The sequence below is a fragment of the Streptococcus parasanguinis genome (assembly GCF_001073155.1).
Classification (GTDB): domain Bacteria; phylum Bacillota; class Bacilli; order Lactobacillales; family Streptococcaceae; genus Streptococcus; species Streptococcus parasanguinis_D.
The window spans coordinates 28,012-85,682 of record NZ_JVEE01000035.1 but is presented as its reverse complement, the minus strand read 5'-3'; the positions used below and the strand labels follow the sequence as shown (position 1 = coordinate 85,682).

The 57,671-nt window shown below is 42.8% G+C and carries 53 protein-coding genes and 1 pseudogene (1 of these 54 running past the window's edge); 6 read left to right on the top strand and 48 right to left on the bottom strand.

Going from position 1 to position 57,671, the window contains the following annotated elements:
* The 8 genes from ADH92_RS06030 to ADH92_RS05995 form a co-directional block, all read right to left on the bottom strand.
* Nucleotides 1-793, bottom strand: partial view of a replication initiation and membrane attachment family protein gene (locus ADH92_RS06030; protein WP_049497788.1) — the 5' portion only. 386 nt of this gene lie to the left of the window's left edge; only the first 793 of its 1,179 coding nucleotides appear in the window; the start codon lies at nt 791-793; its stop codon lies beyond the left edge, outside the window.
* The gene (gene nrdR / locus ADH92_RS06025) at nt 794-1,267 is read right to left on the bottom strand and encodes a transcriptional regulator NrdR (RefSeq protein ID WP_003005476.1); all 474 of its coding nucleotides are present in this window, start codon (nt 1,265-1,267) and stop codon (nt 794-796) included. It lies immediately after the preceding gene.
* 164 nt (nt 1,268-1,431) lie between these two features.
* A complete protein-coding gene (locus tag ADH92_RS06020; protein ID WP_049474028.1) occupies nt 1,432-2,244 on the bottom strand; it encodes an endonuclease/exonuclease/phosphatase family protein in 813 nt (270 codons plus the stop codon).
* A gap of 85 nt (nt 2,245-2,329) precedes the next feature.
* Complete coding sequence (locus ADH92_RS06015) at nt 2,330-4,522, bottom strand: PTS transporter subunit IIBC (protein ID WP_037608409.1); 2,193 nt, start codon at nt 4,520-4,522, stop codon at nt 2,330-2,332.
* A 236-nt stretch (nt 4,523-4,758) separates the two neighbouring features.
* Nucleotides 4,759-5,457 carry a response regulator transcription factor gene (locus ADH92_RS06010; RefSeq protein ID WP_049492430.1) on the bottom strand — a complete coding sequence of 233 codons (699 nt, stop codon included), beginning with the start codon at nt 5,455-5,457 and terminating at the stop codon, nt 4,759-4,761.
* Nucleotides 5,458-5,466: 9 nt separating this feature from the next.
* Complete coding sequence (gene gndA / locus ADH92_RS06005) at nt 5,467-6,891, bottom strand: NADP-dependent phosphogluconate dehydrogenase (protein WP_003004949.1); 1,425 nt, start codon at nt 6,889-6,891, stop codon at nt 5,467-5,469.
* Nucleotides 6,892-7,060: 169 nt separating this feature from the next.
* Nucleotides 7,061-8,539 (bottom strand): flotillin family protein, encoded by a 1,479-nt coding sequence (locus ADH92_RS06000; RefSeq protein ID WP_003005145.1) that lies wholly within the window; start codon nt 8,537-8,539, stop codon nt 7,061-7,063.
* 124 nt (nt 8,540-8,663) lie between these two features.
* Entirely contained in the window at nt 8,664-9,203 is a 540-nt protein-coding gene (locus tag ADH92_RS05995; RefSeq protein WP_023918923.1) for a YceD family protein, read from the bottom strand.
* Nucleotides 9,204-9,399: 196 nt separating this feature from the next.
* Between ADH92_RS05995 and ADH92_RS05990 the strand changes: the two genes are divergently transcribed.
* Nucleotides 9,400-10,260: a helix-turn-helix domain-containing protein gene (locus ADH92_RS05990; protein WP_023918925.1), complete on the top strand. Its 861-nt coding sequence runs from the start codon at nt 9,400-9,402 to the stop codon at nt 10,258-10,260.
* A 283-nt stretch (nt 10,261-10,543) separates the two neighbouring features.
* Nucleotides 10,544-11,761: an MFS transporter gene (locus ADH92_RS05985; RefSeq protein WP_049497787.1), complete on the top strand. Its 1,218-nt coding sequence runs from the start codon at nt 10,544-10,546 to the stop codon at nt 11,759-11,761.
* A 26-nt stretch (nt 11,762-11,787) separates the two neighbouring features.
* On the opposite strand, the gene htpX is transcribed toward ADH92_RS05985, so the two are convergent.
* Nucleotides 11,788-12,684: a zinc metalloprotease HtpX gene (gene htpX, locus ADH92_RS05980; RefSeq protein ID WP_003008442.1), complete on the bottom strand. Its 897-nt coding sequence runs from the start codon at nt 12,682-12,684 to the stop codon at nt 11,788-11,790.
* Between the two features lies 1 nt (nt 12,685).
* Nucleotides 12,686-13,246 carry a LemA family protein gene (locus tag ADH92_RS05975; RefSeq protein ID WP_003017390.1) on the bottom strand — a complete coding sequence of 187 codons (561 nt, stop codon included), beginning with the start codon at nt 13,244-13,246 and terminating at the stop codon, nt 12,686-12,688.
* A gap of 70 nt (nt 13,247-13,316) precedes the next feature.
* Here ADH92_RS05975 and rsmG point away from each other — a divergent pair, with 70 nt between their 5' ends.
* Nucleotides 13,317-14,030, top strand: a complete 714-nt coding sequence (rsmG, locus tag ADH92_RS05970) for a 16S rRNA (guanine(527)-N(7))-methyltransferase RsmG (RefSeq protein ID WP_049497786.1) — start codon at nt 13,317-13,319, stop codon at nt 14,028-14,030.
* A gap of 215 nt (nt 14,031-14,245) precedes the next feature.
* Here the strand turns inward: rsmG and ADH92_RS05965 are convergent, their stop codons facing one another.
* The 26 genes from ADH92_RS05965 to ADH92_RS05840 all read right to left on the bottom strand — a co-directional run bounded on the left by ADH92_RS05965 (nt 14,246) and on the right by ADH92_RS05840 (nt 38,351).
* Entirely contained in the window at nt 14,246-15,148 is a 903-nt protein-coding gene (locus ADH92_RS05965) for a carbohydrate kinase family protein (protein ID WP_049497785.1), read from the bottom strand.
* Between the two features lie 83 nt (nt 15,149-15,231).
* Nucleotides 15,232-15,984 (bottom strand): SDR family oxidoreductase, encoded by a 753-nt coding sequence (locus ADH92_RS05960; RefSeq protein WP_049497784.1) that lies wholly within the window; start codon nt 15,982-15,984, stop codon nt 15,232-15,234.
* Between the two features lie 155 nt (nt 15,985-16,139).
* Nucleotides 16,140-16,913, bottom strand: a complete 774-nt coding sequence (locus tag ADH92_RS05955; protein ID WP_049497783.1) for a nucleoside phosphorylase — start codon at nt 16,911-16,913, stop codon at nt 16,140-16,142.
* A 157-nt stretch (nt 16,914-17,070) separates the two neighbouring features.
* Nucleotides 17,071-17,976, bottom strand: a complete 906-nt coding sequence (locus ADH92_RS05950; protein ID WP_049497782.1) for a DUF4299 family protein — start codon at nt 17,974-17,976, stop codon at nt 17,071-17,073.
* A gap of 99 nt (nt 17,977-18,075) precedes the next feature.
* Nucleotides 18,076-19,059 (bottom strand): oxygen-dependent tRNA uridine(34) hydroxylase TrhO, encoded by a 984-nt coding sequence (gene trhO, locus ADH92_RS05945; protein ID WP_049497781.1) that lies wholly within the window; start codon nt 19,057-19,059, stop codon nt 18,076-18,078.
* Nucleotides 19,060-19,209: 150 nt separating this feature from the next.
* Nucleotides 19,210-19,701, bottom strand: coding sequence for a DUF6773 family protein (locus tag ADH92_RS05940; RefSeq protein WP_049497780.1), 492 nt, complete (start codon nt 19,699-19,701; stop codon nt 19,210-19,212).
* Between the two features lie 10 nt (nt 19,702-19,711).
* Nucleotides 19,712-20,194, bottom strand: a complete 483-nt coding sequence (locus tag ADH92_RS05935) for a DUF6773 family protein (RefSeq protein WP_049492393.1) — start codon at nt 20,192-20,194, stop codon at nt 19,712-19,714.
* A gap of 28 nt (nt 20,195-20,222) precedes the next feature.
* Complete coding sequence (locus tag ADH92_RS05930; RefSeq protein WP_003005328.1) at nt 20,223-20,417, bottom strand: helix-turn-helix transcriptional regulator; 195 nt, start codon at nt 20,415-20,417, stop codon at nt 20,223-20,225.
* A gap of 125 nt (nt 20,418-20,542) precedes the next feature.
* Nucleotides 20,543-21,130, bottom strand: coding sequence for an MptD family putative ECF transporter S component (locus tag ADH92_RS05925; protein ID WP_049497779.1), 588 nt, complete (start codon nt 21,128-21,130; stop codon nt 20,543-20,545).
* A gap of 12 nt (nt 21,131-21,142) precedes the next feature.
* Nucleotides 21,143-21,835, bottom strand: coding sequence for a methionine ABC transporter permease (locus ADH92_RS05920; RefSeq protein ID WP_049497778.1), 693 nt, complete (start codon nt 21,833-21,835; stop codon nt 21,143-21,145).
* On the bottom strand, nt 21,832-22,899 hold the full coding sequence (locus tag ADH92_RS05915; RefSeq protein ID WP_049497777.1) for a methionine ABC transporter ATP-binding protein: 1,068 nt from the start codon (nt 22,897-22,899) through the stop codon (nt 21,832-21,834). Before ADH92_RS05915 ends, ADH92_RS05920 begins: the two co-directional genes overlap by 4 nt.
* Nucleotides 22,892-24,265: a M20/M25/M40 family metallo-hydrolase gene (locus ADH92_RS05910; protein ID WP_049497776.1), complete on the bottom strand. Its 1,374-nt coding sequence runs from the start codon at nt 24,263-24,265 to the stop codon at nt 22,892-22,894. Before ADH92_RS05910 ends, ADH92_RS05915 begins: the two co-directional genes overlap by 8 nt.
* A gap of 72 nt (nt 24,266-24,337) precedes the next feature.
* Entirely contained in the window at nt 24,338-25,201 is an 864-nt protein-coding gene (locus ADH92_RS05905; RefSeq protein ID WP_023918949.1) for a MetQ/NlpA family ABC transporter substrate-binding protein, read from the bottom strand.
* A 24-nt stretch (nt 25,202-25,225) separates the two neighbouring features.
* Nucleotides 25,226-26,053: an amino acid ABC transporter substrate-binding protein gene (locus tag ADH92_RS05900; RefSeq protein ID WP_031572958.1), complete on the bottom strand. Its 828-nt coding sequence runs from the start codon at nt 26,051-26,053 to the stop codon at nt 25,226-25,228.
* A 120-nt stretch (nt 26,054-26,173) separates the two neighbouring features.
* Nucleotides 26,174-27,319, bottom strand: coding sequence for an amidohydrolase (locus ADH92_RS05895; protein ID WP_049497775.1), 1,146 nt, complete (start codon nt 27,317-27,319; stop codon nt 26,174-26,176).
* 145 nt (nt 27,320-27,464) lie between these two features.
* Nucleotides 27,465-28,553: a DUF4352 domain-containing protein gene (locus ADH92_RS05890; protein ID WP_065426982.1), complete on the bottom strand. Its 1,089-nt coding sequence runs from the start codon at nt 28,551-28,553 to the stop codon at nt 27,465-27,467.
* 143 nt (nt 28,554-28,696) lie between these two features.
* A complete protein-coding gene (locus ADH92_RS05885; protein WP_049497773.1) occupies nt 28,697-29,608 on the bottom strand; it encodes a DMT family transporter in 912 nt (303 codons plus the stop codon).
* Between the two features lie 95 nt (nt 29,609-29,703).
* Nucleotides 29,704-30,747 carry a 2,3-butanediol dehydrogenase gene (locus ADH92_RS05880; RefSeq protein ID WP_049497772.1) on the bottom strand — a complete coding sequence of 348 codons (1,044 nt, stop codon included), beginning with the start codon at nt 30,745-30,747 and terminating at the stop codon, nt 29,704-29,706.
* A 134-nt stretch (nt 30,748-30,881) separates the two neighbouring features.
* Nucleotides 30,882-31,265 (bottom strand): hypothetical protein, encoded by a 384-nt coding sequence (locus ADH92_RS05875; protein WP_049497771.1) that lies wholly within the window; start codon nt 31,263-31,265, stop codon nt 30,882-30,884.
* Nucleotides 31,265-31,903 carry a TetR/AcrR family transcriptional regulator gene (locus tag ADH92_RS05870; RefSeq protein ID WP_049497770.1) on the bottom strand — a complete coding sequence of 213 codons (639 nt, stop codon included), beginning with the start codon at nt 31,901-31,903 and terminating at the stop codon, nt 31,265-31,267. Before ADH92_RS05870 ends, ADH92_RS05875 begins: the two co-directional genes overlap by 1 nt.
* Before the next feature lie 338 nt (nt 31,904-32,241).
* Complete coding sequence (gene gatB, locus ADH92_RS05865) at nt 32,242-33,687, bottom strand: Asp-tRNA(Asn)/Glu-tRNA(Gln) amidotransferase subunit GatB (RefSeq protein WP_049497769.1); 1,446 nt, start codon at nt 33,685-33,687, stop codon at nt 32,242-32,244.
* Nucleotides 33,687-35,153 (bottom strand): Asp-tRNA(Asn)/Glu-tRNA(Gln) amidotransferase subunit GatA, encoded by a 1,467-nt coding sequence (gene gatA, locus ADH92_RS05860; RefSeq protein ID WP_049497768.1) that lies wholly within the window; start codon nt 35,151-35,153, stop codon nt 33,687-33,689. The genes gatB and gatA overlap by 1 nt, the downstream gene beginning before the upstream one ends.
* A complete protein-coding gene (gene gatC, locus ADH92_RS05855) occupies nt 35,153-35,455 on the bottom strand; it encodes an Asp-tRNA(Asn)/Glu-tRNA(Gln) amidotransferase subunit GatC (RefSeq protein WP_002884769.1) in 303 nt (100 codons plus the stop codon). Before gatC ends, gatA begins: the two co-directional genes overlap by 1 nt.
* A 132-nt stretch (nt 35,456-35,587) precedes the next feature.
* Entirely contained in the window at nt 35,588-36,160 is a 573-nt protein-coding gene (locus tag ADH92_RS05850; protein ID WP_049497767.1) for a cysteine hydrolase family protein, read from the bottom strand.
* Entirely contained in the window at nt 36,160-36,948 is a 789-nt protein-coding gene (gene codY / locus ADH92_RS05845; protein ID WP_024054997.1) for a GTP-sensing pleiotropic transcriptional regulator CodY, read from the bottom strand. The genes ADH92_RS05850 and codY overlap by 1 nt, the downstream gene beginning before the upstream one ends.
* Nucleotides 36,949-37,136: 188 nt before the next feature.
* Complete coding sequence (locus ADH92_RS05840; RefSeq protein ID WP_021153766.1) at nt 37,137-38,351, bottom strand: pyridoxal phosphate-dependent aminotransferase; 1,215 nt, start codon at nt 38,349-38,351, stop codon at nt 37,137-37,139.
* Between the two features lie 208 nt (nt 38,352-38,559).
* On the opposite strand from ADH92_RS05840, the gene ADH92_RS05835 reads away from it, so the two are divergent.
* Nucleotides 38,560-39,012 carry a universal stress protein gene (locus tag ADH92_RS05835; RefSeq protein WP_003008541.1) on the top strand — a complete coding sequence of 151 codons (453 nt, stop codon included), beginning with the start codon at nt 38,560-38,562 and terminating at the stop codon, nt 39,010-39,012.
* 286 nt (nt 39,013-39,298) lie between these two features.
* On the opposite strand, the gene ADH92_RS05825 is transcribed toward ADH92_RS05835, so the two are convergent.
* The gene (locus tag ADH92_RS05825; protein WP_049497765.1) at nt 39,299-40,699 is read right to left on the bottom strand and encodes a Cof-type HAD-IIB family hydrolase; all 1,401 of its coding nucleotides are present in this window, start codon (nt 40,697-40,699) and stop codon (nt 39,299-39,301) included.
* A 62-nt stretch (nt 40,700-40,761) separates the two neighbouring features.
* On the opposite strand from ADH92_RS05825, the gene ADH92_RS05820 reads away from it, so the two are divergent.
* A complete protein-coding gene (locus ADH92_RS05820) occupies nt 40,762-41,724 on the top strand; it encodes an asparaginase (RefSeq protein WP_049497764.1) in 963 nt (320 codons plus the stop codon).
* 198 nt (nt 41,725-41,922) lie between these two features.
* Here the strand turns inward: ADH92_RS05820 and recG are convergent, their stop codons facing one another.
* From recG to manA, 8 genes are all read right to left on the bottom strand, one after another.
* The gene (recG, locus tag ADH92_RS05815) at nt 41,923-43,938 is read right to left on the bottom strand and encodes an ATP-dependent DNA helicase RecG (protein WP_049497763.1); all 2,016 of its coding nucleotides are present in this window, start codon (nt 43,936-43,938) and stop codon (nt 41,923-41,925) included.
* 60 nt (nt 43,939-43,998) lie between these two features.
* Nucleotides 43,999-45,111 carry an alanine racemase gene (gene alr, locus ADH92_RS05810; RefSeq protein WP_049497762.1) on the bottom strand — a complete coding sequence of 371 codons (1,113 nt, stop codon included), beginning with the start codon at nt 45,109-45,111 and terminating at the stop codon, nt 43,999-44,001.
* Entirely contained in the window at nt 45,098-45,463 is a 366-nt protein-coding gene (gene acpS / locus ADH92_RS05805; RefSeq protein ID WP_049487933.1) for a holo-ACP synthase, read from the bottom strand. Before acpS ends, alr begins: the two co-directional genes overlap by 14 nt.
* 86 nt (nt 45,464-45,549) lie before the next feature.
* Nucleotides 45,550-46,578 carry a 3-deoxy-7-phosphoheptulonate synthase gene (locus ADH92_RS05800; RefSeq protein WP_049497761.1) on the bottom strand — a complete coding sequence of 343 codons (1,029 nt, stop codon included), beginning with the start codon at nt 46,576-46,578 and terminating at the stop codon, nt 45,550-45,552.
* A gap of 50 nt (nt 46,579-46,628) precedes the next feature.
* Complete coding sequence (secA, locus tag ADH92_RS05795) at nt 46,629-49,148, bottom strand: preprotein translocase subunit SecA (protein ID WP_049490812.1); 2,520 nt, start codon at nt 49,146-49,148, stop codon at nt 46,629-46,631.
* Nucleotides 49,149-49,322: 174 nt separating this feature from the next.
* Nucleotides 49,323-51,167, bottom strand: a complete 1,845-nt coding sequence (locus ADH92_RS05790) for an APC family permease (RefSeq protein ID WP_049497760.1) — start codon at nt 51,165-51,167, stop codon at nt 49,323-49,325.
* A gap of 372 nt (nt 51,168-51,539) precedes the next feature.
* The gene (locus ADH92_RS05785; RefSeq protein WP_049497759.1) at nt 51,540-52,280 is read right to left on the bottom strand and encodes a MerR family transcriptional regulator; all 741 of its coding nucleotides are present in this window, start codon (nt 52,278-52,280) and stop codon (nt 51,540-51,542) included.
* Between the two features lie 233 nt (nt 52,281-52,513).
* Complete coding sequence (gene manA / locus ADH92_RS05780; protein WP_049497758.1) at nt 52,514-53,458, bottom strand: mannose-6-phosphate isomerase, class I; 945 nt, start codon at nt 53,456-53,458, stop codon at nt 52,514-52,516.
* A gap of 115 nt (nt 53,459-53,573) precedes the next feature.
* Here manA and queG point away from each other — a divergent pair, with 115 nt between their 5' ends.
* Nucleotides 53,574-54,713: a tRNA epoxyqueuosine(34) reductase QueG gene (gene queG / locus ADH92_RS05775; protein ID WP_049497757.1), complete on the top strand. Its 1,140-nt coding sequence runs from the start codon at nt 53,574-53,576 to the stop codon at nt 54,711-54,713.
* A gap of 50 nt (nt 54,714-54,763) precedes the next feature.
* Here the strand turns inward: queG and ADH92_RS10995 are convergent.
* From ADH92_RS10995 to ADH92_RS05755, 3 genes and pseudogenes are all read right to left on the bottom strand, one after another.
* Nucleotides 54,764-56,111: pseudogene (locus tag ADH92_RS10995) on the bottom strand (IS3 family transposase).
* Between the two features lie 63 nt (nt 56,112-56,174).
* On the bottom strand, nt 56,175-56,801 hold the full coding sequence (locus ADH92_RS05760; protein WP_049497755.1) for a GNAT family N-acetyltransferase: 627 nt from the start codon (nt 56,799-56,801) through the stop codon (nt 56,175-56,177).
* An 83-nt stretch (nt 56,802-56,884) separates the two neighbouring features.
* Nucleotides 56,885-57,400: a phosphatase PAP2 family protein gene (locus tag ADH92_RS05755; RefSeq protein WP_049497754.1), complete on the bottom strand. Its 516-nt coding sequence runs from the start codon at nt 57,398-57,400 to the stop codon at nt 56,885-56,887.
* Nucleotides 57,401-57,671: the final 271 nt, after the last annotated feature.

Sequence of the window (57,671 nt, the reverse complement as noted above, 5' to 3'; positions counted from 1 at the left end):
TGGTCGCATTGCGCGCCTTCTTAATCTCCGCTAGAAATTGTAGGCTGGATTTTGCCTTAGCTTCCCTCAGAATAGTTTCTTCCTGACGGCTATAGGACATGCGGGGTTGCTCTTGGCTAGCCTGAGCTAATTTTTGTTTCATTCTCTTTGGAGAGACGGTACGGTCTACAGCTGTTTCTTTCGCCAGGAGATAAGTTTCATACCAGGTCCATTGCTGCTCTTCTGCGATGGCAAAGAGGGCAAGAGTTGCTTCTCCTTCATCCGCAAAACGAAGTCCATCACGCCCCATCATCCGTTTAAACATCTCCATATCAAACTGCTGTTTCTTACTTGGAAGAACGGTCGCCTCCCCAGCATCTAGTCCAAAGACTTGCGAGAAGGAAACTTGCCGTCTAGTCCCTAAAGAGCGTGCTGGGAGCAGATCCTCCACGGCCTTTTCCCCAATTTTCTTTTCAAGCAAGCGTTTGAAAACAGCATTCGAAAAAAATTGTTCTGCCTCAAGAGGAGCATGTAACTGAATGGTGATCCCAACTTCTTCCTCATAGAGATCGAGCAAACCCATAGCAATTAAACGATCAAAGGCTAGTAGCAATTGTGAAAATCCTATATTCAAATGATTGAGGATTTGAGCCAGTAAATATTGTTTTTCACCCTGATCATAAGAGGCCAGCAGATAACGATAAACCGTTACCGTTTCCACCTCCAAAATAGGCAGGTAATACTGCTCCAATGCAGCCCCTGCCGGTGGAAGAAGATTATTTTTTAAAAATGCGAAAGGCGTATTGGGCTTCATCTATTTTTCCTTTTTCTTCTTGGTTCCCTTCGTAATTTGTTTCAAGAGGGTCTCTAACTCACCGACATCCTTGAAACTCCGGTAAACACTAGCAAAACGGACATAGGTGATCTCATCTAGATCTGCTAACTCATCCATGACCAACGAACCAATATACTCACTGTTGATTTCATTATCACTTTGGCTGCGAACCTTTTGTTCAATCCGGTTTACAATTTCTTCGATTTCGTCACTAGAAACAGGCCGTTTTTGAGCTGAGCGGATAATACCATTAAAGATTTTATCACGAGAAAATTGCTCGCGTGTCCCATCCTTTTTGACGACCACTAGAGTCCGCTCTTCCACTCGTTCGTAGGTAGTAAAGCGATAATGGCATTCTTCGCATTCCCTGCGACGACGGATGGTGTTCCCATCTTCAGCTTGTCGACTATCCACCACACTAGACTTACTTCCACCACATTTTGGACAACGCATTTGCTACCTCCTTAAACTGTTTTAACACTTCATTTTACCATAAATTGAATCGTAAAGAAAGCAGAAGAACAGGAGAATCCCCTATGCTTGCTCCTCATTGATCCATAAAAAAGAGTCGAAGGACGATTGAATAAAATCGTTTTCCTTTCGACTCTCCATTTATATTAAAGTGATAATTCAGCTTCTAAGCCATAGTGATCACTGACATGGGGTTTGTTTTGATCATCAAAAATGACATGTAGACGCTGGATGTCCCATTCTGGACTTGCAAAGACGTAATCGATTCGCAATGGAACTTGATTATCCGTCCAGCCATCGATTCCAGGACCTACAGTATAAGTCCCCTTTGTTTCTTTGGCTTCGATAAAACTATCTTGAAGTTTTAGCGAACTGGATAGAATCGTTTCATACCCTTCTTGACCAGCAGGATTATTGAAATCACCAGCTAGAATAAAAGGTTTGCCTACTTGGCTGAAGTAGTTCTCAATGCGTGGCCACTCAAATTGGAAACCTTTGTCCCACCAAGAAAGATGGACGCTGGCAACAGCAATCTCTTTGCCATCTACACTTGTATGGGCAACGGCTACTCGACGAGTATGGTAGTCCGTTGGATCATCCATATTGGATACCAAAATCTCATCCGCCTTCAAGGGTTGACGCGAAAGAACGGCCACACCCTCATTGAGGTGATCATAGCCAATATGGTTGTAGGCCCAAGTCCAATAATAGTGGAGTCCATGAGCAGCTAACTCTTCTACCAATACGCGAACAAAGTGATCCTTGTGAATCGCTACAGATGATGGCAAAGCTTGATAATACTCATCTGTTTCGACTGTTTCTGAGGCCATTTCTTGATTGACCTCTTGGAAACAGATCACATCATATTGCGCTTCTAAAATTTGTTCCTTGAGGGTTTCAAATTTTTGCTGAGCATTCTCTTCCATCCAACTATGGGAATTTAATGTTAAAAATTTCATCCCCTGATTTCTCCTTCTCTCCAAATCAAGAAACGGCAAGAGGCCGGGTGCACTGCCCCAACCTCATTTTCTTTGCCGACGTCTCTTATAATTCTACTGTTGCAACTGGCGCATTTGCTGCCAATTTACCAGTATGTTCGACCTTAACGGATTTAATCGCATCTGCATTTGTGAAGACAACAATTGTTGAAGTTTCACGACCAGCTGCACGGATCGCATCAAGGTCTGCTTCTACCAAGAGGTCTCCAGCAGCCACTGTTTGACCTTCAGAAACTTTAACCTCAAATGGTTTTCCTTCAAGACTAACAGTATCTAGACCGATGTGAACCAAGACTTCCAAACCATTATCTGTTACCAAACCAAGGGCATGTTTGGTTGGGAAGACGCTAGTAACTTTACCAGCAACTGGTGAAACGATGTGGCCATTTTCAGGCTCAACCGCAAATCCGTCACCCATCATTTTTTGTGAGAATACAGGATCTTTCACATCTTCGATGTTGATCACTTCACCATCTGCAACGGAATGCACTTCATCAGTTACCCCTTTAAAGGTTGCTTCAGCTTTTTGAACTGCTGTCATTTGGCTAGGAAGTGTTTCAGGAATAACTTCACCCGAATCAAGAACGTCTTGGATATCAGATTTCAATACGTCAGCTTTAGGTCCGTAGATTGCTTGGACACCTTGTCCTTTCATGACAAGACCCATAGCGCCTTCAGCTTTCCATTGTTCTTCTGTTCCGACTTTTTCAGCGTCCTTAACGGTTACACGAAGACGAGTCATACATGCGTCAACGTCTACGATATTGGCACGTCCACCAAGAAGGTTGATGATGTTAATGACTTGTGAGCTTGCTGAGCTTGTAGCAGCACCTGCTGCTGCACCATCTCCTGCAGGGGCGTCATCATTTTGTTCATAGTTACCGTTACGTCCTGGAGTTGCATAATTGAATTTCTTAATCATGAAGTTAGCAATGAAGTACATGATAAAGGCAAAGAGGACTGTTACCCATACAAAGTTAAAGATATCTAAAGCCAAACCAGCGTTGATGGCCATTGGGGTACGTGTCAAGAACTCGATTGAACCGAATGAGTGGACACGAAGGTGAACCAAGTCAGCCATTGCAAAGGCAGCTCCTTGAACAAAGGCATAGATTAGGTATAAAGGTGTTGCAATGAACATGAACATGTATTCAATTGGTTCAGTAACACCTGTCAAGAATGTAGCAAGGGCAGTTGCAAAAAGCATCCCTTTGTATTTTTCTTTCTTATCTGGGTCAACATTGCGATAGATAGCAACTACAACCCCCATCAAGATACCAAATGATCCAATCATTTGACCAACTTTGAAACGAGCTGGTGTGTACGCATGAAGCAAGTGTTGGTATTGGCTAGGATCTGCCTTCTTCAAGTTAACAAGGTCTGTTACCCAAGCCAACCAAAGTGGATCTTGTCCAAATACAGTTGTTCCTTTGGCAGCACCTGTAAGAACTTGGTAGCTACCACCCAATTGAGTATAGTTGATTGGAATGGTCAACATGTGGTGAAGACCAAACGGCAAGAGAAGACGTTCCAAGGTACCAAACAAGAATGGTGCCAATACTGGAGCTGTTGATTGTGAGTTGGCGATCCAGACACCGAATCCATTAATTCCTGATTGAACCACTGGCCACAAGGCTGCCAAAACCAAGGCTGTAAGAGCTGAACGAACGATAACAACGAATGGGACAAAGCGCTTCCCGTTAAAGAAAGAAAGGGCTTCTGGGAGTTTACGGTAGTTATAGTATTTATTGAAAGCAGTTGCTCCAACAAAACCTGAGATAATCCCTACAAACACCCCCATATTAAGTGCCGGTGCTTCAAGGACACTAATGAAGTAGTCTGCAACTTTAATTGATCCACCTAAGATCGTATGAACGGTAGCATCCTTATCAGCCAACATTGCAGATGTAACTCCAAAAACTGCACCGGTAATACGGTTAATCAAGATGAAAGAGAGACCAGCCGCAAAGGCACCCCCAGCACGCTCTTTGGCCCAGCTACCACCGATAGCGAGTGCAAAGAGGATGTGAAGGTTACCGATAACCCCCCAACCGATTTGTTCGAGAATCCCACCTGTAATAACAAGTGGAGATAAATTCGGGTTGATCATAGGGATTGATTTCCCGATTGAAATCATCAACCCAGCAGCTGGCATGACAGCGATAACGACCATCAAGGCCTTACCAAACTTCTGCCAGAATTCAAAGCTAAATAAACTTTTGAATGATCCTTTATTCATCATTCAACCTCCTTATATTGTTTAAGGCTTTTGTTTTTAAGAAAACGTTTGCGCTTAATTTGTTTCTAGTATACCACATTTTAAAAATTTGTAAAGCCTTACATTCATTTTTTTCTCTAAATTTTATCTTTTTTTATCTTTTTTTAGCCAAATCCTTTTTAAAACCCATCCTTTCCAAACGCAAACGTTTCCCTTGAGTCATAAAAATATTCGAACCCTCTAAGGGTTCGAATATTTTATTCTAATGTGTCTTGCATGGCATAGCCAATCCCACGAACGGTCTTAATATAGCTTTTTTGACCGGGTAGATCAATTTTCCCACGGAGATAACGGATATAGACGTCCACAATATTAGTCTCACCTGTACTCTCGTACTTCCAGACACTTTCCAACAACTGATCTCGTGTCACCACCCCTTTGCTTCCCATCAGAGTCGCTAAGAGATCATACTCTCTGCGGGTTAAACTAATCATGTCTTTCCCACGATAGACGGTATGGTGTTCCACATCAATGCGCAAATTGCGGTATGATGTTGGGATTTTCATCTGGCTACAATGTTGGTCAATATAATCACGTCCTCTAAAAATGGCTGTGATCTTATCTACCAAATCGCTGATAATAAAGGGTTTAACCATATAGGAAACGGCAAAGCGCTGAATACTCTCTTTGTGCTCAGCAATTTTTTCGCGGCTATCCAAAACAATCAAAACAGAAGCTGGGCGAATCCGACTGATTTCCTCTGCGAATGTTTCACCAGACATATCTGACAAATCGTAATTAAACAAGATCAGATCATATTTAGTCGCAGCAATTAAGGCCAGACCCGCTTTTCCATCCTCGACCACATCAACTTGATACCCCTCTTTTTGAAGTTCCAAATCAATGAAGCGAGCGATTTGCTTCTCATTTTCTACTAGTAGAACTCGTTTGACCATAGAGCAAGATTATTTTTCGTCGTACCAAGAATAGTGGAAGGTACCTTCTTTGTCTTTACGTTGGTAAGTGTGAGCACCAAAGTAGTCACGTTGTGCTTGGATCAAGTTTGCTGGAAGATCCGCTGAACGGTAGCTATCGAAGTAAGTGATGGCTGCTGAGAAGGTTGGTACAGGCACACCAGCTTGAACAGCAAGAGCTACGATATCCCGAACTGATTGTTGGTACTTAGCAGTAACATCTAAGAAGTACTCATCCAATAGAAGGTTAGCAAGATCTGCATCGCGGTTGTAAGCATCTGTGATCTTTTGCAAGAAACGAGAACGGATGATACATCCATCGCGCCAGATAGATGCGATGTCTGCAAATGGCAAGTTCCAGTTGTTTTCTTTAGAAGCAACACGCAATTGCGCAAAACCTTGTGCGTAAGAGATGATTTTTGAGAAGTAAAGGGCTTGACGAATCTTTTCGATCAACTCAGCCTTGTCTCCTTCAAATTTGAATGCAGCTGGTTTTGGAAGAACCTTGCTAGCATGTACACGTTCTTCTTTGTAGGCAGAGATGTAACGGGCAAATACTGACTCAGTGATGAGTGACAACGGCACACCAAGGTCAAGCGCTGATTGGCTAGTCCATTTACCAGTTCCTTTGTTTCCTGCAGCGTCCAAGATGTAGTCTACGATTGGTCCATCTTGACCTTCGTCGTCTTTGCGTTTCAAGATATCAGCAGTGATTTCGATCAAGTAGCTGTCCAATTCACCCTTGTTCCATTCAGTGAAGATTTCAGCCATGTCTTCTGCAGAAAGACCAAGCAAGTGTTGCATGAGGTCATAGCTTTCTGCGATCAATTGCATATCCCCGTACTCGATACCGTTGTGGACCATTTTCACGTAGTGACCAGCTCCATCAGGACCGATGTAAGTCACACATGGTTTTCCATCTTCAGGCGCTTTTGCAGAGATTTCTTCAAGAACGTCTGCTACCAAGTCATACGCTTCTTTTTGCCCACCAGGCATGATTGAAGGACCTTCAAGGGCACCTTTTTCCCCACCAGATACACCAGTACCAATAAAGTTGATTCCTGAGTTCGCCAATTCTTCATTACGACGGATGGTATCTTTATAGAAAGTGTTTCCTCCGTCGATCAAGATATCACCTTTGTCCAAGTGTGGAAGAAGGGCTTGGATGGTTGCGTCTGTACCAGGTCCGGCTTGAACCATGAGCATGATACGACGTGGTTTTTCGATAGAGTTTACGAAGCTTTCGATATCATAGCTTGGCACAAAGTTTTTATCAGGATGGCAAGCAATTACATCTTCTGTTTTTTCTTTACTACGGTTATAAATGGCAACTGTGTAGCCACGAGATTCGATATTAAGGGCAAGGTTACGACCCATTACGGCCATACCAACAACACCAAAGTTTGCTTTAGTCATGTGACACTCCTCTTTATAGTTTGCCTTTATTCTACCATTTTTCCTCCTCAAAAGAAAGCAGAAAATAGCTTCCCACCTTCTCTAAGAGGGAGAAGATCATGCAAATCATTTGATCTTAAAAACAAAAGTGCCCGAGAAACAGTTCTCAGACACTTCTTGATGAATGGCATTAATCTTCTTTAGAAGCTAACTCCTCTGCTTCAATGACCGGTTGTTCTCCTTCTTTGAGTTTATTGACCGTCATATTGACCCCAAGGGCTCCTGCTAGCAATTGACGAATATCAAATCCGGCTCCTTGAGAGACTTGGTCGATACTTTGCATAATATCGCCCACCATCTTAGAAGCATTGCCTTCCCCGTACATGGTGATCTTATCAACCTTGGTTAATGGTTCTGCGACAGCACGCGCAATTTCAGGCAACTTGTCAACGACCATTTCAGTAATGGCTGCTTCTTGCATTTTCTTCATGGCTTCGGCCTTTTGGTCCAAACCTTTGGCTTCGGCTTCCAGTTTCAAGCGAATAGCTTCAGCCTCGGCACGACCTTTGGCTTCAATAGCTTCGGCCTCTTGCAATTGGGCAAATTTCTCAGCTTCGGCTTGGGCTTTCCGAGCTTCGGCTTCTTTTTGTGTTTCGAAGAGTTCAGCTTCGGCCTTGCGTTGGCGTTCGATCAATTCTGCTTCTGCAGCTTGTTGACGCGCATATTTTTCAGCTTCAGCTTGTTTGCGGATGTTGGCATCCAATTCTTGCTCACGAACCTTAACTTCGCGCTCTTTGACTTCCGCTTCTTTTTCCTGTTTCATGATATTGGCTTCGGCTGCCACGCGCTCTTGTTCACGACGTTGCACTTCTGCCTCAATTCCTTTAGCGGCATCTGCTTTTGCTTGGGCAATGTCTGCTTCTTGCTTGAGGGCTGCTTGTTTGAGTTTCAGTTCATTTTGTTTTTGCGCAATTTCAAGATCGGCAGCGACGCGTTTGTCGTTAGCCAATTTATCTTGTTCTGCTTCGACTTCCTTGCGTTCACGTTCTGCTTTGGCTTTGGCAATCAAGGCATCTTTCTTAATGGTTTCAACATTTTCAATCCCGAGGTTATCGATGACTCCCCCTTCATCAGAGAAGGATTGAACCGTAAAGGCGATGACTTCTAGACCCATTTTTGCCAAGTCTGGTGCTACGTTGTCCTGCACTTTTGAGGCAAACTCTTGACGGTCATTGACCATCTTACGGAGCTCCATCTGACCGATCACTTCCCGCAAGTTTCCTTCCAAGACATCTTGGACAGAATTGGAAATATCTGTCGTATTCCAGTTCAAGAAGTTTTCTGCAGCCCGGGCAATCATTTCATCGGTTGTACCGATTTTTAATTTAACAGCTGCATCGGCACGGACGTTAATGAAGTCCAATGTTGGGACTGCTTCTGACGTCCGAACATCTGTCGAGAATTGCTCAATATCAAGATAAGAGCGTTGTTCGACAAAGGGAATCATAAAGCCAGCTTTCCCACGCAAGTGACGTTGCTTCCGAAGACCGGTAATGACCACGACTTCGTTGGGTTTAGCGTTCACATAACCTTTAACAAGCAAAATCAAAATAATAACTGCGACTATTAGGCCGGTAATCAACCAACCTGGAATAAATAAAGTATCCATACTTTTTCTCCTTTTTTAGAGGTCTCCCCTCTGTTATTTATTAATCCTAGTATATCAAAAGAAGGCCTTTCCTCAAAGAAAAGACCTGTATTTATGTCTAAATTTATCAAATGCAATCTCTAGCTTATTCTTCGTCAAACAAGCCATTTAGACCAGCGAAAGGACTGTTTTCTTCTTTCTTGATCGCTTGAGCGGCTTGGTATTCTTCTTCGGACAGGATTTTCCAATCATTGCCTTCGATAAAACCTTGTCCAGCCTCTTCTTCTGGAGTGAGAACCTTGAGAGGAATATTGAGCAGAATATTATCCGCTACACTCTCACTCAGGTCAATCTTCCCACCTTCGATTGGAAGGATCAAGTCTTCCTCTAGGGCCTCGATATCTGCGTCAGACTGTACATCCTCCGCAAACACCTCTGTTACAGGATAGCTCTCTTGAAGCTCAACAGGCTCCATGCTTCGGCTAGATGCCAAAACGATGGTGTAGGTCAACTGGTAATCCAAGACATAGAGGCCTGTATCATAGGCTACTCGTCCTGCCGCTGTCACATTCTTTAAATCAAGAATTTCTGGATTACGCTTTTGCAATTCCTTGAGCAAATCCAACTCTTGATCAAAAGCTAGTCCTTCAGGATTTTTACGGATTTCTTGTGTAAATAGGTTCATTCTTTTGTCCTCAAATCTTCTAGATACTACTAGTATATCATGAAGCTGCCCCTCAACCAAGAAGTCTCCTCAAAAATTTGTTATAATCATGAAAAAAGATACAGAAACTAGGCAATTGGTGTTGTACACAAGGTCCCACCATCTCTTGGACAAAAGAGAGTCACTTGCTAGGGCATTGTTAGATAGAGGAGAATTCATGAAAGATATCGGAGCAGTTTTTCGGCAAATACGTGAAAGTCGCCACATCTCTTTAGAGGAGGCTACGGGTGGCGAATTTTCACGCTCCATGCTATCTCGATTTGAAAGAGGGGAAAATGACCTGACCACGCAACGTTTTTTTCAGGCCCTTCAACAGATCAAAACCAGCCTCAGTGAGTTTTCCCATCTAGCTGGAATCGATCAGCACTCTTTTATTCCCAAATTGTTGAAAGAGCACTATGAAAACATGAGCTTGGAACACGACCAAGCCTTGTACCAAACTTACCAGCTAGCCTATCAGAAACATCAGAAAAAAGAAGACCTCTTAGCCAGCATTATTCTCAAAGTCCAAATGCTTGGCTTCTATCCTGAGGTGGAGCTCACCGCTAGCCAAGAGGAACTGGATTTCCTCCATGATTATCTCTTCTCTGTCACAATCTGGGGAAATTTTGAATTAAACCTGTTTTCTCTGACCTCTCCACTTTTCTCTAGTCGCCTCTATCGCCAATACACAGAGGAGTTGGTCCAAAGGGAGGATTTCAAGCTTCTCCTAGACTCTTCTCGTTCTGCCCTTAACTCTATTTTTCTTAATGGCTTCTTTCTCGCCATTAGTTCAAATGAATTTGAAGATGCATCTTTTTTTGATCACCTAATTAACGACCACTTTTACTCTGAGAACGAAGCCTACCTTCGGACGGTTTATCTCTACGCCAAAGGAGAATTTCTCTATCGAAAGGGAGAAAAAGAAATCGGTCTTGAAAAGATGGAACAGGCCATCCAGGTCCTATCCATTCTTGATTGTAAGGACAGTGCCAACTACTACAAACAGGGCCTGCAAGAACTGATCAATAAATCCTAAAAACTCACAGATCTATCCTGTGAGTTTTTGTTGAAAATATGCAACATTTATTTTTTCTTGTTTTTTAGGTTTACAATAGGACTATCAAGCAAAGAAAGAAGGTTCTTCCCATGATAACCAAACTAAAAAGCCACTTCCTCCGCTTTCTTCTCTCACATACCAGCGTCTATCTGAAGGATCAGAAACTCACTCTCTCTGAAGAGGAGAAAATGGACCTCTTCAAACAGATTTTTCAATTCGTAAAAGAATCTATGACAGCCGCTAGAAAGAAGGAGGAAGGCTTATGAAACTCTTAGTCCGTAATAAGATTTTTGCCTTACTTAGTCTTTCACGCTTTTTAAATACCCTTGGCGCTGCCATCTACAATCTGGTCTTTGTGGTCTTTGCTGCCAGCATGCCTCAGCCTAGTCTGGCAGTTGGCATTGCCAATCTAATTGTATTTATTCCTAGCCTCTTTACCATTTTTGTCGGGATGAAGGCTGACCGCACGAAGAAAAAAGCTAACTGGTTGATCCGCATTGGCTATCTTCAAGCCATCCTCTTCATCCTTATTGCTCTCATGACCAAGATTCCGGGTTACCTAGCCTTTTCGATTGTTTGCTTTTTAAACATTGTTTCAGATTGTTTGAGCGATTATCGCGGAGGCTTGCAACTCCCTATCATGAAAAAGAACATCCCCGACGAGGATTTGATGGAGGCCTATTCCTTCAACCAATTACTTAGTATGGTCTGCTCGATTTCTGGACAAGCTCTAGGAGTTTGGCTACTAGCCATCAGCCATCAAAATTTCGCCCTGGTCGCTTCGATCAATGCAGTGACTTTTCTCCTGTCTTCTACCTGTCTCTTGATTAGAAAAAAGCAGCTGACACATGATCCCGTCATTGAGCCCACAAGTAAGAATTCTTTGGTACACGAATGCCAAGAGATGTACCAGAACGCCAAAAGTATTTTTGCAGATGAGGAGGTCCACCACTTTGGCAAGTTGCTCTTCTCATTGGTTCTTATCAATGCTTTAGGGGGATCCATCTCTGGCATCTACAATCTGCAACTGCTTCACTCCCCCTTCTTTCATTTGAACTTTAGCCAATCCCTCTTGATCTTAGAGGCTGTGACTATTTTAAGCATGGTCTGGGCTAGTCTGACACCTCACGATTATTTTTCCAAGCAAAGCCTCCATCATATCCTCCTGTGGATCACAGGTGGGCTGACTATGCTTGGGCTCACAAATATTCTGGTGCACTGGGATTTCTTTTCCCTTCTACTCATCACTTTCCTTGGTTATCTTGTTGCAAAAATCAACCCAAAAGTTTCCAGTCTTTTAATGAGTAAATTACCCGCTGAAAAATTAGCTTCTACCTCTAGCTTTTTGGGACTAATGGTCAGCTTTGCCATGCCACTTGGGACAGCTCTCTTTTCTAGTCTAGCTATCTGGAGCCTTCCCCTAGCTTGGGGGACCTTTGCTATCCTTGGTTTCACTACCCTCCTCTTAACTACCAAATAAAAAACCCACCGTTTGGTGGATTTTTTTTACATTTTTCTTAGGCGAGCTACCCGTTCAGCAATGGGTGGGTGGGTATAAAAGAGTTTTTGCAAACCGGTTTCTTTTTTTGGATCGTTGATAAAAAGTGCACTGCTCGCATCATCGACATGTCGTTGCATTGGTTCGCTATTGTCTAGTTTTAACAAAGCATTGATCATTCCTTGAGGATTCCGCGTCAATTCAACACTTGAAGCATCTGCTAGGAACTCCCGTTGACGAGAAATGGCTAACTGGACCAAGGTCGCTGCTAATGGTGCTAAAACGATGGCAAGCAAGGAAAGGATCAACATAACAATCTCCAAACCACCGCTACCTTCTCGATCATCGTCCCGGCTACGGCCACCGCCCCACCACATCATCCGGCCACCAATGCTAGAAAGCATGGTGATGGCACTAGCAAGGGCCACTGCAATCGTAGAGATACGAATATCGTAATTGCGAATATGGCTGACTTCATGTCCGATAACTCCCTCCAATTCCTCACGGTTCATCACAGCTAGAAGACCTGTCGTTGCTGCAACAGCAGCATTTTGAGGATTAGACCCTGTCGCAAATGCATTCATCGAAGGATCATCCACAATATAGACCCGAGGCATGGGGATCTGGGCTACCATAGCCATATCTTGTACAATATGGTAGAGTTGAGGGGCTTGCTCTTCCGTTACCTCACGAGCCCCGTTCATCCGCATGACGACCTCGGTTGATTGGAAAATCATGCTAAAGGCATAAATCCCACCAATAATCAAAGCTAGGATGACGCCACCAAGGGAGGAACCTAACCAGAGGTAGCCAACGGCTGCTCCGATAAGAGCTAAGAGTATGAAAAAAGCAATAAGGAGAATCCAGGTTCTCCTTTTATTGCTTGCAATTTGGTCAAAGAGCATATTAGTCTCCTAATCCGCTAAAGTCCACCTTTGGTACTGCTTTTTCTTCTTCAGGCACTTGAAGGAATTCGGCTTGTTTGAAGCCAAACATTCCAGCAATCACGTTTGTTGGGAAAGTTTCCAACTTGACATTGTAGTTGCTTGTGACACTGTTGTACAATTGACGGGCATAAGAAATTTTGTTTTCTGTGTTGGTCAATTCTTCTTGCAACTGCATGAAGTTAGTGTTAGCTTTCAAGTCTGGGTAATTTTCAGCCACCGCAAAGATGCCTGCTACTTGACGGGAAAGAGCATCACTGGCCGCCATTGCTTCTGCAGGTGAAGAAGCTTGAGCCACTTGTTGGCGAAGTTGAGTGACCTTAGCAAGAGTATCCCCTTCGTACTTGGCATAGCCTTTAACAGTTTCGATCAAGTTTGGAATCAAGTCATTCCGACGTTTCAATTGCACGTCAATTTGACTCCATGCTTCACGAGTTTGCATCCGGCTTTTCACCAAACCGTTGTAAACTCCTACTACAATCAACACAAGGACCACAATGATCCCAAGAATAATCCAAATCATTTTATTGAATTCCTTTCATTTCTTTCTACCAGTATATCAAATTTCCCTTATTTTGTGGTAAAATAATAGCATGAAACCAGAAGAATTTTATGCCCGTTTAGCCGAACTCGGCTTTCCGTTAACTGATCGTCAAAAAGAGCAATACGAACGCTATTTTGAGCTCCTCGTTGAATGGAATGAAAAGATTAATCTCACTGCCATCACCGAAAAAGACGAAGTCTATCTCAAGCATTTTTATGATTCTATCGCACCCATTTTACAGGGTTTGATCGAAAATCAACCCATCCGCCTCTTGGATATCGGAGCTGGCGCCGGCTTTCCGAGCCTACCAATGAAGATCCTATTTCCTGAGCTGGATGTCACCATCATTGATTCCCTCAATAAGCGGATCAATTTTCTCCACTTGCTGGCTGAAGAGTTGGGCTTAAGTGGAGTTCATTTCTACCATGGGCGTGCGGAGGACTTTGCGCAAGACAAGGCTTTTCGTGCCCAATTTGATATCGTAACTGCCCGCGCGGTTGCCCGCATGCAAGTCCTCTCTGAACTGACCATCCCTTACCTGAAAGTAGGGGGACAGCTTCTTGCTCTCAAGGCCAGCAATGCTCCAGAAGAGTTAGAAGAAGCCAAAAATGCCCTCAATCTGCTCTTTAGCAAGGTTGAAGACAATCTACAATATGAATTGCCAAATGGGGATCCACGCTATATCACTCTTGTCGAAAAGAAAAAAGAAACCCCCAATAAATACCCAAGAAAAGCAGGCATGCCCAATAAGCGGCCATTGTAGTAAGATACAAAGGGCTAAGCGGATAAAGTCAAATAAGAGGCTGGGACAAAAGTCCTAGCCTCTCAATTATTTTTGGATTGTCAAGCAAGACGCAGTGGTTGAGTGGGCTCTACTACGCTGATTTCATCAGCTTTTACAGCCCTACTCAACTGTGCGGAGGTGGGACGACGAAATCGAATTCTAACGAATTACCGATTTCTGTCCCACTCTCTTTTTTATTTTTGTTTCAATTCTGTTCGCAGGGCTTCTTGTTGCTCTTTTGTCAGATGAACGCCCTTACTTGCAACAATCTGACTAGAGACTTTGTTGGCAAACCTTAAGGCTTGCGCGATGTCTAAGCCTTCTAAACGGGCGGATATGAAGGCTCCCACATGGCTATCTCCAGCGCCTACTGTATCGACGACTTCTGTTGGAAAACCGTCTGCCTCATACCAATGGCCATCATAGGCAACCGCGCCTTTTTCACCCAAGGTGACAATGACTAATTGCCCCGTTCTCTGATACAAGTGTTCGATGGCTGGCTGGATCTCTCTACACCCTGAAAAAGCCAGTGCTTCAGCCTCATTAACATGGAGAATTGGATGCAGATCATAAATGGCTTCCAGTCGTTCCTTTGGAATCAAGAGTCCGCGTGGCCCTGGTGCGAAAATCACCTGGCCTTCTAGTTGCGAAACAGACTGGACCAATGCAAGACCGGTTGGCTCCTCGACTTCAAGGCCACACAAGTAGATGTAATCAAACGGATCTGTCCCGATCTCTTTTAGCCACTCTGCTTGGAAGCTATACTCCACTCCGTGGTCCGATAAGAAGGTCCTCTCACCATCAGACTCTACAAAGCAGTAACAACAACCATTGGCCCCTTCTAATGAGATGCTAGAGGAAATCCCTAATTGTTTCAACTCTCTTCGAATAAAATCACCATATATTCCAGAACCGACTGGCGAGACAAACTGGTAGGGTTGCGACAAAAAATGAAGGATATTAACGACATTAAAGGCACAACCTCCCACAGACCATTGCTGGTGATCAATATGGGCATCTCCTTCACGACTTGGCAAACGATCCAAGTAAATCATCACATCACAAACTGTAGAACCAATAACTAACGCAGCTGTCATCTTTTTCTCCTTACTTTGCCTTCTATTATACCAGAGGAAACATAAAAAACAACCAACCCCTTGTGGTTTGGTTGCTTCTCTTTTTAATCACGATAAACGGGTTGAGGGCCAAAGGTTTGGGAAACCGGCATGATTTCAATCCGATTGACATTGACATGCTTGGGCTGTTGGATCAACCAAGCTACGGTGTTGGCAATGTCTTCCGGCTGAATGGCATGGGCATCTCGATAGAGGGCTTCTACCCGTTTTTCGTCTCCTTTAAAGCGAACAGAAGAGAACTCCGTTCCTTCGCAAAGACCGGGTTCAATATTGCTGACACGAATTTTCTTTCCAGCTAGATCTGCCCGAAGATTGAGGGAGAATTGCTTGACAAAAGCCTTGGATGCCCCGTAAACATTGGCCCCTGGATAAGGCACAGTTCCTGCTGTAGAGCCCAAATTGATAATATAGCCATCATTTCGTTCCACCATCTGGGGCAAGATTTTCCTTGTCAGATAGGTCAAGCCGACAATATTGGTCTGAATCATGGTCAGCCAGTCTGCGACCTCCGCTTCATAAGCTGGGGCGAGACCTAGGGCCAAGCCAGCATTATTGATCAAAACATCCACTCTCTCCCAAGCTTTTGGCAAACTGGCAAGTGCATGATCTACCTGAGAAAGATCCATCACATCCATTTGCAGGGGATAAAAAGCTTTTCCCAGCTCTTCTTGAAGGGCCTGTAATTTTTCGATGCGTCTAGCTGATCCGATCACACGGTATCCATCTGCTACTAAGCGACGGCAAATCGCTTGACCAAAGCCAGCTGAAGCTCCTGTTACTAAAATCGTTTCTGACATGTCATTACCTCCATGGATTGTAAAAACGTCCCTGATTGAGAAAGAACCATCAGGTTCTGTCTCGACTTAGAATCTAGATGAAACAATCCTATCTTGCAAAATTACTTCTTGTATTGGAAGGAAAAATCCTTCAGTTCAATCATTGCTTCTTTCATTTAGTTTACCTTTTCCCATAAGAGCGCAAATTGGATGGCTAACTCCGCGATTCGATCCTTGCTATCTAAATCCTCATGACTAGATAAGGTTCGGATATCCCATTTTTCTTCCGAGAGGTGGTCTGCTGCGTAGAAGAAATGGCAGAGCTCAAAGCCCCGAAAAGCTGCTAAGGCTGCCACTGCCGAACATTCCATATCCACACAGATGGCTCCTGCTTCCTTTCGTCGCTTCATCTTGTCGATGGTTTCCCGGTAGGGTGCATCTGTCGTCCACACTTTTCCTGACTGATAGGAAACCTTGTGGCTGTCCAGAAAGGCTTGAAAGAGCGGTAGGGTTTTCTTATTTACTTCCACTTCATCACTAGCCGGAAGATAGTGGTAACTGGTCCCCTCGTCTCGAAGAGCTGCTGTTGGAATGATGATGGAGGTCGCCTCAATATCTTGGTCCAAAACCCCACAGGTCCCAAAGAGCACTAGTTTTTCCATCCCAAATTGAATCAAATCCTCTATAATCCCTACACAGGAAGCAGCCCCAACTGGTGCATTAAAGACAGCAATCTGTTGGTCTCCAATCGAAATCCCATAGACAATGACTTCAAAGTTGGCCATGGAGGTTCTTGTAATGACCTCATGATCGTAATTCTCAAGGAGGCGAGCAAAAGTTACTCTTGAAAAGCAAGAGATGACTACTTTGGGAAATCCTTCAATTGGTTGGTGTAAGTCTTGTGGATTGATAATCGCCTGTCGATTGGCATCAAATTCTTCTAACAGCATTTCGTGCACCTCTTTCATTCTACTTCTAGGCCCCTATTATACCACAATTAGCCTAGTCATTGGTTTTTGATCAAAGGAAGAAGCATAAAAAAAGAACTGCTCCCAGACGTTAGATTTTTCGGATCAAATGTCTGAGGGACAGTTCACTTCGATATTGTTACTTGTTTTCCAATTGCGCTAATTCTAGCAACCGTTCTTTGGACAATTTTTTAATTTCAATTTGACTAGCATCTAGCAACTGGAATTCATCTGGCTCTAGCGCTGCCAGTAGATTCTTCAGTGCAAGAGAACCAATTGGATGGTAGTTTTCTGGCTTATCCGGATCTCCATCGATCTCAACCAATAGAACTCGCCAATCACTGATACCCGCTAAGCCCACAATTTCTACATATTCTGCAGGAACATGTGGCACGCTTGGCAAGACCGTATCCGTATCTTCTGTCAAGCTATAGCTGGCTAAAAAGGCTCCTGTCTCCTCCTGTTGATAAAAACGGACTTGACTGAAATAAGCTGCACTATATTGAATCTTCTTGATAAAGGCAGAGTAAGCTTCTAGTGGATGGACATGGTTCAAGACTTCCTGCACTGTATCCCGATCCAAATAGACTGGATGAGCGAAGCCTTGTACTTCAAACTCTTTTAGATCTTTTTCTTTCGTCACATTACCCAGCGTTTCTAGGATAACGACTTCATAATCAAAATGGAAAATAGAATCTGGAGTATAGCTCACGCCGTCGCTGGCCACAATCTCCGTTCCTAGTACTTCTGCGAGGCGACTAAGCCATCGCAGGGCCAACTGCCAATCTTCTTCTATCGCAAAAGAGGGCACCTGAATCTGATAAGACTCTTCCTCATCAAAATAGCGTAACTGCAGAGGAAGACCGCTCTTACCAAATACGATACAGTTCAAGCCTTCAAAATCATTTAAGGGACGATGAAGGGTAGCAGGATCATAGTTGTAGGTTGTCAACCCTTCTACCAATTTAAGAACTTCCTGTGCTGCGAGTACTTTCTGATAGCCAAATAAGCTCTTTTTATTTTTGATTGAAAACACGATACTCATTTGTTTTCTCCTTTATGAAATCGCTTACCTAAAGTATAGCACAATTTTCAATCAATTTCCATATAAAAACAGCCTGAGCTTTCAGACTGTTTGTTTCCATTATGCAGGTGCTCCATCAAGCGTTTCACCGATAAGGGCCAAACGCTCAGCAACCTCTGCTTGTGACAAGTTGTGTTCTTGGACATAACGATTGCGAGGGTGAACCCGGCACTCATGTGAGCAACCACGGAGGTACTTGTCCTCGTTTTCTTCTGAAGTCAAGATGCGACGGTTACAGAAAGGATTTCCACAGTTGACATAGCGTTCACATGGCGTTCCATCAAACCAGTCTTTGCCGACAACGCTTGGATCGACATGGTTGACGTCGACTGCAATCCGCTCGTCAAAGACGTACATTTTCCCATCCCACAGTTCGCCTTGAACTTCTGGGTCTTTCCCGTAAGTGGCGATTCCGCCATGCAATTGACCAACATCTTTGTAGCCTTCACGCACCATCCAACCCGAGAATTTCTCACAACGGACTCCACCAGTACAGTAGACGACAACGCGTTTGTCCATGAATTTTTCCTTGTTATCACGGACCCATTGTGGCAATTCACGGAAGTTGCGGATGTCTGGACGAATAGCCCCACGGAAGTGACCAAGATCGTACTCATAGTCGTTACGAGTATCAAGGACAACTGTATCCTCGTCGAGAAGAGCTTCTTTAAACTCTTTTGGAGACAAGTAAGCACCTGTCGTTTCAAGGGGATTGATGTCGTTATCGAAATTATCATCTTCTAAACCAAGGTGGACAATCTCTTTCTTATAACGTACAAACATCTTCTTGAAAGCTTGCTCTTCTTCCTCATCAATCTTGAACCAGAGGTCTTCCATACCTGGAAGGCTGTGAACGTAGTCCATGTATTTTTGCGTTGTTTCATAGTCACCAGAAACGGTTCCGTTGATCCCTTCGTCAGCGACTAGGATACGACCTTTAAGGCCGATTGATTTACAGAAGGCCAAATGATCAGCCGCAAATTGTTCTGCATTTTCAATGGGGGTATAGAGGTAGTAGAGTAATACGCGAATAGGTTTTGCCATAATATTCTCTTTTCTAAGATTAAATTATCAGAATTTTTCATTCAACTATACCAGTATACTCTCCCAAGAAAACGAATGCAATTTATTTGACTGAAAAATAAAAGCCTGGTTTCCCAGACTTTTATACGACGAAACCAGGGTTCCAACTTCCTACTCTTCCTTTTCCATCTGATCCAGATAGGCTTCATAGCGTTTTTTCTCAACTTTTGCAAGAAGCATTACAAGGGTATTCACTCCCCATACAATTGGAAGATTCAGTAAAAAGGTAATTGGAAGTACTAGTAAGAATTTTGAATGGAAGGGATTAGACTGATAAACAGCTAGGTTTAATTGAAAATTTTGAGCCCAGATGAACAAGGAGAGAATAGAGGTTACTGCTACAATTCCCGTCACATTTAGATAACTATAACTAATAAATTTCACACCCAATCGTTGACAACGAACAGAGTAATACAATCCTGAGACGATGAGTAAGGCTACCACCTTGATTGGACTCAGCACCACCTTAGATGTAAAAATGGATCCTACACTAAAAACAGTTAAGGCAAGGAAAAGAAAACCAGCTGTCTCAGCACCAGCCTTATTAGCTAAGCCTTCTTCTCGTTCATCTATGATTTGTTTGTTCAGCAATTGTAATCTCATTGCTTTCTCCTTATTCTTCATCCTCTAACTCTGCCTCGATCTTCTCTTGTTTTTTCCGATTGATAAGAGCAAGTGGTTTTTCAAGCAGATCTGTCAGGATGGCAAAAACGATGATTTCTAATAAAATTTTGATCAGATACTTGGGACTCAAGATAAAGCTCGTTGCCTCTCGCTTTCCAATCACATCCATGGCTATCATCAGCACAGCAAAGACTAGACCTGACCCAAGGCGACTCAACCAGCTATCTTTTTCTAACACATCTCGGATATCAATCCCTGAACTGATCCTTCTTAGCAGAGCATAAGCCCCCATGGCAATCAGAAGGAACATCTCAGGGAGATAAGCGACTAGGTCTAAGTCCAGGATACTGGACTTCACAAAGGCAGATAGGGCAATAAAGCAGGTCATGCCAAGGACAAGTTCTCCTGCGATTTTTCCATCAAGTAGCATAGTCCGTTCATCTTTTACAATTGGTTCTTTCTTTTGTTTCATATTCTTCCTCTTTCTATTATTAAAACTGTTACTCCCAGAACAGTTGATCCAGCGTCTTATCCAAGGTCTTACAGATGGCAAGGCAGAGACTGAGGGTTGGGTTATACTTTCCCGCCTCAATCAGACCGATGGTCTGGCGCGTCACTCCAATGGCATCTGCAAGATCCCCCTGGGTCATATCATGCTCGACCCGGGCCATTTTTAATTTGAGATTTTTCGCCACAGGCTTTTCCTTTCTTATTTTTATAGCTCTATTATACACTATATTTTCTATTTTGCAATATATATCTTGCATTTTGTAAAAAATATTTTTGATAAAACTAAGAAAGCCTGGTTTCCCAGGCTTTCTTAGTTTCCTCTTCTTTTTGTTAGAAATGACTGTAGGATATATGATAGTCCCCATCCTAATCCAGCACCCAGTATGACCGTGAGGACAAACCAAGTGATGGTCGCTAGATCTGGTGATACCATCACTCGATTGACATAGTCTATCGATTTACCACGATCCAGTAAAGACATGCGGTAACTGGCTGGATAGAACCACATCATAAGAATGGGCCCTGTTGTCGCAAAGGCAAAAATAACAAAAGACAAGGCGTTTCGTAAATTCGAGCGAAAACGACCACTTGAGGCGACCATCTCCGCAAAACTTCCGGCGATCAAGGCTGGAATAAAGGCACCTGCACCATGACGCGAAAAGAGAAAGAAGGAGCCGATCACGCAGCCAACTATAAAGATAGATCCAACTCCTTTTATTTTTTCTAGATAATAGCGGTAGATCGTCCCGCCAAACAAGGCTGAAAAGGCAGGAGCATAAAACATATTTCCTTGATGATCGACCAGATTTCCAACTAAGACCCCCAGTCCAATCGCAAGAAAATAGAGGAAAGTGAAGGCTCCAACTTGTTTTATTTGATTCACATTTATTCTATTCATTGGATACTGATCCTAACGATGGCTAATTTTCTTCGAAAGGAAGTCCCCGATAAATTGGACCAGAACGATAAGAATCAGGATCAATAAGGTCGCCACAAAGATGACATCATTGTTAAACATGTTTTTCCCGTAGTTGATGGCCAAGGTCCCTAATCCTCCCGCACCAACGGCACCCGCCATGGCGGTTTCTCCAATCAAGGAAATGATGGTCACTGTTGTTACACGGATCAAATCAGGAAGCCCTTCACGAAGGTAGACACCGACAATATCCCAGAAGGTTGCCCCACTGGCTTGTGCTGCTTCAATCACGCCTCCATCCAATTCGGACAAGACTACTTGGACTTGGCGGGCAAAGAATGGAAAGACAGCCAAGGACAGCGGAACAAGGGCTGCTGTAGGACCGATGGTATTTTTCAAGAGCAAGTAGGTCAAAGGATTAATAAAGGCCAACAAGATAATGAAAGGAATGGCGCGGAACAAGGAAGTAATCTTATCCAAAATTTGGAAAACGATTCTATTTTCGATGACACCACCTGGACGGGTCAAGACTAACAAAAGCCCTGTCACCAAACCTAAAAATCCACCAATAATAAAGGAAACAACGGTCATGTAAAGAGTCAAGTAAATAGCGGTTCCCCATCCATACTGGCCAGACCACCCTAATTTATAGACATTTGGTAAATATGTTTGAATTAACTGGATCATGCTTTTCTCCCATCTTTCACAATAGTCACGGAAACTCCTGCATTTTCTAACTCAGCTTTGGCCGTTTCCAGATTTTGATTTTCACCTGATAAGATGACCACCAATTCTCCAACAGGCGTGTTATCAAGGATCTCGATGTTCCCAAATAAAATGTTGGCAGATACTTGGTACTGCTTGTAAATATCATTGATGATGGCTGTATCTGTCACAGAACCTGCATACTTGAGATGCGCCAAAATCGAATCATCAGGCAAGTTCTTAACAATCGCTTGTTGATTGATTTTCACCATGGCTTCATCGATTCCTGTTGCAACCGTGATAAAGTCTTGCGTCAAGGCATTTTTCGGATTCGAGAAGATATCTAAAACAGACCCTTCTTCAATCAGTTCGCCATTTTGCATGACAGCTACCCGGTTGGCAATATCTTTGACAATTTGCATCTCATGGGTGATCAAGACAATGGTTAAGCCAAGTTTTTTATTTAACTCTTGCAACAACGCTAGAATTTGTTTGGTCGTCTTTGGATCCAAGGCTGAAGTTGACTCATCTGAGATCAAAATCTTTGGATCGTTGGCAAGGGCACGCGCAATCGCTACCCGCTGCTTTTGACCACCAGACAATTGTGCTGGATAATTCTCTGCACGGTCAGATAGACCAACCAGTTCCAACAATTTCGCCACTTTCTCATTCTTTTGTTCTTTGTTTAATTTAGAATGTTTAAGAGCAAAGGCTACATTTTCTGCAACAGTCATTTGAGCCATCAAGTTGAAGTGTTGGAAAATCATTCCGATATCCCGACGTTTCTCCCGAAGGGCAGCCGGTTTTAAGGTCACCTGATCTTGATAAATCACATCTCCATCCACAGTGATGGTTCCGGCGCTAGGCACTTGCAAGAGATTGATCACCCGAACCAAGGTCGATTTCCCGGCTCCGGAATACCCTACAATCCCATAGATATCGCCTTCATTAATATGAATGGTCACATCTTTGACGGCTTGGATCTGACGTTTCTTTTGCTGGAAAGTCACATCAATGTGATCCAGCTGAATCATTACTTTACTCATAACTTGCTATTAACTCCTTTATCAATTCAATATGGGTGTAATAATCGGCGATTTTCACATTTTCGTCGCCCCCATGATCACGGCTATTGGCATTGCCAATTCCAAAGGCTGCCATCGGCACCTGCAAAGCCTCAAAGACCGTGTGCATTGGCCCTGTTCCCGCTGTTGTTGGAAGAACAGAAACTCCTTCTCTATAGAAATCTTTGGCCAGCCGTATGACATTTAAAATCGATGGGGCACTCATATCACTTCGGTAACTCATTTCACCGAGAGTATAGACCAATTCGACCTGATCATAGCCATTTTTCTTCAATTGCTGATTGATCTTTTCTAAGACATCCTTGGGATCCAGTCCAGGAACCAAACGCACCTCCATCTTAGCACTCGCCTCTGCCGGAAGAATCGTTTTAACACCTTGTCCTTGGTAACCAGAGCCAAAGCCTTCAATATTCAGGGCTGGTTCAAAATAGAAACGGCGTAGGAATTCTTTTCGATCTTCCTTCAAGATTGGAAGGGTTAGACCATAGGTTTCCGCTACATCTTCTGGTCCTTTGTTGGCATATTGCTCGATCAAAACTAGCTCGCGTTCATTGGGTTCTTGGATCTGATCATAAATCCCATCCACCAAGATTCGGCCTTCTTTGTCCCGAAGACTGGCGATAGCATTTAACAAATACCAAGAAGCAGAGTCCACCACGCCACCATAGCTGGAATGGATATCCACTTCTGCACTCTTCACCACCATATCAAAGGTGACGATCCCTTTGCTACCACCAGAAATTTCCAACTGACCCTGATTATTTCGGGTGCCTTGTTCCCAGACTAAGAGGTCTGCCCCACGCAAGTGTTTCTTGTGTTTGGCCAAGTATTTATCCAAGTCCGTCGATGCAGACTCCTCTGCCCCTTCGATGATAAAGGTGATATTGACTGGCAAATCGCCACTTTCACGAATGTATTTTCGAAGAGCTGTGAGACGAGCCGTGATATGTCCCTTGTCATCATCAACCCCTCGACCGTACATGGTCCCATAATGAACCGATAAGGTAAACGGGTCTCCCGTCCAAGGTTGGTCTCCATCAGCTGGTACCGTATCATAGTGGTTATAAAAAATGATGGTTTTGGCTTCAGGATTTGGTGAGAAAAATTTGGCAATCACAAAAGGTGCTGTATAGCTATCATCAACTTCGACTTTGGCTCCTGCAGCTGTAAAAATTTCCCCCAAATAGTTAGCCACTTCCTTGAGACCAACTTGTTGGGCAAAGATGGATTTTTTTGAAATCAAGGTTCGCAACACTTCAAAATAATGTTGTGCGACCTCATCATTTTCAAATTTACGGATTTGTTCCGCTTCTGTTGCAAAAGGCATGCATTCCTCCTAATACACGATAAGAGGTAGAGAATTGCTTCTCCACCTCCTTCATACACATGAGATCAAATCTTAGAAGACTGGTTGGTCCATTCCTTCTGAAGATTCTTCGATCACTTTCTTCACATTGTCTTTGTGATAGGCTTTGATGATTTCTTTGATTGCTTTTGCTTTATCAGATTTTTCCCAATCTTTCTTAGCAGCGATCACGTTGTACCATTGTTTTGAGTTGTTGTCTTTCTTTTCAACATAGATAGCTTTTTTGAAATCAACGCCTGCTTCACGAACGAAGGTATTGTTGATGACTGCAGCATCTACTGATGGAAGAGCAGATGGTGTTTGTGAAGCATCCAATTCAGAAATCTTCAAATCTTTTGGATTTTCTTTGATGTTTGACACGTTAGCCAATTGTCCATCCTTAGTATCCAATTTAATCAAACCAGCTGATTGCAAGACATACAAGGCACGGCTTTCATTTGTTGGGTCATTTGGTACAGCGATTGTTCCACCTTTAGGAATTTCTTTAATTGAAGTGTATTTGTTTTTACCGTTTTCTGTACCAGAGTAAAGACGGATTGGAGCGATGTAGGTATCTGCTACTGCAACAAGGGCATTGTCGTTTTTAGAGTTCCAGTTATCAAGGAAGTTGTAGTGTTGGAAAGCATTGATATCCACGCTACCATCTTTTACAGCCACGTTTGGTTGTGAGTAGTCTGTAAATTGAGTGAATTCCAATTTGATTCCTGTTTTAGCGTCATCCAAGTTCTTTTGAACTTGATCCCAACGAGCTTTTTCAGTGTCGCTCAAAGTCATGACACCTACTTTTACAGTTGTTTCACCATCTTTGCTAGATGATTTTGAAGAACCACATGCTGCAAGAGCAAATGTTGCAATAGCTGCAAGAGCTGTTAAACCAAGAATTTTTTTCAATTTCATTTTGAAGTCTCCTTTAATTAAATATTATTCTTTAATATCTTTTGCTTCTGGTAGATAAACTCCACCAAAGTATTTTTTAGACAGTTTTTCAAGGGTTCCATTGTCATAGAGTTCCTTGATACGTTTGTTGACAAATTTTTGAAGGTCTTTATCTTCTTTTGCAATAATCGGATACACATAAGGCTGTTGGTCGCTTGGAAGCTCGATAACCTTCAAGTTGTCATAGCCTTGATCACGAATGATAGTATCTACTGAGATCCGTTCGAAGATCTTGTAATCTGTACGACCATCCGCTAAATTAGCCATGATGGTTTGAATGGTTCCATCTGTGTATTGCAAGTCAGTTGGATTATCTGAATGTTTTTTATTGTAATCTTCTAATTGTTTAGCAGTTGATGTTCCTTGAACAACTTCTGTTTTCTTGCCACCAATGTCATCCAAAGATTTAATAGAAGAATCTTTTGGTACGACCAATACTAATGGATTGCGAGCATATGGATTTGGATAGAGGTATTTTTCTTCCCGCTCTTTTGAGTAACTAATGTTGTTGGCACCGATTTGGAAACGGTCACTATCTAAGCCAGCAAAGACTGAAGACCACTCTGTTTTGTTAAAGTTTACTTCATATTTGTCTGAACCTTTGAAGATTTCACGCAAAACTTCGATTTCATAACCGGTTAGCTTGCCGTCTTTTTCTTCGTAAGAGAATGGTTTTGTTGTTCCAACAGTCCCAACTTCAATGGTTTTCTTACCACTGGCTGATTTACCAGATGAACATGCTACTAAAGCACTGGTTGCAAGGACTGCAACTAATCCTAAAGCAGAATACTTAATCACTTTTTTTAGATTCATAGGATCTCCTTATTCGTTTCAGGCACATAAAACGCCATTTTAAAAGTATTTTTTAATTTTATCAAAAAAGCATTTACTTGCCCAATATATATTTTTTATGGAGGTGATAGTTTTTCTTTATCACACTTCTTTGGCTTTGAAATACCGCAATAAAGCTTGCGCATTTTCAACATAATAGGGAACGGATACATGAAAGGCGGCATCATCGATGGTCATGTGATCATGATGGAGGTCTGGCGCATCCGGATCTCCATTTGAACCGATAAAAGCAAAGACTCCAGGAATTCGCTCTTGGTAAAAGGCGAAGTCTTCTCCAGCTGTAGATGGATTTGCTGGAATCACTTCAGCCAAGCCTTGTGAAGCTTCCCAAACCACCTGCGTCAATTCCTCATCATTAAAGGTAACGGGCGGGGTCACACCCCACTCAAAAGCTACATCTACTTCCAGACTTTCTGCAATGTGTCGAATGATGGAAATAAAATGTGCCTTCAAGTCTCTTTGCACACTCGGATTAAAAGAACGAATGGTTCCTTCAAAATAGCCTGATTTTGGGAGCACATTCCAGGTTGAGCCCACATCTAGATGCGTAATGGACAAAACAGCTGTTTCAAAGGGAGAAACGGTCCGTGAAATTAATAATTGTAAGTTCTGAACCATGGTTGTGACGGCCGTTACAGTGTCAACTCCCAAATCTGGTCTCGCAGCATGGCTACTAACCCCTGTCACGGTAACCTTGAATTTCTCAACCCCTGCCATCATAGCTCCAGCATTCAAGGCAAGTTGCCCTGCTTTTAGCTGGGGAATATTGTGAAAACCAATAATTCCTTGAACATCCTCCAACAATCCTGTTGCCAAAACATCAGAAGCACCTTCTGAGATTTCTTCTGCTGGTTGAAAGATCAAGCGTACGGTCCCTTCAAGCTGGTCTTCTTTTTCCTTGAGAAGAGCTGCTGCTCCCAGAAGACTGGTTTGATGAAAATCATGGCCACAGGCATGCATGACTCCTGGATTCTGACTTTGGTAGGGCAGATTCGTTTGTTCCAAAATTGGAAGAGCATCGATATCTGCTCGAAGTGCCACCACCGGTTGGCCGGACCCAATTTCTGCAATCAGACCAGTTTTTAATCCACTCTCTAAAATACGAATCCCCAACTCTTCTAAACGCTCTTTTAGAAAGGCGGTTGTCTGGTATTCTTGACCGGACAATTCTGGGTGTTGGTGGATATAGTGGCGAATCTCTGCTAACTCTTCATAAGAAAAAGACACAAGCCTTCATCTCCTTTCAAACTTAAAATTATTTTATCACTAATAGGTGTTTCCGTCTAATTCCTGTTTCTTGGGTTTTGATATAGTTTCAAACTATAGATAAAAACACTCCTAGATTCATGTCCTAGGAGTGCCAACTTCCGCATTAAGAAAGATTTCCCTCGAATTTTTCCATAAAGCTATCACTATTATAGGCTTTTTCTACTTCCCATTTGCCATCTTTCTTAACAAAGGTCAACTGGTAGTCGTACCGATCCGGCGTCGTCAAGGGACGATCTGCAAGAGAAGCCATCATTTCCTCTCTATAGGCTTTATTTTGAGCCTGATTCGCCTCGATGATACCTGGATAGTCTTTTCGATGTTCTTGATAGAAGGTCTGCATGTGGTTTAAAATCGTCTTTTCCATGCTGACTGTCTCAGGATTCAGGCTAATGACTACCTTGTCTGGGAAGTATTGTTTGACCTTATAGGTTAATTTCGCACGCTTAGCATTTTCCTTTTCATAAGCATCGATAAACTGGGTCACTTCTTCTTCAGAGAATTGGTAATCATGTAGTTTACGAGTAAAGTCAGCCGCAAATTTCGCACGGAAATCACTAGCTTCCTTTTTCAAATCAGTTCCCAAAACAAAAGCGTCATCCTTTTTGACCTTTCGTTGGCCACTGAAGTAAACTTGATTGATGTATTCATCTGCTAGAATTGTGGAAGCTTCCGCCTTATCCTCATACTGAGAAGAATCCACCGCAAATTTTAAAGGCTTGGATTTTTTATCAGAGCTATAGGTTTTTCGTTCATACTGCACTTCGTACTTCTTGCCTTTTTCGACTGGAAAAACGATATAGCCGGTTAATTTTTTATCCTGGGCCAACTGATCACTCTTGAGCAATTGGAAGGCTTCACTGTGGTCATAAATTCCTGACTGCAATTTGACCTTGTTATTATCCGCATCGTAAATGGTGATATCTGAATCTGACACGTTGATAGATTCTTTGGCAACATTTTTAAATTCTAATTGAAGGGCTAAATAGGTTCCGTCTTCTGAGTCATTGAGGACAGGTGGTTTGATGTATTGCCCTCCTTTTAAACTCACCTCGACTTGACCGTCAGATGCAGAGCTTTTCGCTGCTTTTTCTGTCTTTGCTTGCTGCGAATTGGTCTTTTGAGCACCAGTCCCACAAGCCGCTAAACTCAAAGTCGCCACAGCAAATAGGGCCCATTTGAAAATCTTTTTCATCCTCATCTCCTTAAAAAAAGTTTTTTCTATTCTAACATCTTTTTCTAGCTATGTATACGCTATATAGTGATAACTCTCCCCTATCATAAAAAGGCCAAGACTTTCGTCTCAACCTTTTAACTGAAAAATAATTGATCTTGGTTTTACAAGATTCCTTTTTCTTTTTGAATCATGAGATCCTTGAGGGAAATCAAGAGGACCGCAAGGAGGATCATAGCCATCCCTATAAAATCAATGGCAAAGAAATGTTCATTCATAATGGCAAAGGCAAAGAATACAGCTGAAATAGGCTCAATAGCTGCAAGAAGGCTACCTTTGACCGGTCCAATCAGAGTTGTCCCTTTCAAAAAGACCGTATAGGCAAATATGGTCCCAATCACCACTAAGCCAACTAAGCCCATTAGATTATCCATGCTATATTGGCCATGAAAAAGTCTTCTTCCTGTGAAGGGAATCATCACAAGTCCTGGAATGAGCATACCGATACCAATCACCAACATACTTCCCCATTTTTGAATTAACTGAATAGGCAGAATGATGTAGAGGGCATAGGCAAAGGCAGAAACAAGTCCCCAAGCTAGCCCTTTAGGAGTGATTGCCAATTGATTGAGTTGACCATGGGTTGCAATGAGAAAGGTCCCTGCGATGGCTAAGACCATCGAAATGATTTCAGATACCGTCGGAGCTACCCGGTCTTTGATACAAGAGTAGGCCAAGACACCTACTGGACAAAGATATTGCAAAACAGTTGCAGTACCTGCATTAGTCGCATCAATCGCTTCTAGATAAGTCAATTGGGTCATTAACAAACCTAAAAATGCAAATAAAAGCAAGGGGATGTATGACGAGCGGTCTGTTAGAAAGGATTTAACTTTTTTCTTATCCGATAAATAAGCTAGGAGTAAAAGAACTGCTCCCGAAATAATTAAGCGAATCGTTGTCAACCCAATTGCTGTAAATCCATGAACCATCAGGTACTGGCCGCAAGCTCCTGATAAGCCCCAAGCAATCCCGGCAATCAAGGTCATGAGCGTCCCTTTCATCGTCTTTGACATAGTCCCCTCCCAAATCTGTTCCTTACTTTTATTGTATCATAAAAGGCCGAAACTACACGTTTCAGCCTTACTTTATTTCATATAAATTTATTCGCTTATTCAGGTTGAACCAAGATCTTGATTTGGGATTTATCTTGTGTTAATTCAACAAATCCTTCTTCAACGATATTTTCCAATTTGATTTTCTTAGTAACCAATTTTTCAGCAGAGAAGTAGCCTTGTTCCATCAATTCCAAGACTTTAGGGAAGATGTGGCGGTAGGCAATAATTCCTTTGAGGGATTTTTCTTGAATAGCGAATTCATTTGGATTGATGCTAGCTTCACGTTCCCAGATAGATACAACCATACATTCCCCAGCTTTATGAACGGCTGCAAGGGCTTGGCCTAAAACAACTGGGACCCCAGTAACTTCATAAGAAACATCTGCTCCCCCACCTGTTAAACGATGGATGGCTTCGACGATCGTTTCTCCTTCTTCTGGGTGCACAACGATTGCTCCCAATTCTTCTGCTTTCGCTTGGCGTTCAGGAGACAATTCAACCGCATAGATTTTTGATGCTCCTGCTGCACGAAGGGCTTCAACGATCAAAAGACCAATTGGGCCTAAACCAAAGATAACTGCTGTATCTCCAGCTTTCAAAGCAGATTGACGGACTGCATACACAGCAACAGCAGCAGGTTCTGTAAGAGCGGCTTGTTCAAAGCTCAAGCTATCTGGAATCACATGGACAAGATCACCATCAAGAACACAATATTTAGCAAAACCACCATCTGCAGCAAGACCAACAAAGTTCAAGTTTGGATCGAGGTTATAGTCACCAATTAAGTTGTGCTTTGCAAGAATTGGTTCGATAGTGACACGATCGCCAACTTTGACACGAGTCACATCACTTCCGACTTCTACAATCTCACCAGAGAATTCATGTCCCAAAGTAACCGGTGCTTTTTGACCAGAATAAACATGTTCTTCTGTTGGAATGAAGATCGGACCATCCAAATATTCATGCAAGTCCGTACCACAGATCCCTGTGAACTTAACTGCCACCTTTACTTGATGTGGTTGTACTTCAGGTACTTCCACCTCTTCGATACGAACGTCTTTTGCTGCATGCCAGCGTGCTGCTTTCATAGTAGCCATAGGATGGTCTCCTTGTTTTCATGATTTTTAGTTTTCTTTTCAGGAATCTTTATATACCACATTGTAAACGTTTTCTTTTTACTTGTCAAGGAAAAACTGAAGATGAAAAAGAGCAGTCCTTTGACTACTCCTTCTTATTCCTTTTTAATTCGTGAAGTCTCTATTCTCCAGCCCACCATCCAACCAAGGACGAGGAGATAATTTTCAAGTGCACCGATCCCATTGACCGACAGATGATAGTGAAAATAACTGAAGAGATGATTAGTACCGATCCCAAGCCCACCTAGGATCAAAGCCAATAGAACCGTCCGAAGATAAAACCAATCGTATTTAAGATTGACAGCAATGATAATCACAAGAACTGCCACATTCCAAATCCCAATCTCTCGTTGCCAACCGACAGAAATACCATATCCCGAATGACTTCCCATATAAGATGGAAAGAACAGCTGGAAGACAATCGCTCCAGACATAGCGATGATAAGTAGGATAAATAAGAATCTCAATAGCCGATTCATCATCTTCCTCCTTTAAGAAAAAACTGATTAATCTCTTGACACTTGTTTTCTGTTAAAACAGGAACACCGCTACTATTTAAATAAAATGCAATATAGTCTAATTTTTGTGAGAATGAGATCATTTCTTCACCTGATATAGTTGGATCAAGCCACACATCAATTAATAGAGATAGTGTTGTAGCTGTCTCTAAAGGATATTTACAAGAAAACTCGCCCTTCTCATTTCCTTGATGAATGATTATTCCTACATATTTGGAAAGAACATTTACCGTATTTTTTAAAGAAAACAACAAGCCGAACGGTATCTTTTGTGCCCAGTCAATGCCCGTAAGTTGTTTCATATTCTCATTGCCTATTAAATAATCAACTAATTGTAATAGGCGGTCTGTTGATGAAACTCCTTCGTTCTTTGACAATTCTTCTAGAAAAGTTGAGAGGGCAATCGTTTCTTTTTCCATTAAGAGTTGTAGAATCTCTTCTTTACTTTTGAAGTGATAGTAAACAGCCCCTTTTGACAATCCTGTCACTGTTACTAAATCAGCCATCGTTGTTTCTTTATAGCCTTTATTTGAAAAAAAGGACAAGGCTGCTTGAATAATTTGATCTTTACTTCTTTTTGATTTTATTTCTTGTTTCAAGTAACTTACCTCCTTAAAAACAGACTATCGGTCTGTTTTTAATTTTATTAAATTTAGAAGACTTTGTCAATTAAATTCCATTTTTGATTCCCTCTGAAAAAGTAAAAACAGACACTAAAAGGTGCCTGTTAGAATGTAAACATATACTGAAACTTTCCGCCGTGAGAAAAGTGCCTGAAACAATTATGTTTCAGGCACTCGGGAGTTTTGAAACTTTAGGTTCAAAACTAAGTCATGGAACTTCCTCGAAGTTCGCTGACGTCCGAACTCACTTAAGGAAAGTTTCTAAGATGTCTTTATCATGCATCTGACAGATACTTCCTAGTAACTGTTATTTTTTATTCACTATCTTTCAACTTCGCCAATTCTTGGGCAAGTAACTTGAGGGCTACTTGTGGGTTGGCTTGGCCTTTGGTTGCTTTCATAAGGAAGCCGGTAAAGGCCTTGTCCGCATTCCGCTTACCTGACTTGAAGTCAGCTACGGCTGCTTCATTATCTGCAAAGACTTGGTGGATGATTGGGATTAAGACTTCAGGATCTGAAATCTGTACCAATCCAGCTTTTTCGACGTATTCACGCGCACCGCCACCATTTTTCGCCAAGTGAACGAAGACTTTCTTGGCAATCTTAGAAGAGATGGTTCCATCTTCGATGATGGCAATCATTTCCACCAAGTTTTCTGGTGTCAATTGGATTTCTTCCAGTGTTTTGCCTTCTGCATTCAAGAATTGTGCGACTTCCCCTTGGAGCCAGTTAGATACTTGCTTGGCATCTCCACCAAGGGCTACGGCTGCTTCAAAGAAGTCAGAAGTGACTTTCGTCGCTGTCAATTGGTTGGCATCATAGTCAGACAAGCCAAGCTCTGCCACATAGCGAGCACGACGGTCTTTTGGAAACTCTGGCAACTCCGTACGCATTTCTTCGATCCACTCATCTGAGATGTCAAACAATGGAAGGTCTGGTTCTGGGAAGTAACGGTAATCCGCTGCTCCTTCTTTGACACGCATAAGAATCGTGCTCTTATTCGCTTCATCATAACGACGTGTTTCTTGACGAATGACACCACCTGAACGCAAGATCTTCGCTTGACGCTCCACTTCGTATTCAAGACCTTTACGGACGTTTGAGAAAGAGTTCAAGTTCTTCAACTCCGTCTTGGTACCAAACTCCTCTTGACCGTATGGGCGAAGGGAAATGTTGGCATCCACACGCATAGATCCTTCTTCCATCTTGACGTCTGAAATACCAGTGTACTGGATAACTTCTTTCAATGCTGTCAAATAAGCGTAGGCTTCTTCTGGGGAACGCATATCTGCTTCAGATACGATTTCGATCAATGGCACCCCTTGACGGTTGAGGTCTACGTAAGAGAATCCATCTGTTCCGTGGGTGTTTTTACCGGCATCTTCTTCCAAGTGGGCCCGTTCAATCCCGATTTTCTTAGTTGAGCCGTCTTCCAATTGCACTTCAATCCAACCGTTGTATCCGATTGGCTCGTCAAATTGCGAAATTTGGTAGGCCTTTGGATTATCAGGGTAGAAATAGTTCTTACGGTCAAAGTGCATGTGCTGATGGATATCCATATTCAAGGCCAAAGCAGCCTTGATACCAGCATCCACAACACCCTTGTTCAAGACAGGAAGCACCCCTGGGAAAGACCAGTCAATCACATTAGTGTTAGCATTTTGCTCATTCCCAAAGTGGGCAGAGGTTGGTGAGAAAATTTTTGAGTTTGTATTCAATTCAACGTGGACTTCAAGTCCGATGACTGTTTCAAAGTTCATTAATTGTCACCTCCGAAAATAAGGGGTTGTTGCTTGTGGTAATCCGTCGTTGCTTCAAAGGCAGCTGCAGCTTGGTAGATGGTTTCTTCAGAATACTTCGGACCAATCAACTGCAAACCAACCGGAAGACCTTGCGCAAAACCTGCAGGAATCGAAATCCCTGGAAGACCTGCCAAGTTGACAGGAATGGTCAAGAGGTCAGCCAAGTACATGGCAACCGGATCATGGTTGAGTGAATCCAAATCAAAGGCTACGCTAGGAGCTGTTGGACCAAGGATAAGGTCATAATCTGCAAAGACTTTTTCGAAGTCTTGGATAATAAGGGTACGGACTTGGCCAGCTTTCTTGTAGTAAGCATCGTAGTAACCAGATGACAAACTAAAGGTACCAAGCATGATCCGGCGTTTGACCTCATCACCAAAGCCTTGACTACGAGTGTTCACGTAGATATCATCCAAGTTTTTAGCATCTTCCGCACGGAAACCATAGCGAATACCGTCGAAACGTTGCAAGTTTGAAGAAGCTTCAGATGAAGCGATGATGTAGTAAACAGCAACCCCGTATTTAGAATGAGGCAAGCTAACTTCTTCGACAGTTGCTCCCAATTTTTCAAAGTGTTTCGCCGCATTAAGGATGGTTTCTTTGACTTCTGGGTCAATCCCTTCACCGAGGTATTCCTTAGGAAGGGCAATCTTCATACCTTTGATGTCTTGACCAATCTTAGAAGTAAAATCGGCTACGCGTACTGGTGCAGATGTTGAATCCTTGGCATCTTCACTAGCAATAACATTAAGCAATTGGGCATTTTCCTTGACTGTTGGTGCAAACGGTCCAATTTGGTCAAGTGAGCTACCAAAGGCAATGAGACCAAAACGGGAAACCGTTCCATAAGTTGGTTTGAGACCAACAATCCCGTTAAAAGCAGCCGGTTGACGGATAGAACCACCTGTATCTGAACCAAGGGACAAACGGACTTGACCTGAAGCGACAGCTGCAGCAGATCCGCTAGATGAACCACCAGGCACCTTGCTGTGGTCCCAAGCATTCTTGGTTGGTCCATAATATGAAGTTTCACCAGATCCACCCATGGCGAATTCATCCATGTTGGTCTTCCCGATGACAATCATATCTTTGGCTTTGGCATTGGCAACCGCTGTCGCATCAAAGATGGGCTCGTAGTTATAGAGCATTTTTGAAGCCGCAGTGGTCAAGATGCAATCTGTTGAGATATTGTCTTTGACAGCAAGTGGAATCCCTGACAAGAGGTTGTCTGCATCGATTCCTTTTTCATCAATAGCCTTGGCTTGTGCAAGGGCCGCTTCTTCAGCCACCGTTACAAAGGCATTGACTGCTTCTTCACGCGCCTTGATATCGTCAAGCGTCGCTTGTGTCAATTCCGTTGCTGAAATTTCCTTAGAGACAAGGAGGTCGTGCAACTCTTCAATGGTTTTATGGTTGAATGACATTAGGCATCTCCTCCATCTTCTAGGATAGCTGGTACCTTGATGTAATAGTTATCTTTTTCAGGTACATTTTTAAACAAGCGGTCACGGTCCGTCCCTTTTTCAGCAACATCCGGACGCAATACGGTCTTGCGATCCGCCATGGTCGTTGTTGGGGCAACACCGGTTGTGTCCACTTCTTCCAACAATTCCACCATGTCGACAATTTTAGACAAGGTTGTCGCAAACTCAGCTGTCTCTTCTGGAGAGAATTTCAATTTTGAAAGATTGGCAACGTGGGTTACCTCTTCTTGCGTAATTTTCATCTTGCTTCCTTTCGTGAAATGATAATTTCCAATACCTTCTATTCTATCATAATTTTAGCTTTTCATGTTGCATCAAAATAAGAAAAAGAGATGAGACTAATTGAGAACTGCACTCAACTAATTCCATACTCTTTATTTATTTTCACTTAAAGTTTTATCTACCAAGCTTGCCCCTAAGACATGCTTGAAATGATTCAAGGCAAACTGATGATTTTCAGGAGTAAGCGATGCTACTGCAGGTTCCACGACTTCGATCTGATAGCCGAGGTTGTAGGCATCAACCGCTGTATGAAGGACACAGATATCAGTCAAGACACCTGTCAAAATAACTGTATCTACATGACGTTCCCGCAGGCGGATATCTAGGTCCGTTCCTGAAAAAGCAGAATAATGACGCTTGTCCATCCAAAAGACGCGTGGATCCGCTTTGTGCTCCCGATAAAAATTTGCTAAAGGGCCGTACAAATCCCGTCCGCTGGTCCCAATGATATTATGAGGTGGGAAGAGCTTGCTTTCAGGATGAAATGGATCCTCTACATCATGCGCATCAATGGCAAAAAAGACATAGGCTCCTTGGTCAAAGGCCAATTGGGTCACCTGAGCAATTGTCTCAGAAATGGCTTGTGCAGGAGCACCTGCCGTAAGCTTACCATCATCTGCTACGAAATCGACAGTGTAGTCAATTGAAATCAAGGCTTTAGTCATTAGTAATCTCTTTTCTTAATTTCCTCAAAGATATCTGGAATCAACACCTTGAGATAGGTTCCCTTCATTCCAAGAGAACGGCTTTCAATAATACCAGCTGACTCCAATTTCCGGAGTGCATTGACAATCACAGAGCGAGTAATGCCAATCCGATCCGCGATGATAGAAGCAGTCAACTGTCCCTCATTTCCTTTCAATTCACTAAGGATGGCAGAAACAGCCCGCAACTCCGAGTAAGACAAGGTATTGACAGCCATATTCACCGCTGTCCGACGACGAATATTCTTCTCGTCTTCCTCGCGTTGGTAGTTCAACATTTGAATTCCTACCACGGTACTCGCAATCTCAACCAAGATCAAATCATCATCCGCAAACTGTTTATCATTGCGCCAAATGATCAAGGAACCCAACCGAATCCCAGAAACATGAATAGGCGCAATGGTGGTCAAGCCATCAGGAAATTCAGACTTGGTTTCGACCGGAAAGATACTCAAATCATGGTCCACATCTAAATTAGCTTCTGTATCGTAGACTAAACTAGCTGCCTTGGCATAATCTTCTGGTAATTTTTTATTTTGAAAGAAAGCTTCTACCCGGTCATTGTTGGTCTTGTAACGCATGAAATAACCAAGAAGGGTTCCCTTGCTATTAATGATACAGGCATTACAGTGGATAATATCCGCTAATTGCTGGGCAATATCATTATAAGGCATCTCGAACTGCAACTGTTCATCAGTCCGTTTCAAGATGGATGTAATTTTACGTGTCTTTTCTAATAAGTTTGCCATAATAAACCTCGCATATAGTCAGCTCAAGTATATCATATAAGTGTGGGAATTTCAATCAAATTATCTGAAAATTATTTATTTTTTCTACAATTATGCGCAATTCAGAAAAATGTCGTTTCGATGACATGGATTTTATAAAATGAATCAAAAAAAAGATCGAAGACTTTTCTCTTCAATCCTTTAACTAATTAGCGTTTGTATTGTTTCAAGAAACGAGTCATTTTTTCTTGAATTTGAGCCAATTCATCCACACGTGGGAGGTAAACGATCCGGAAGTGATCTGGATCTTTCCAGTTAAAGCCACGGCCATGAACCAAAAGAATCTTTTCTTGCTTCAAAAATTCTAATACAAATTGTTCATCGTCATCCACGCGGTACATATCCCGATCAATCTTAGGGAAGATATAGAGACCAGCCTTTGGCTTAACAGCTGAGAGGCCTGGAATATCATTGATAGCTTTGTAGATAAAGTTCCGTTGTTCGTAGATTCGACCACCTGGAAGCAAGAGTTCATCCACAGATTGGTAGCCTCCAAGAGAGGTTTGCACAACATGTTGAGATAAAACATTTGAACAAAGACGCATATTGGACAACATGTTCAAGCCTTCGATATAGCCCTTCACATGGTGCTTTGGTCCGGATAGAACCATCCAACCAACACGGAAACCGGCAATCCGGTGAGATTTTGACAAGCCATTCATACTTACACAGAAGAGATCAGGCGCTAAGCTTGCAATAGCCGTGTGTTTTTCCCCATCCATGACCAAACGATCGTAGATTTCATCTGCGAAGATAATCAAGTTATTTTGACGAGCGATCTCTACAATCTCAAGCAGGATCTCATCTGGATAGAGGGCACCTGTTGGGTTATTCGGGTTGATGACAACGATAGCCTTGGTATTTGAGGTGATTTTCGACTTGATATCCTCAATATCTGGATACCAGTTTGCTTCTTCATCACAAAGATAGTGAACCGCATTCCCACCAGCTAGGCTGACGGCTGCTGTCCAAAGAGGATAGTCCGGCATGGGAACCAAGACCTCATCCCCATTATCAAGTAGTCCTTGCATGGACATGACGATCAGCTCACTCACTCCATTCCCAAGGTAAATATCATCAATATCCACATTTGGAATTTTTTTCAACTGGCAGTACTGCATGATAGCCTTACGGGCTGAAAAGATTCCTTTTGAGTCTGAATAGCCTTCACTATCACGCGCATTCATGATCAAATCATGGATAACTTCATCTGGAGCTGTAAAGCCAAATTCAGCAGGATTCCCTGTATTCAAACGGAGAATTTTTTCTCCATTTGCTCGCATGCGCATGGCTTCTTCCAAGACTGGACCACGAATATCATAAGCGACATGTTCGAGTTTGCTTGATTTATTATATTCCTTCATATTCTGCCTCGATTCACGAAATTATCTCTATTATACCACTAGTTGAAATAGAGTACAAACCGAGGACTTTAAAAATTCTGCAAAATTATAGCAGAAAAGAGAGACTTTACCTTTACATTCTAGCTCAAAAGAGATAAAATATAAGTGTATAAAGAATAGGATTCCCTTCTATTCTATCCATGTTTTCAAGCGATAAGGAGGTAGTATTATGTCTCAAAAATATGAAAACATCATGGTCGCTGTCGACGGTTCCCATGAAGCAGAATTAGCCTTTGAAAAAGGGGTTAACGTTTCTCTTCGCAACGGCTCTAAATTGACTATTGCCCACGTCATCGATACCCGTGCCCTTCAAAGCGTCTCAACTTTTGATGCTGAGGTCTACGAAGAATTGCAAGAAGAAGCCAACGAATTGCTCAAGGGCTACAAGGAACGTGCTGAAAAAGTCGGCGTTCAAAATGTTGTGACTGTTGTAGAAATGGGAAATCCAAAAGTCCTCTTAGCTAATGATATCCCAAGTAAAGAAGGGGTTGACCTTATTATGGTCGGAGCTACCGGACTTAATGCCTTCGAACGGTTAATGGTCGGATCCTCCTCAGAATATATCCTTCGCCACGCCAAAGTAGACTTACTAGTGGTGCGTGATAAGGATAAAACCATGTAAGAAAGAAAAAGTTATATTGAAAACTTTCCTTAGGTGAGTACGGACGTCAGCGACCTTCTTCGAAGTTCCATGACTAAGTTTTGAGCCTAAGGTCTCAAAACTCCCGAGTGCTAGAAACAATAGTGTTTCTAGCACTTTTCTCACGGCGGAAAGTTTTTCAATATTTTTTATAAATTTTAAAAATAAGAACATATTTCGACTTCTTTGTGGAACACTTTACTTATCTTAGTAAAAAATAGTTTGTCTACATTCTAAAAAAGGTTTGGAACAAAGGTTCCAAACTTTTTTAGTTGTCTTTTTTTGCTTCTTTTTGTTTTGCATGTTTTTCGTAGGCCTTGAGCTGGCGATCGAGTTCTTTTCTGATAGCTGGTTCTGGAGCGTATTTTTCTTCCCAATCATCTGGCTTCAGAATTTTGTGGGTTACTGGATCAAAGTGCGCCTTTCCATCTGGGAAAATCTTGCCCATATTGGCCCGGTGAACAATCTCAAAAACCTCTTCAGGATCGACTCCCATTAGTACAAAGCTACCATAAGTCAGATAGAGGGTATCAATCAAGGCATCAACCTGCCCCACCATGGAGATCTCAGCTGGATGCTTGCCACGAACCTTATCTGCAGCCTTATCCAAGGCTTCGTGAAGAGCTGCTACCGAACGGTCAAATTCTTCTTCACTTGTGCTAGCTGCTCGGACAAATTCTACCAACTCCTCTTGCTTGAACATGGTTCGATAAAGGGCGTCTTGAGGTTGCCAAACAACTGGTTTCTCCTGGGTTTCTCCATCCATCACACCATGGAAGGTTTTGACCTTATTGAAGTGATCATCCTTAGAAAGAAAGAGTTCTTTCTCTGAGAGAATACCAAAGTGTTGCAGGGCCTTTTGGATGCCATCCTTGCCATTACTAGTCGTGGTATGCTTGGCAATTGCCTTGACACTGGTCGTCCCATTTCCCATCGCAATAGACAAGCCAACACCTGACAGCATCTCTAAGTCATTATCCGAATCTCCAAAAGCCATCACCTCATCAATGTCAAAGCCAAATTCCTGACCAACGATGCGGATCCCTTCTAGTTTGGAAATGCCTGGGTTGAGGACGTCTGCTGCAAAAGGACTAGACCGTGTGAATTTCAGATCCGGAAACTCTTTTTCAATTTTTGCAGTCTCTTCTGGGCTCGATAAGATCAAAACTTGATAAATTGGTTCTTGCGCTAGTGCATAGAGGGTGTCCTGATCTTGTGGGACGACCTTGCTAACCACTTTGTTAAATCCACGACTGACTGTACGGGCCATTTTGCGGGGCACAAAGCGACTAGACCAGGTTGAAATAGGACTCATCCCAAAACTCATAATCCGAGAACCAAATACCCCATCCTTGGTACCGAGAGCAATTTCCTTGCGGTGTTCTCGAGCATAGTCAATTAGTTGGTGCAGACTCTTTTTATCGATTGGACTGGTGAACAGCACGCGGTCCTTGGTCAAAATATACTGACCATTATAGGTCACTGCAAAATCAAAACCATAGCGTTCCATAAACGGTTTGACAAAGGCCGGTCCCCGCCCTGTCGCAAGGCCGACATAGATCCCTTCTTCCTTTAAAGACTGAATGGCTTTTTCTGTTGATTTTAGGACCGCTCGACTATCATTGACCAAGGTTCCATCGATATCAAAAAAGACTGCTTTTATTTCCATGTCTACTGTTTCTTTCTTTTTATGATAAAATAAATTATATCACATATTCCAAGGAGCTTCACATGTTTAAGAAAATTTTTGCACTACATACTGGAGGGACCATTTCGATGGCAGCAGATGACTCTGGAGCAGTGATTACCAATGAAGTCAATCCCATGACCCAAGTCACTTCACCAATTGAAGGGATTGCAGTCACCTCAGAGGACTTCTTCAACCTTCCCAGCCCTCAAATGACCCCTCGTCACATGTTAGCCCTGTATCAAAAAATCAAAGAGGAAGCTCACAACTATGATGGCATCGTTATTACCCACGGGACAGATACTCTGGAAGAAACGGCTTATTTCTTGGATACCATGGAGTTACCAGAGATCGCTGTGGTCATTACAGGAGCTATGCGAAGCTCCAACGAGCTCGGAAGCGACGGTGTCTACAATTTTCTGACAGCCCTTCGAGTAGCTGCCGATCCAAAAGCACGCGATAAAGGGGTCTTAGTCGTCATGAACGATGAAATTCATGCGGCTAAGTACGTCACCAAAACCCATACCACCAATGTCAGCACCTTCCAGACACCAACCCACGGTCCACTAGGTTTGGTCATGAAAAAGGAAATCCTCTTCTTTAAAACAGCCGAGCCAAGGGTGCGCTTTGATCTCGATACCATCGATGGGTTCGTTCCGATCATCGCTACCTATGCAGGGATGAAAACCGATCTACTGGATATGCTGGATCTTTCAAAGCTTGACGGCCTCATTATCCAAGCCTTTGGAGCTGGAAACATCCCTAAAGAAACAGCACATAAACTCCAAGAATTCATGGATGCAGGTCTTCCAATCGCTTTAGTATCCCGTTGCTTCAACGGGATCGCTGAACCCGTCTACGCATATGAAGGAGGAGGCGTCCAACTCCATCAAGCAGGTGTCTTTTTCATCAAAGAATTAAATGCCCCCAAAGCGCGTATCAAACTCCTCATCGCCCTCAATGCCGGCCTAAAAGGACAAGAACTCAAAGACTATATCGAAGGGTAAAATAAGATACAAAGGGCGTAGCGGATACAGTCAAAATAGGGAATACGACGAAGAATCCAAAAGATTCTAGGAGGATTCATCTTTTTGACACAATCCGCAGCCCGTGTTCAATTAATAAGATACAAAGCCCGTAAAATGCCATCTTAAAGGGAGTGGAGTGGAATCCAAAGAATTTCCTCTCTACTCCCTTTTTATATTTTAGTCTAAATGTTCTTTCTTTTCTAAGTAAAGCGAGAGCAGATGCCAATCGGGGTGTTCGCGCCAATCTGGCGTGGCTACGATCTGGCTGGCAACTTTCCTTGCTTCTTCCAGAATGGGATAATCTTCTACCAAATCCGCCACTTGAAATTCTGGAATCCCAGATTGACGGGTTCCAAAGATTTCACCTGAACCCCGCATTTTCAAATCTTCTTCCGCCAGCACAAACCCATTGGTTGTCTCTGTCATGATTTTCATGCGCTGCTTGCCACTATCTGTCTTAGGGTTGGCTACTAGAATAGCATAGGATTGCTTGTTTCCCCGACCAACCCGGCCTCGTAGCTGGTGAAGTTGGCTAAGACCAAACCGATCTGCATCCATAATGACCATAACGGTCGCATTGGGTACGTTGACTCCTACTTCAATAACGGTCGTAGACACCAAAACATCGACTTGGTGCTCTTTAAAGGCCTGCATGATGGCATCTTTTTCTTCACTTTTCATCTTCCCGTGAAGCAGAGAAACGCGTGCTCGCTGCCCAAAGAAGGCCTCTAGCTCTTCTTGGAGGGCAAGGGCGTTTTTCAAATCTAGCGCCTCTGACTCCTCAATCAGTGGAGAAATAAAGTAAGCTTGAGAACCTTTGCCAAGTTCTTTGACTAACCAGTCGAGGACCACTTCTAACTGCTCATGCTTGACCCAACGTGTGATGATTTCCTTGCGTCCCGCAGGCATCTGGTCAATGATGGACACATCCATATCTCCAAAGGCTGTAATAGCCAAGGTCCGGGGAATAGGGGTAGCCGTCATCATCAGGACGTCTGGATTTTGTCCTTTTTCTCGAAGAATACGGCGCTGGGAAACCCCAAAACGGTGCTGTTCATCAATAATGACCAAGCCTAGATCTTGGTAGTGAACTCCCTCTTGAATCAAGGCATGTGTCCCCACAATCAGTTGGGCTGTTCCTGAGGCGATCTCTTCTAAGACTTCTCGTTTCTCAGCCGCCTTTAATCCTCCTGTTAGAAGGGCAATTGGCAAATCTGGAAAAAGATTATGCAAGCTTTCCTTGTGTTGCTCTGCCAAAATCTCCGTTGGAACCATCAAGGCAGCTTGCTTCCCAGCGCTTAAGGCTGCATACATAGCAAGACCGGCCACGACTGTCTTCCCGCTTCCCACATCCCCTTGTAAGAGGCGGTTCATATGATAAGGAGAGGCCATATCTGTCAAGATTTCATTCAAGCTGTTTTCTTGAGCTTGCGTTAGCTCAAAAGGAAGCTGTTTTTTTCTGTCTGCTAATTTTTCTGGATTCCAGGCCAAGGAAATCCCTTGGCTGGCATCGTGGTTTTCTTCTTTTAGCACTTGGAGTTGCAGCTGGAAAAAGAGGAGCTCTTCAAATTTTACTCGGCGAAGAGCTTGCTTGTACTCTGCCAGATCCTTAGGAAAATGCATAGCTTGCACTGCTTGGGAACGAGACATAAGTTGATAACGATCTCGTAAGATGTGGGGTACATTCTCTTCTAAAAGCTGGTCCAAACCCTGGTCAAACGCTATTTTAATCAATTTCACCAGGCTGTTTTGGCTCACTCCTTGCGTCACTCGATAGACCGGCTGCAAATCATCTTCCACTTGAGCCAGGAGTTTCATCCCTGTCAAACTGCCTTTAGCCTTGTCCCATTTCCCAAAAATCGCCACAGTCTGCTGAACCTCGATTTTGTCTGCTAGATAGGGTTGGTTAAAAAAATTAACAGCAATCACTTGGTCTCCCTGTTTGATCGAAAAACGCAAGCGATTTCGTTTGTAGCCATAATATTGGACATTGGCTGGCGTTGCTACCACCCCAGAGATGACGGCTTTTTCCCCATCTTCCAACTCTAAAACATTGCGCGTTTTGAAGTCTTCATAGCGAAAAGGGAAATACAAGAGCAGATCTTCTAAGGTTTTAATCCCTAACTTTTTAAATTTTTCCGCCGATTTTGGACCGACTCCAGGCAGTACGGATAAGGGTTGGTGTAGATTCATTTCTCCTCCTTTCTTTTATAAAAAAGCAGGTCCATTCGGGAAAATCCCACCTGCTTCTTCTTATTCTTCACCTGTATAGTCACGAGGAATCCGATCACTCAAGAGACAGACCACTTCATAATTAATGGTCCCACGGTAATCTGCAACCTCTGTTGCCGTGATTTCTTTCTCGCCCTCTCGTCCAATCAGGGTAACCTTGGTCCCCAGAGGCAATTCTTCTGGAAGGCGAACAGTAATCTGGTCCATCGAAACGCGACCAACAATAGGACAATAGTCCCCCTTAATCAGCACGTGGAAATTTTGCATCTCTCGGATCCAACCATCCGCATAGCCAATAGGAATCGTCCCGATCCATTGGGGTTCTTCTGTCGTATAAGTTGCTCCGTAGCCAATATCTTGACCAGCTTCTAACTGTTTCACATGAACTAATTCGCTCACCAAACTCAAAGCTGGCTTAATTTCATAAGGCAAGGCTAACACAGAACCACTGGGATTCAAGCCATACATGACATCTCCCAAGCGCACAGCTGTGAAAATCGTATCCGCATGCCACAAAGAGGTGGCAGAATTACTCGCATGGACAATGGGAGGAAGGGTTTCAAGAGCAGCCAATACTTCTTTGAAAAACTGGTATTGCGCTTGAAATTTTCGATCATCTGCCTCATCTGCTGTCGCAAAATGAGTAAAGATCCCTTCAATTTCAGCTCCAGCTGCTAAGAGAAGGCGTTCAGCTTCTTTGATCTCTTCGATCCTTCGGAATCCAATCCGCCCCATTCCTGAATCCACCTTGATATGGACCTTCAATCCTGAAAGATCTGCTTCTTGTCCAAGCAATTGTTCCAACCAAGCAAGACTAGCCACTGTTAAGCGGATGTCATGCTCTTTGGCTAGGTTCACTGTTTCACTTGGCACAACTCCCAAAATTAAAATAGGGTGTTGCAAGCCTTCTTCACGGATTTCGAGGGCTTCATCCATATTGGAAACACAAAAACCATCTACCTGAGGTGCCAATTTTTGGGTTACTGCAACGACCCCATGACCATAGGCGTTGGCCTTGACGACTGCATATTTCAAGGCTTGACTCGGAATATGCTCACTGACTTGTTGCACATTAAAGGCAATGGCATCCAAATCGACTCTTGCAACAGTTGGTCTATGTTTACTTGCTTTCATTTTCTTCCTCCAAAATGACACTGGTCGACACTAGGTCTCCCTTATGACTGATCGAAATCCATACCTTCCCAGAAAAAGGAGACTTGGAAAAATAGGGAGCTCCGTGGGCATCATTTAAAATTTCTAAATCTTGAAAACCAACTGGTCCAATCCCTGTTCCCATTGCCTTTGAAAAGGCTTCTTTGGCGGACCATCGGCCCGTTAAATATTCCATTTTCCGTTTTCCAGACAATTCCTCAAAGCGCTCTCGCTCAGCCTCGGTTAAGACTTTTTCAGCGAATCGACTATTCTTCTGATAGGCTTTTTCAATCGCAGCGATCGATTCGATATCGATGCCATGTCCTTTGATCATCTTGTTTTATCCTTATTTATCGTTTCAGTATCGTTTTACTGACAAAAGAGAAGGGGCTAAAGAATCACTCCTTCCGCCCCTGCCTTTTACTTATTCATCGTTGCAATTTCTTTGACCAAGGCCTGTGTTTTTTCCCAACCCAGGCAAGGGTCTGTGATGGATTGACCATAAACCACTGGTTCATTTTGACGACCATCTTCTAGATAGGATTCAATCATGAAACCACGAACTAAAGTTGCCAAATCCTTGTTCCAAGCACGGTTCATCATGGTTTCTCTCACGATGCGTACTTGCTCTTCGAATTGTTTGCCAGAATTGTCATGGTTGGTATCCACCAGGATGAAGGGATGTTGCAAGCCCATTTCGCTATAGCGTTTTGCTGCCGCTAGCAAATCTTCATAATGGTAGTTTGGAATATTCTTACCACTTGCATCCAAGCCCCCACGAAGGATCGCATGGGCTAAAGGATTTCCTGAGGTTTCCACTGCTTGAGCATTGAACAAAAAGTTTTGGGGATGTTGGGCTGCATAAATCGCATTGAACATAACAGAAAGATTTCCAGAAGTTGGATTCTTCATACCTGTCGGAGCAGAGATCCCACTAGATACAAAGCGGTGCTCCTGATCTTCAACTGAACGCGCTCCAATGGCATGATAAGAAATTAAATCTTCAACATAAGGAAGAATGCCTGGATAGAGCAGCTCATCTGCGGTCGTTAAACCAGTTTCTGTAATCACACGGTAGTGGAGATGCCGAACCGCTTTCAACCCATCCACAAAGCTTGGAGCTGCCTGTGTATCTGGTTGGTGCATCAAGCCTTTATAGCCGTCCCCGTTGGTCCGAGGTTTAGCTGTATAGACCCGCATTACAATAAAAATCTGATCTTTGACTTGCTCTTGCAAGTCTGCCAAACGACGGGCATACTCCATCACAGCTTCTTCATTATCAGAAGAGCAGGGTCCAATCACAAGAAGGATCCGTTTGTCTTCCCCTTTGATAATCGCTGCCAATTCACGGTCACGCGCTTCTTTACGCTCCAAGGCTGAACCTTCCAAGCGGTAAAGCGAAGTAATCTCTTGCTCATCAATCTTATTACTCTTCGTAACGAATACCATACGGCCTCCTTATGCTACCTAGCCACATTCTCTCTATTTAAAAGGTGTTCTTAAAATTTACGTCCGTGACAGTTTTTAAATTTCTTGCCTGATCCACAAGGACACAAATCGTTGCGTTTCACTTGTGACAAATCAATTTCTGCAGGAATATCTTGTTGTTGCGCTGCAATGTTGCGAGTCGCAGTTGTTGAAATACTGTGTTCCGCACGTGGACGTTCTTGTTCATGAATTTGGGCTTTCATCATGAGACGAGTCACATCAAATTCAATCGATCCGATCATGTCATTAAACATACGGAAACTTTCTGATTGGTATTCTACCACTGGGTTATTTTGCGCATACCCACGAAGTCCAACCGCATTTCGCAATTGATCCAAAGCATCAATATGGTCCGTCCACTTGCTGTCCACCACGCGAAGGATCAAGACTTTTTGGAATTCTTGCACAGACTCTTCGTCACGCAATTTCGCTACTTGGCTAGCATAGATTTCTTCTGCACGTGCATACAAGTAATCGATGACTTCCTTGTCAGATTTTCCTTCAATATCGCTTGCAGAAATCGTATCTTCCGGAACCAAATTGTATTTGGCAAAGTTCAGAATCGCTTCAACGCGTTCTTCCTTGCTTGAGTGGCTGGCCCCTTCAACAATCCGTTTGATGGTCCGTTTGATCATGGCCTTGATTTCAGGTGCCAAGTCACGGTTAGCTGTGATAACATCATAGCGTTCAGCGTAGATAATTTCCCGTTGTTCCCGCATCACGTCATCGTATTGAAGGACTTGTTTACGGGTATCGTAGTTGTTTCCTTCAACCCGTTTTTGTGCACCCTCTACTTGACGGGTGAACATATTTGAACGGATCACCGATTCTTCTTCGCTCAACTTGAAGCGATCAAGCACTGCTTTGATCCGTTCAGAACCGAAACGGCGCATCAATTCATCTTCAAGAGACAAGTAGAATTGAGATTCACCTGGATCCCCTTGACGTCCTGAACGTCCACGAAGCTGGTTATCGATCCGACGACTTTCGTGACGTTCGGTCCCGATAACACATAGTCCACCGAGTTCGCGAACACCTTCACCAAGCTTGATATCGGTACCACGTCCGGCCATGTTAGTCGCGATAGTAACAGCACCACGTTGACCAGCGTTCATGATGATTTGCGCTTCTTTGTAGTGGTTTTTCGCATTCAAAACTTCGTGAGGGACACCTGCTTGAACCAACAATTGAGAAAGGTAATCACTGGTTTCAACGGCAACGGTACCTACTAGGACTGGTTGACCTTTTTCATGACGAGACTTGACATCTTCCACAACAGCTTTGAATTTTGATTTCAAGCTTGGGTAGAGAAGGTCTGGATGGTCAATACGGGCAATCGGACGGTTGGTTGGAATTGGAATCACGCGAATGTTATAAATTTCACGGAATTCTTCTTCTTCGGTTTTCCCTGTCCCTGTCATCCCTGACAACTTCTTGTACATACGGAAGAGGTTTTGGTAAGTAATCGATGCAGATGTTTTGGTTTCTTCTTGAACTGGAACACCTTCTTTGGCTTCAATCGCTTGGTGAAGTCCATCAGAATAGCGACGTCCTTCCATGGTCCGACCAGTAAATTGGTCGACGATCAAGATTTCTTGATCTTCGCTGACCACATAGTCGATATCCAAAATCATGATGTAGTTGGCACGAAGGGCATTGTCGATAAAGTGAGTCAAAGCTACGTTTTCAATATCGTACAAGTTTTCAAGATTAAAGTAGCTTTCTGCCTTATCGATTCCTGAATCAGACAAACCGATGGTTTTAGATGGGACATCGATAATGTAATCGTCCTCTGTCAAGGTCTTCACATAAGCATCCGCCATGTGATAGAGCTGGCTCGTATCAGAAGCTGTCTGACCAGAAACGATCAACGGAGTACGGGCTTCGTCAATCAAGATGGAGTCTACCTCATCGACCAAGGCATAGTTCAATGGACGTTGAACCATGTTTTCTGCACGCACAACCATGTTGTCACGCAAGTAGTCAAAACCAATCTCTGAGTTGGTTGAGTAAGTGATATCACAGAGGTAAGCTTCTTTTTTCTCAGCTGGAGATTTTGCTGCAAGGTTGATCCCTACTGAAAGGCCAAGCCATGAGTATAGTTCTCCCATCTCTGTTGCATCCCGCTCAGTCAAGTATTCATTGACGGTGACAACGTGCACCCCTTTGCCAGACAAGGCATTCAAGTATACCGGCATGGTTGCTGTCAGGGTTTTTCCTTCCCCTGTACGCATCTCTGGAACGTCACCATGGTGAAGGACGATTCCCCCCATGACCTGAACCTTGTATGGGAACAAACCAAGAACCCGTTTTGCAGCTTCACGAACAACTGCAAAAGCTTCGTACAAGAGATCATCCAAAGACTCACCATCTTGGTAGCGTTGCTTAAACTCAACTGTTTTCGCTTTTAATTCGTCATCCGTCAAAGCTGCCATTTGGTCTTCATAAGAAAAGACCTTGTCAGCCATTTTTTCAAGGCGTTTGATTTCGCCTCGATCATTTTCAATAATTGTTTTTAATAAATTTGCCATTTTTTTCCTTACTTTGAATTTTTCAAAATCTAAAATGTTCTTTTTATTCTAGCATTTTTTAAACATTTTTTCAAGATCAAGGCTGTATCTTACAAGACTTTCGAGTGGTTTTTTTCGTGTAAGAAAATCCAAAAAGATGCCTGCTCAAGCAGACATCTTTTCTATATACGGTGTTTATTCAGACAAATGGTAAGAATAGCTTGCCACAACCACTTCTTCATGCCAACGAAGTGCATACTTCAATTTCAAACTCATTTGGTTGTGGAGAATATTTTGCCAATGTTTTTTAGGAATAAATTGAGGGACTAAGACTGTAACGGTGTTGCCTTTTTCCTTGGCCTCCTCAGCTACTTTTGAGACAAATTCAACTGTTGGCTGGATAATATCCCGGTAACTCGTCATGACATTTTCAAAGCGAATATGAGGGAAATAATGCTTAAATTCTTCCGCCACTTCCGCATCTTTAACCTTGGTTTCTTCCGTTGAGACGTGCATCGCTATAACATCGTTTCCTAGGCTATTTGCATAACTCATAGCTCCCACACTTACCTGAGTGACATTCCCAACAAGGACAATCACGGTATTGCCCGCATAACTTGTCTTTTCAATCTTACCTCCCAAGCGCAATTGAGCCGCAACTTTATCATAGTGATTACGGATACTCAAGAACATCCACAGCAAGAGACCAATAATAGGGAAGAAGGGCCAGATCTCACGCAAACGGAATAATAAGAGGATCAAGACAATCCCATAACAGATGGCTGCCCCCAGGATATTGGCAAGCGAATACTTAAGAAATCCTTTTTGATATTGGCGTTTCCAGTGGATCACCATCCCTGTTTGAGAAAGGGCAAAAGGAATGAAGACCCCGATGGTATAAAGCGGAATCAAGCTTTCTGTTTGCCCATCAAAGATCAAGAGCAAGACGATGGCACCAATCGCCAAGGTCAAAATCCCATTAGAATAGCCCAGACGATCCCCTTTTTCCATATACATGTGTGGCATGTATTTATTTTTAGCCATGTTAAAGGCCAACATAGGAAAGGCGGAGAACCCTGTATTAGCCGCAACTGCCAAGATCAAGGCTGTTGATAATTGGAAGACGTAAAAGAAGGCTTGTCCGACTGGGGAATTCCCTAAGATAGCTTGGGCCATTTGGGCTAGAGTCGTTACCCCTTTTGCTGGAACGACACCCACCCAGTAATTGAGGAAGGTAATTCCCGCAAACATGATCCCCAAAATCAAAGCCATAATGGTCAAGGTAGAGGCTGCATTCTTTGCTTTTGGTTTCTTAAAGAAAGGAACCGAATTGGAGATAGCTTCAACCCCTGTTAGTGAAGCCGATCCACTCGTAAAGGCCCGCAATAAGAGAATGACACTAACCCCTGAAATGGTTTGACCCACATGAGCAGTTGCGTTATAGGCCAAGTGACCGGTCAAGATTTGGATCACACCATAGCCGATCAAGGCAATGGTACTGACAATGAAAAGATAGACCGGAATCATCAACGATGTCGCTGATTCACGCAGTCCCCGAAGGTTCATCAGCATCAAGATCAAGACCAATAAAATGGAAATGTGAAGATTATAAGGATGAAGAGATGGAATCGCTGACGTGATAGCATCTGCACCGGAAGACACAGATACTGCTACTGTCAGCATGTAGTCGACCAAGAGGCTACCGCCAGCGATCAACCCCGCTTTGGGAGACAAGTTCTCCGTAGTCACCATATAGGCCCCTCCTCCTTGAGGGTAGGCATGAATGACCTGGCGATAAGAAATCGTTAAACTGGCTAGGAGAACCAGGACCACAATCCCAATTGGAATGGACCACCAAATGGCTCCTGCTGATACGGTCATCAAGACCAAAATAACTTGCTCTGGACCATAGGCAATGGAAGAAAGTGCGTCACTAGAGAGCATGGCCAAGGCCTGCATTTTCCCTAGCAATCCGCCTTCACCTTCTGCACCAGATTTCAACGGACGGCCAATAAACCATTTTTTCAATGTTGAAAACATAAAAAACTCCTTGAAAAAAGTTCATGAGGCCGGGAATTCCCTGCCTCTTTTCATAAAACAGGGGTTATTCTACTCTTTTTTTTCAAGACTGTCAACTAAAATTGTGAAATTTTCATAAAGCTTTCATTGTGTTCATTCATTCAAGCTCTCTTAGATCGGTCAGCTTCTTTTCAAATTGATCCAAGCAAAAAACGAGGCTAGGACAAAAATCCTAGCCTCTCAATTATTTTTGGATTGTCGAGCAAGACGCAATGGTTGAGTGGGCTCTACTACGCTGATTTTATCAGCTTTTACAGCCCTACTCAACTGTACGGAGGTGGGACGACGAAATCGAATTCTAACGAATTACCGATTTCTGTCCCACTCACTTTTTTATTTGGGTTGATGTGCCACATAGTGGGCAATGACATCCGAAGTGTACTGGGCTGTGCCAGCTCCAAACTTGTCGATGTTTTCCTTGAATTCTGGGTTATAGACATAGCCTTTGCCGATATGGCCAAAAACCTCTATAGAGCAGTCAAATCCATACGTTCGAATCGCGTCTAAAAGTTTGGCGGCTTCTTCTTGGTTTTCCGATGCTGTTACCGGCAAACCAGCTTGGAGGTTTTTCGCCAAGACTTGGAAGACTTGATTAAAGGCTCTTGTCGCCTCCTCTTCTCGACCTTTTTGACGTTCAAGCGCTTGGTCCATGACTTCTTGACCGTACTTATCTACCGCCTCTTGCTGGTATTTTTGAGTATCTTGGTAGCTAAATCCAGTAAATTTTTCCTCAATGGTCATTTTTCTTTCTCCTTTTTGTTCTTGAATGGTTTTTTGCAAGGTAGAAATCAAGGTATCCAGACGTTGTCTTTCTTGAGTCAAATAGTCCAACTGTTTGGTCAAATGGGGCAATAAGTTAGATTTTTCTTGGGCTAAGAGTTCTGCTATTTGGTCTAAGGAAAACCCTAGATACTTGTAGTAGAGAATCACCTGTAATCGTTCTAAATCTTCTTGACTGTATGTCCGATAGCCATTTTCAGATTTCACAGGGACGAGAAGTCCTATCTTGTCATAGTGGTGCAAGGTCTTGACAGAGACACCCGACAGCTCTGCAGCTTCTTTGATATGGTACATGATTTCCTCCTTGTACTCAATGAAAATCAAAGAGCAAACTAGGAAGCTAGCCGCAGGCTGTACTTGAGTACGGTAAGGCGACGCTGACGTGGTTTGAATTTGATTTTCGAAGAGTATTACAAGGATAGTATAACCCCTCCCCTTAGGTCAGAGTCAATACTTAACATAAAAATTGTTTTCAGATAAAAAAGGCTTGAGTTGTTTCACAGCTTTTAACTCAAACCCCTTCTTTTTTATGGATGACTTACGATTAATTCTAAACCTTGCCCTTCCAAAGTCCAAGATTCAACATCACTCGGTAAGATAAAGTGACTTCCTTTTTGAATAGGATAATCCTTTCCATCGACCGTCACTTTTCCTTCTCCAGCTAAGACGCTCAATAAGCTGTAATCAGCGGTCTTTTCAAAATCAGCTTTTCCAGTCAGTTCCCACTTATAAACGGTGAAGAAATCACTGGCAACCAAGGTGGTCATTCGAAGATCATCGATCACAACTGTATCTGGATGGCTATTGGCAGGCTCCCCAATATTCAACACATCAATTGATTTTTCCAAGTGAAGTTCCCGCAAGTTTCCTTGAGCATCCTTGCGGTCAAAATCATAAACCCGGTAGGTGGTGTCACTCGACTGTTGGGTTTCAAGAATCAAAATTCCAGAACCAATGGCGTGCATGGTCCCGCTTGGCACATAGAAGAAATCTCCAGCCTTGACAGGAACCTTTGTCAGCAAGGCATCCCAGTTCTTATCCTCAATTTGCTGGCGGAGTTCTTCTTTTGACTTGGCATTGTGTCCATAGATAATCTCAGATCCTTCATCAGCCGCAATCACATACCAACACTCAGTTTTTCCAAGTTCTCCTTCATGTTCCATTGCATAGGTATCATCTGGGTGCACCTGTACACTGAGCCAATCGTTGGCATCCAAAATCTTTGTTAATAAAGGAAAGACAGGCTCTTTACGATTACCAAATAATTCCCGATGCTCTTGATAGAGCTGATCCAATCCCATTCCTTCGTATGGACCATTGGCTACTTTAGAAACTCCATGTGGATGGGCTGAAATCGCCCAAAATTCACCGACATGGTCGCTCGGAATTTCGTAACCAAATTCTTCTTTCAGACGAGTTCCTCCCCAAATTTTTTCCTGCATGACTGAATGTAAAAATAATGGTTGTCCCATAATATCCTCCTCGCATTTCATGTTTCTATTATACAAAAAAAAGAAAATTTTTGAAAGCCCTTTCTATCATTTTCCTCTCTCGCCAGAAACTTTATTTTTGTGTATAATGAAAGGGATGACACTAAAAGAAAACATTATCCAACTGGCGCATTCTATTGGGATTTCAAAAATTGGATTTACAACTGCTGATGACTTCGCTTATTTGGAAAAATCGCTCCGCTTGGCCGTTGAGGAAGGACGGAATTCTGGATTCGAGCATAAGAATATTGAAGAGCGCATCCACCCCAAATTAAGTCTCTCCTCCGCCAAGACCATCATCTCAATCGCTGTCGCCTACCCCCACAAACTCAAGCAACAACCTCAAAAAACAGCCTATAAAAGAGGAAAATTCACTCCCAACAGCTGGGGGTTAGACTACCATTATGTCCTTCAAGACAAGCTCAACCGCTTAGCTGCTGGGATTGAAGAAATGACGCAAGATTTTGAATACAAGGGCATGGTCGATACTGGAGCACTAGTAGATACGGCCGTCGCCCAACGAGCAGGGATTGGCTTTATCGGAAAAAATGGCTTGGTCATTTCAAAAGAATACGGTTCTTACATGTTTCTGGGAGAATTGATTACCAATCTCGAAATCGAACCAGATCAGCCAGTCGACTATGGTTGTGGAGACTGTCGACGTTGTTTAGATGCTTGCCCAACCTCCTGTTTAATCGGGGACGGCTCTATGAATGCCAAACGCTGTTTGTCCTTCCAAACCCAAGATAAGGGCATGATGGACCTAGAATTTCGCAAGAAAATTAAAACGGTCATCTATGGATGTGACATCTGTCAGATTAGCTGCCCTTATAACAAAGGGCTGGATAATCCCTTGGCAACAGAAATCGATCCTGATCTGGCTCATCCAGAGTTGATTCCCTTTATCGAACTGTCCAACGGTCAATTTAAGGAAAAATTCGGGAACGTTGCTGGAAGTTGGCGAGGCAAGAATATCCTCCAGCGCAATGCCATCATTGCATTAGCCAATGCCAATGACCGCTCGGCCATCCCTAAGCTCCTGAACATCATCGAGACTTCACAAAATCAGATCCATATTGCAACGGCTATATGGTCTTTAGGGCAACTGCTCCGTGAAGTCACACCAGACCTTGTCGATCTTTTACTGAATATCAAACATCCGACTGACGCTATCATAGAAGAACGAACTGCTTTCTTTGAAAAATTCGGTGTTCAAGCAGATTCACAGCTACAATAAAAAAAACACTAAGGTTGTATGTACTGACCCCAAAAAGTTAGACAAATAATTTAAGTTAAGGATTTAGTCCTGTATTGCACAGGACTAAGTCCTTTTAGTTTTACCTTAATTCGTTTGTTGTTGTAATAGTCAATATAGTTTACAATAGCTTGTTCCAATTGGTTAAGTGACTTAAATGTATTCTCGTAACCATAAAACATTTCCGATTCAAAATGACAAAGAAGGATTCCATCATGCCGTTGTCTGGGCTGTTTCCTTTACGTGACATGGACGGTTGAATTCCTTTATCCTCTAAAAAACGATGATAATACTGGTGTTGATACTGCCATCCTTGATCACTATGAAGAATTGTATTTGTGTAATGATTCTCAGTAAAGGCCTGGTCTAACATAGCTTTCACTTGTTCTAAATTCGGTGAAGTCGAAAGATTATAGGCGATAATTTCGCTATTAAAACCATCTAAAACTGGCGATAAATAAAGTTTTTGATTGCTTGCTGGAATGGCAAACTCGGTCACATCTGTGTAGCACTTTTCCATTGGCTTGGTTGCTTCAAATTGGCGTTGAATAAGATTATCTGCTTTCTTACCAATCTCTCCTTGGTATGAAGAATACTTCCGTTTACGACGAATACGAGCACTTAAACCAAGGACCTTCATCAGACGTTGGACCTTCTTATGATTCACTACAAAACCACGATTCCTCAATTCAAGAGTCATTCGACGATAGCCGTAATTCCCTTTATGCTCAGTAAAAATAGATTGAATTTCAACTTTAACATCATAATCCTTATCGCTTTGATCGAGCTGTTTTAAATGATAATAATAAGTTGAACGGGCAAGCTTAATAATCTTTAGAAGAATCTCTAAAGCAAACTCTGTTACCAATCCTCGGACAATTTCCGTTTTTCTTCTTGCTCTTTTTCGTCCCTCAATCGGAGTTCTCTCAACTTTTTTAGAACCGCATTCTCCGCTCTCAAGTACTCATTTTCTGCTTGAAGACGTTCTAGTTCTGTCATCTCTTCGGGTTTCTTCTTTGGCTTACGTCCCATTTTAGGTATCCTTCCTCTTGTTTTCTCAACAATAGTATACTCGTTTTTCTTATATTGTGCTATCCAATTATGCAACATTCCAACACTTGGAAGAGCATAATCTAGAGATACCTTTATTTGTGAACGACTTTCAAGCAGAACTTTATCAATGATTTCTTGTTTTAGTTCGGGAGAATAGTAACAATTCTTTCCTTTTTTGACGATTTCTATTCCATAACGATCAATCAATTTAATCATGTACTTAAGATTAGAAATGTTTATCCCAAATTGATTTGAAAGCTCTTTGAAGCTTCGCCCTTGTTTTTTATGTTCATAGATCTGAACTTTATCTTCATAAGTTAATTTCATAATAAAAACACCCCAAAAGTTAGATTTTTTTCTGTCTAACTTTTGGGGTGCAGTTCAGTAACCTTAGTGTTTTTTTAGTTCCTTCAAAAAATACCAACTGCCCATCTCTACTTGGTTAAAACTAATCTCACTTGAATAGACTTCCTTGTAACCATTTTTCGTGTAAAAATAGACATTTCCTTTGGTATTGGTATAAAAGGCTAGTGTTTTTCCTTGGATCTCTTCCAAGAAAGGCTCAATTCCTTCTGTCATAAAGCGACTGCCATAGCCCTGCCGTTGGTGTTTAAGTGCGACTGCGAGAAGCATCAAATACCAATCAAAATCTACATTTTCCTCTAATTCCTTATCCGTGTCCTCCATAAATTTAAAGTAGGACAACATATTCTTCAAGGAAATAAACTTGAGCAAACCAAATCCCCCATTTAAGAGATAGGCCCGAAAAGGAATCGGTCCCTTTTGCAACAAGGCAACTGCATAAATTTCATCATTTTTTTCTGCCACAAGGCAAATATGGTGCTTAAGAAAAACCTTTACCAGGATGCGCATCATTGCCTCAACAAAGGCAGGATACTGCTTGGGATCACGCACCAAATCCTTGATGACTTTTAAAAATAGATAGTCCTCAAAGGCTGTACTGGCTACTCGAACCACCTGATCCAGATCTGCTTTTTCTGCTTTTCTGTACTTCATCTTCTCTCCTATTCTAAGTCCACTTTCCAGTATACACTATCCCTCGCTCTTAGACAAAGGTCAATTTTCAGCAATTTGTTCATTCAAGCCAGCAAAAAGAGTCCTCCCCAGACGAGTCCTAGCCCCCAAGCGACGAGGACATCCTTGGGATAATGAACTCCTCCAAGAACTCGGACAAGGGCTAATAGAAGAGATAGGAGCATGGAGCACATTCCTAGCGGAAGCGACAACTGGCAGACACACATCGAGATAATGGTGGCCGAAAAAACATGTCGGCTAGGAAAGGAATGTCCGGATGAATTCTTTTCTAATAAGGGTTGAATCTCCCATTTCTCATAAGGTCTCGGAACATTGACCCAATGACGAAAGAGGCTAAACAAGACAAAACCCGAAGAAGGGATCCAGATAAAAGGCCAGATTTCTCCCATTGAAGTTTTCTTAAAAAACAGCCAACAAAAGACCAGGCCGTAGATGCCTGGCATGGCGAACGTCAGGATCCGATTCGTCCTTTGAAGGACCTGCACACGATGTGGCTTTCTCGTAAAAGGCAGGGTTAGCCAACGATAAAATTTCGGATAATCTTGAAGATTGGGCTTCATGTTGGCACTCCTGTCTATCATCTCATTTTTGTACTACTAGTATACGCGATCCTAAGAAAGCCTGTCAAGCCAGGCTTCTTTTTTATCTTTTCTTCCTTCTTTTTCACATGATTTAGCACTAAAATCTGATGATTTATCATTTTTCTGTCTCCAAGAAACGTCTTTTCCATTACTATTATCGATAAAAAAATGAGGCTGGGACACAAGTCCTAGCCTCTCAATTATTTTTGGATTGTCGAGCAAGACGCAGTGGTTGAGTGGGCTCTACTAC

Excerpts from the sequence above, each read along its gene's own strand:
- ADH92_RS05890 (WP_065426982.1), bottom strand. The coding sequence starts at position 28,553 with ATGAAAAAGATTTTCAAATGGGCCCTATTTGCTGTGGCGACTTTGAGT.
- ADH92_RS05985 (WP_049497787.1), top strand. The coding sequence starts at position 10,544 with ATGAAACTCTTAGTCCGTAATAAGATTTTTGCCTTACTTAGTCTTTCA.
- ADH92_RS06015 (WP_037608409.1), bottom strand. The coding sequence starts at position 4,522 with ATGAATAAAGGATCATTCAAAAGTTTATTTAGCTTTGAATTCTGGCAG.
- ADH92_RS05850 (WP_049497767.1), bottom strand. The coding sequence starts at position 36,160 with ATGACTAAAGCCTTGATTTCAATTGACTACACTGTCGATTTCGTAGCA.
- trhO (WP_049497781.1), bottom strand. The coding sequence starts at position 19,059 with ATGGCAAAACCTATTCGCGTATTACTCTACTACCTCTATACCCCCATT.
- ADH92_RS06020 (WP_049474028.1), bottom strand. The coding sequence starts at position 2,244 with ATGAAATTTTTAACATTAAATTCCCATAGTTGGATGGAAGAGAATGCT.
- ADH92_RS05755 (WP_049497754.1), bottom strand. The coding sequence starts at position 57,400 with ATGAAGCCCAATCTTCAAGATTATCCGAAATTTTATCGTTGGCTAACC.
- ADH92_RS05975 (WP_003017390.1), bottom strand. The coding sequence starts at position 13,246 with ATGATTTGGATTATTCTTGGGATCATTGTGGTCCTTGTGTTGATTGTA.
- ADH92_RS05955 (WP_049497783.1), bottom strand. The coding sequence starts at position 16,913 with ATGCTGTTAGAAGAATTTGATGCCAATCGACAGGCGATTATCAATCCA.
- ADH92_RS05825 (WP_049497765.1), bottom strand. The coding sequence starts at position 40,699 with ATGGAAATAAAAGCAGTCTTTTTTGATATCGATGGAACCTTGGTCAAT.
- ADH92_RS05925 (WP_049497779.1), bottom strand. The coding sequence starts at position 21,130 with ATGAATAGAATAAATGTGAATCAAATAAAACAAGTTGGAGCCTTCACT.
- ADH92_RS05965 (WP_049497785.1), bottom strand. The coding sequence starts at position 15,148 with ATGACAGCTGCGTTAGTTATTGGTTCTACAGTTTGTGATGTGATGATT.
- ADH92_RS05920 (WP_049497778.1), bottom strand. The coding sequence starts at position 21,835 with ATGATCCAGTTAATTCAAACATATTTACCAAATGTCTATAAATTAGGG.
- ADH92_RS05885 (WP_049497773.1), bottom strand. The coding sequence starts at position 29,608 with ATGTCAAAGACGATGAAAGGGACGCTCATGACCTTGATTGCCGGGATT.
- gndA (WP_003004949.1), bottom strand. The coding sequence starts at position 6,891 with ATGACTAAAGCAAACTTTGGTGTTGTTGGTATGGCCGTAATGGGTCGT.
- gatA (WP_049497768.1), bottom strand. The coding sequence starts at position 35,153 with ATGTCATTCAACCATAAAACCATTGAAGAGTTGCACGACCTCCTTGTC.
- ADH92_RS05995 (WP_023918923.1), bottom strand. The coding sequence starts at position 9,203 with ATGAACCTATTTACACAAGAAATCCGTAAAAATCCTGAAGGACTAGCT.
- ADH92_RS05800 (WP_049497761.1), bottom strand. The coding sequence starts at position 46,578 with ATGGTATTCGTTACGAAGAGTAATAAGATTGATGAGCAAGAGATTACT.
- ADH92_RS05950 (WP_049497782.1), bottom strand. The coding sequence starts at position 17,976 with ATGAGTATCGTGTTTTCAATCAAAAATAAAAAGAGCTTATTTGGCTAT.
- ADH92_RS05820 (WP_049497764.1), top strand. The coding sequence starts at position 40,762 with ATGTTTAAGAAAATTTTTGCACTACATACTGGAGGGACCATTTCGATG.
- ADH92_RS05880 (WP_049497772.1), bottom strand. The coding sequence starts at position 30,747 with ATGGCTACTATGAAAGCAGCACGCTGGCATGCAGCAAAAGACGTTCGT.
- ADH92_RS05790 (WP_049497760.1), bottom strand. The coding sequence starts at position 51,167 with ATGTTTTCAACATTGAAAAAATGGTTTATTGGCCGTCCGTTGAAATCT.
- ADH92_RS05835 (WP_003008541.1), top strand. The coding sequence starts at position 38,560 with ATGTCTCAAAAATATGAAAACATCATGGTCGCTGTCGACGGTTCCCAT.
- gatB (WP_049497769.1), bottom strand. The coding sequence starts at position 33,687 with ATGAACTTTGAAACAGTCATCGGACTTGAAGTCCACGTTGAATTGAAT.
- ADH92_RS05785 (WP_049497759.1), bottom strand. The coding sequence starts at position 52,280 with ATGTACCATATCAAAGAAGCTGCAGAGCTGTCGGGTGTCTCTGTCAAG.
- queG (WP_049497757.1), top strand. The coding sequence starts at position 53,574 with ATGACACTAAAAGAAAACATTATCCAACTGGCGCATTCTATTGGGATT.
- codY (WP_024054997.1), bottom strand. The coding sequence starts at position 36,948 with ATGGCAAACTTATTAGAAAAGACACGTAAAATTACATCCATCTTGAAA.
- htpX (WP_003008442.1), bottom strand. The coding sequence starts at position 12,684 with ATGCTCTTTGACCAAATTGCAAGCAATAAAAGGAGAACCTGGATTCTC.
- ADH92_RS05915 (WP_049497777.1), bottom strand. The coding sequence starts at position 22,899 with ATGAGTAAAGTAATGATTCAGCTGGATCACATTGATGTGACTTTCCAG.
- alr (WP_049497762.1), bottom strand. The coding sequence starts at position 45,111 with ATGAAAGCAAGTAAACATAGACCAACTGTTGCAAGAGTCGATTTGGAT.
- ADH92_RS06010 (WP_049492430.1), bottom strand. The coding sequence starts at position 5,457 with ATGGTCAAACGAGTTCTACTAGTAGAAAATGAGAAGCAAATCGCTCGC.
- ADH92_RS05900 (WP_031572958.1), bottom strand. The coding sequence starts at position 26,053 with ATGAATCTAAAAAAAGTGATTAAGTATTCTGCTTTAGGATTAGTTGCA.
- ADH92_RS05940 (WP_049497780.1), bottom strand. The coding sequence starts at position 19,701 with ATGAGATTACAATTGCTGAACAAACAAATCATAGATGAACGAGAAGAA.
- ADH92_RS05905 (WP_023918949.1), bottom strand. The coding sequence starts at position 25,201 with ATGAAATTGAAAAAAATTCTTGGTTTAACAGCTCTTGCAGCTATTGCA.
- ADH92_RS06000 (WP_003005145.1), bottom strand. The coding sequence starts at position 8,539 with ATGGATACTTTATTTATTCCAGGTTGGTTGATTACCGGCCTAATAGTC.
- nrdR (WP_003005476.1), bottom strand. The coding sequence starts at position 1,267 with ATGCGTTGTCCAAAATGTGGTGGAAGTAAGTCTAGTGTGGTGGATAGT.
- ADH92_RS05875 (WP_049497771.1), bottom strand. The coding sequence starts at position 31,265 with ATGAATCGGCTATTGAGATTCTTATTTATCCTACTTATCATCGCTATG.
- acpS (WP_049487933.1), bottom strand. The coding sequence starts at position 45,463 with ATGATCAAAGGACATGGCATCGATATCGAATCGATCGCTGCGATTGAA.
- rsmG (WP_049497786.1), top strand. The coding sequence starts at position 13,317 with ATGAAACCAGAAGAATTTTATGCCCGTTTAGCCGAACTCGGCTTTCCG.
- secA (WP_049490812.1), bottom strand. The coding sequence starts at position 49,148 with ATGGCAAATTTATTAAAAACAATTATTGAAAATGATCGAGGCGAAATC.
- ADH92_RS05935 (WP_049492393.1), bottom strand. The coding sequence starts at position 20,194 with ATGAAACAAAAGAAAGAACCAATTGTAAAAGATGAACGGACTATGCTA.
- ADH92_RS05910 (WP_049497776.1), bottom strand. The coding sequence starts at position 24,265 with ATGCCTTTTGCAACAGAAGCGGAACAAATCCGTAAATTTGAAAATGAT.
- ADH92_RS05990 (WP_023918925.1), top strand. The coding sequence starts at position 9,400 with ATGAAAGATATCGGAGCAGTTTTTCGGCAAATACGTGAAAGTCGCCAC.
- recG (WP_049497763.1), bottom strand. The coding sequence starts at position 43,938 with ATGAATCTACACCAACCCTTATCCGTACTGCCTGGAGTCGGTCCAAAA.
- ADH92_RS05960 (WP_049497784.1), bottom strand. The coding sequence starts at position 15,984 with ATGTCAGAAACGATTTTAGTAACAGGAGCTTCAGCTGGCTTTGGTCAA.
- manA (WP_049497758.1), bottom strand. The coding sequence starts at position 53,458 with ATGGGACAACCATTATTTTTACATTCAGTCATGCAGGAAAAAATTTGG.
- gatC (WP_002884769.1), bottom strand. The coding sequence starts at position 35,455 with ATGAAAATTACGCAAGAAGAGGTAACCCACGTTGCCAATCTTTCAAAA.
- ADH92_RS05840 (WP_021153766.1), bottom strand. The coding sequence starts at position 38,351 with ATGAAGGAATATAATAAATCAAGCAAACTCGAACATGTCGCTTATGAT.
- ADH92_RS05760 (WP_049497755.1), bottom strand. The coding sequence starts at position 56,801 with ATGAAGTACAGAAAAGCAGAAAAAGCAGATCTGGATCAGGTGGTTCGA.